At 72.9% G+C, this 56,209-nt stretch carries 51 protein-coding genes and 2 tRNA genes (2 of these 53 only partly in view); 23 read left to right on the top strand and 30 right to left on the bottom strand.

All coding sequences use genetic code 11. The features are described 5' to 3' along the window. On the bottom strand, nucleotides 1-314 hold the 5' portion of the coding sequence (locus AB0K07_RS17760) for an STAS domain-containing protein (protein ID WP_363756285.1). It extends 49 nt beyond the left edge of the window; the window shows 314 of its 363 coding nt (coding positions 1-314); its start codon is at nucleotides 312-314; the stop codon falls past the left edge of the window. A gap of 371 nt (nucleotides 315-685) precedes the next feature. Here AB0K07_RS17760 and AB0K07_RS17765 point away from each other — a divergent pair, with 371 nt between their 5' ends. The 5 genes from AB0K07_RS17765 to AB0K07_RS17785 all read left to right on the top strand — a co-directional run bounded on the left by AB0K07_RS17765 (nucleotide 686) and on the right by AB0K07_RS17785 (nucleotide 3,827). Next, entirely contained in the window at nucleotides 686-847 is a 162-nt protein-coding gene (locus AB0K07_RS17765; RefSeq protein WP_363756287.1) for a hypothetical protein, read from the top strand. Nucleotides 848-982: 135 nt separating this feature from the next. After that, the gene (locus AB0K07_RS17770; RefSeq protein ID WP_363756289.1) at nucleotides 983-1,390 is read left to right on the top strand and encodes a hypothetical protein; all 408 of its coding nucleotides are present in this window, start codon (nucleotides 983-985) and stop codon (nucleotides 1,388-1,390) included. A gap of 644 nt (nucleotides 1,391-2,034) precedes the next feature. Beyond that, on the top strand, nucleotides 2,035-2,721 hold the full coding sequence (locus AB0K07_RS17775; RefSeq protein WP_363756291.1) for a BON domain-containing protein: 687 nt from the start codon (nucleotides 2,035-2,037) through the stop codon (nucleotides 2,719-2,721). 66 nt (nucleotides 2,722-2,787) lie between these two features. Further along, nucleotides 2,788-3,282: a redoxin domain-containing protein gene (locus tag AB0K07_RS17780; protein WP_363756293.1), complete on the top strand. Its 495-nt coding sequence runs from the start codon at nucleotides 2,788-2,790 to the stop codon at nucleotides 3,280-3,282. Further along, nucleotides 3,279-3,827, top strand: coding sequence for a DsbA family protein (locus tag AB0K07_RS17785; RefSeq protein WP_363756295.1), 549 nt, complete (start codon nucleotides 3,279-3,281; stop codon nucleotides 3,825-3,827). Before AB0K07_RS17780 ends, AB0K07_RS17785 begins: the two co-directional genes overlap by 4 nt. A 19-nt stretch (nucleotides 3,828-3,846) precedes the next feature. Here AB0K07_RS17785 and AB0K07_RS17790 read toward each other — a convergent pair whose 3' ends face one another. Beyond that, on the bottom strand, nucleotides 3,847-6,726 hold the full coding sequence (locus AB0K07_RS17790; RefSeq protein ID WP_363756297.1) for a LuxR C-terminal-related transcriptional regulator: 2,880 nt from the start codon (nucleotides 6,724-6,726) through the stop codon (nucleotides 3,847-3,849). 144 nt (nucleotides 6,727-6,870) lie between these two features. On the opposite strand from AB0K07_RS17790, the gene AB0K07_RS17795 reads away from it, so the two are divergent. From AB0K07_RS17795 to serS, 4 genes are all read left to right on the top strand, one after another. Further along, nucleotides 6,871-7,311, top strand: coding sequence for a hypothetical protein (locus AB0K07_RS17795; RefSeq protein WP_363756643.1), 441 nt, complete (start codon nucleotides 6,871-6,873; stop codon nucleotides 7,309-7,311). 72 nt (nucleotides 7,312-7,383) lie between these two features. Further along, the gene (locus AB0K07_RS17800) at nucleotides 7,384-8,628 is read left to right on the top strand and encodes a saccharopine dehydrogenase NADP-binding domain-containing protein (RefSeq protein ID WP_363756299.1); all 1,245 of its coding nucleotides are present in this window, start codon (nucleotides 7,384-7,386) and stop codon (nucleotides 8,626-8,628) included. Nucleotides 8,629-8,653: 25 nt separating this feature from the next. Next, nucleotides 8,654-9,766, top strand: coding sequence for a MerR family transcriptional regulator (locus AB0K07_RS17805; RefSeq protein WP_363756301.1), 1,113 nt, complete (start codon nucleotides 8,654-8,656; stop codon nucleotides 9,764-9,766). A 115-nt stretch (nucleotides 9,767-9,881) separates the two neighbouring features. Beyond that, complete coding sequence (gene serS / locus AB0K07_RS17810; RefSeq protein ID WP_363756303.1) at nucleotides 9,882-11,168, top strand: serine--tRNA ligase; 1,287 nt, start codon at nucleotides 9,882-9,884, stop codon at nucleotides 11,166-11,168. On the opposite strand, the gene AB0K07_RS17815 is transcribed toward serS, so the two are convergent. The 4 genes from AB0K07_RS17815 to AB0K07_RS17830 form a co-directional block, all read right to left on the bottom strand. Then, nucleotides 11,165-12,100 carry a cytochrome c biogenesis protein CcdA gene (locus tag AB0K07_RS17815; RefSeq protein WP_363756305.1) on the bottom strand — a complete coding sequence of 312 codons (936 nt, stop codon included), beginning with the start codon at nucleotides 12,098-12,100 and terminating at the stop codon, nucleotides 11,165-11,167. The genes serS and AB0K07_RS17815 overlap by 4 nt on opposite strands. Beyond that, the gene (locus AB0K07_RS17820) at nucleotides 12,097-12,699 is read right to left on the bottom strand and encodes a redoxin family protein (RefSeq protein ID WP_363756307.1); all 603 of its coding nucleotides are present in this window, start codon (nucleotides 12,697-12,699) and stop codon (nucleotides 12,097-12,099) included. The genes AB0K07_RS17815 and AB0K07_RS17820 overlap by 4 nt, the downstream gene beginning before the upstream one ends. 63 nt (nucleotides 12,700-12,762) lie before the next feature. Beyond that, nucleotides 12,763-14,226, bottom strand: a complete 1,464-nt coding sequence (locus tag AB0K07_RS17825) for an NADH-ubiquinone oxidoreductase-F iron-sulfur binding region domain-containing protein (protein ID WP_363756309.1) — start codon at nucleotides 14,224-14,226, stop codon at nucleotides 12,763-12,765. Further along, complete coding sequence (locus AB0K07_RS17830) at nucleotides 14,226-15,863, bottom strand: hypothetical protein (protein ID WP_363756311.1); 1,638 nt, start codon at nucleotides 15,861-15,863, stop codon at nucleotides 14,226-14,228. Before AB0K07_RS17830 ends, AB0K07_RS17825 begins: the two co-directional genes overlap by 1 nt. A gap of 302 nt (nucleotides 15,864-16,165) precedes the next feature. Here AB0K07_RS17830 and AB0K07_RS17835 point away from each other — a divergent pair, with 302 nt between their 5' ends. From AB0K07_RS17835 to AB0K07_RS17850, 4 genes are all read left to right on the top strand, one after another. Beyond that, complete coding sequence (locus tag AB0K07_RS17835; protein WP_363756313.1) at nucleotides 16,166-17,608, top strand: alpha-amylase family protein; 1,443 nt, start codon at nucleotides 16,166-16,168, stop codon at nucleotides 17,606-17,608. Between the two features lie 70 nt (nucleotides 17,609-17,678). Then, nucleotides 17,679-18,593, top strand: a complete 915-nt coding sequence (locus AB0K07_RS17840; RefSeq protein ID WP_363756315.1) for a L,D-transpeptidase — start codon at nucleotides 17,679-17,681, stop codon at nucleotides 18,591-18,593. A 432-nt stretch (nucleotides 18,594-19,025) separates the two neighbouring features. Continuing rightward, nucleotides 19,026-19,880, top strand: a complete 855-nt coding sequence (locus tag AB0K07_RS17845; protein ID WP_363756317.1) for an alpha/beta fold hydrolase — start codon at nucleotides 19,026-19,028, stop codon at nucleotides 19,878-19,880. A 62-nt stretch (nucleotides 19,881-19,942) separates the two neighbouring features. Next, nucleotides 19,943-21,100 (top strand): site-2 protease family protein, encoded by a 1,158-nt coding sequence (locus tag AB0K07_RS17850; protein ID WP_363756319.1) that lies wholly within the window; start codon nucleotides 19,943-19,945, stop codon nucleotides 21,098-21,100. A gap of 139 nt (nucleotides 21,101-21,239) precedes the next feature. Here the strand turns inward: AB0K07_RS17850 and AB0K07_RS17855 are convergent, their stop codons facing one another. Next, complete coding sequence (locus tag AB0K07_RS17855) at nucleotides 21,240-22,478, bottom strand: FAD-binding protein (RefSeq protein WP_363756645.1); 1,239 nt, start codon at nucleotides 22,476-22,478, stop codon at nucleotides 21,240-21,242. Between the two features lie 32 nt (nucleotides 22,479-22,510). Continuing rightward, on the bottom strand, nucleotides 22,511-23,266 hold the full coding sequence (locus AB0K07_RS17860) for a hypothetical protein (protein ID WP_363756321.1): 756 nt from the start codon (nucleotides 23,264-23,266) through the stop codon (nucleotides 22,511-22,513). Nucleotides 23,267-23,385: 119 nt separating this feature from the next. Between AB0K07_RS17860 and AB0K07_RS17865 the strand changes: the two genes are divergently transcribed. Then, on the top strand, nucleotides 23,386-23,817 hold the full coding sequence (locus AB0K07_RS17865) for a hypothetical protein (protein WP_363756323.1): 432 nt from the start codon (nucleotides 23,386-23,388) through the stop codon (nucleotides 23,815-23,817). A gap of 6 nt (nucleotides 23,818-23,823) precedes the next feature. Here the strand turns inward: AB0K07_RS17865 and AB0K07_RS17870 are convergent, their stop codons facing one another. Then, nucleotides 23,824-24,753: an LLM class F420-dependent oxidoreductase gene (locus AB0K07_RS17870; RefSeq protein ID WP_363756325.1), complete on the bottom strand. Its 930-nt coding sequence runs from the start codon at nucleotides 24,751-24,753 to the stop codon at nucleotides 23,824-23,826. Between the two features lie 98 nt (nucleotides 24,754-24,851). Here AB0K07_RS17870 and AB0K07_RS17875 point away from each other — a divergent pair, with 98 nt between their 5' ends. The 3 genes from AB0K07_RS17875 (at nucleotide 24,852) to AB0K07_RS17885 (ending at nucleotide 27,013) form a co-directional block, all read left to right on the top strand. Beyond that, nucleotides 24,852-25,163: a metalloregulator ArsR/SmtB family transcription factor gene (locus AB0K07_RS17875; protein WP_363756327.1), complete on the top strand. Its 312-nt coding sequence runs from the start codon at nucleotides 24,852-24,854 to the stop codon at nucleotides 25,161-25,163. Next, nucleotides 25,164-25,694 (top strand): SRPBCC family protein, encoded by a 531-nt coding sequence (locus AB0K07_RS17880; protein ID WP_363756329.1) that lies wholly within the window; start codon nucleotides 25,164-25,166, stop codon nucleotides 25,692-25,694. A gap of 158 nt (nucleotides 25,695-25,852) precedes the next feature. After that, on the top strand, nucleotides 25,853-27,013 hold the full coding sequence (locus tag AB0K07_RS17885) for an acyl-CoA dehydrogenase family protein (protein ID WP_363756331.1): 1,161 nt from the start codon (nucleotides 25,853-25,855) through the stop codon (nucleotides 27,011-27,013). A gap of 11 nt (nucleotides 27,014-27,024) precedes the next feature. On the opposite strand, the gene AB0K07_RS17890 is transcribed toward AB0K07_RS17885, so the two are convergent. From AB0K07_RS17890 to AB0K07_RS17900, 3 genes are all read right to left on the bottom strand, one after another. After that, on the bottom strand, nucleotides 27,025-28,062 hold the full coding sequence (locus AB0K07_RS17890) for a hypothetical protein (RefSeq protein ID WP_363756333.1): 1,038 nt from the start codon (nucleotides 28,060-28,062) through the stop codon (nucleotides 27,025-27,027). Next, entirely contained in the window at nucleotides 28,062-28,331 is a 270-nt protein-coding gene (locus AB0K07_RS17895; protein ID WP_363756335.1) for a hypothetical protein, read from the bottom strand. The genes AB0K07_RS17890 and AB0K07_RS17895 overlap by 1 nt, the downstream gene beginning before the upstream one ends. Nucleotides 28,332-30,040: 1,709 nt before the next feature. Further along, a complete protein-coding gene (locus AB0K07_RS17900) occupies nucleotides 30,041-31,141 on the bottom strand; it encodes a kinase (RefSeq protein ID WP_363756337.1) in 1,101 nt (366 codons plus the stop codon). 123 nt (nucleotides 31,142-31,264) lie between these two features. Between AB0K07_RS17900 and AB0K07_RS17905 the strand changes: the two genes are divergently transcribed. After that, nucleotides 31,265-31,462 (top strand): hypothetical protein, encoded by a 198-nt coding sequence (locus AB0K07_RS17905; RefSeq protein ID WP_363756339.1) that lies wholly within the window; start codon nucleotides 31,265-31,267, stop codon nucleotides 31,460-31,462. 210 nt (nucleotides 31,463-31,672) lie between these two features. Here the strand turns inward: AB0K07_RS17905 and AB0K07_RS17910 are convergent, their stop codons facing one another. The 10 genes from AB0K07_RS17910 to AB0K07_RS17955 form a co-directional block, all read right to left on the bottom strand. Continuing rightward, nucleotides 31,673-32,257, bottom strand: coding sequence for an ATP-binding protein (locus AB0K07_RS17910; protein ID WP_363756646.1), 585 nt, complete (start codon nucleotides 32,255-32,257; stop codon nucleotides 31,673-31,675). Between the two features lie 26 nt (nucleotides 32,258-32,283). Beyond that, on the bottom strand, nucleotides 32,284-33,264 hold the full coding sequence (locus AB0K07_RS17915) for a hypothetical protein (protein ID WP_363756341.1): 981 nt from the start codon (nucleotides 33,262-33,264) through the stop codon (nucleotides 32,284-32,286). A 32-nt stretch (nucleotides 33,265-33,296) separates the two neighbouring features. Next, the gene (locus tag AB0K07_RS17920; protein WP_363756343.1) at nucleotides 33,297-34,823 is read right to left on the bottom strand and encodes a plastocyanin/azurin family copper-binding protein; all 1,527 of its coding nucleotides are present in this window, start codon (nucleotides 34,821-34,823) and stop codon (nucleotides 33,297-33,299) included. Between the two features lie 8 nt (nucleotides 34,824-34,831). Further along, the gene (locus AB0K07_RS17925) at nucleotides 34,832-38,767 is read right to left on the bottom strand and encodes a ThuA domain-containing protein (RefSeq protein ID WP_363756345.1); all 3,936 of its coding nucleotides are present in this window, start codon (nucleotides 38,765-38,767) and stop codon (nucleotides 34,832-34,834) included. A 23-nt stretch (nucleotides 38,768-38,790) separates the two neighbouring features. Further along, entirely contained in the window at nucleotides 38,791-39,795 is a 1,005-nt protein-coding gene (locus tag AB0K07_RS17930; RefSeq protein WP_363756347.1) for a multicopper oxidase domain-containing protein, read from the bottom strand. A 346-nt stretch (nucleotides 39,796-40,141) separates the two neighbouring features. Further along, the gene (locus tag AB0K07_RS17935; RefSeq protein ID WP_363756349.1) at nucleotides 40,142-40,873 is read right to left on the bottom strand and encodes a hypothetical protein; all 732 of its coding nucleotides are present in this window, start codon (nucleotides 40,871-40,873) and stop codon (nucleotides 40,142-40,144) included. Then, entirely contained in the window at nucleotides 40,867-42,453 is a 1,587-nt protein-coding gene (locus tag AB0K07_RS17940) for a hypothetical protein (RefSeq protein ID WP_363756351.1), read from the bottom strand. The genes AB0K07_RS17935 and AB0K07_RS17940 overlap by 7 nt, the downstream gene beginning before the upstream one ends. Continuing rightward, nucleotides 42,450-43,337: an ATP-binding cassette domain-containing protein gene (locus AB0K07_RS17945; RefSeq protein ID WP_363756353.1), complete on the bottom strand. Its 888-nt coding sequence runs from the start codon at nucleotides 43,335-43,337 to the stop codon at nucleotides 42,450-42,452. The genes AB0K07_RS17940 and AB0K07_RS17945 overlap by 4 nt, the downstream gene beginning before the upstream one ends. A 25-nt stretch (nucleotides 43,338-43,362) precedes the next feature. Next, nucleotides 43,363-44,247 carry a zf-HC2 domain-containing protein gene (locus AB0K07_RS17950; RefSeq protein ID WP_363756355.1) on the bottom strand — a complete coding sequence of 295 codons (885 nt, stop codon included), beginning with the start codon at nucleotides 44,245-44,247 and terminating at the stop codon, nucleotides 43,363-43,365. Then, nucleotides 44,244-44,813 carry an RNA polymerase sigma factor gene (locus tag AB0K07_RS17955; RefSeq protein WP_363756357.1) on the bottom strand — a complete coding sequence of 190 codons (570 nt, stop codon included), beginning with the start codon at nucleotides 44,811-44,813 and terminating at the stop codon, nucleotides 44,244-44,246. Before AB0K07_RS17955 ends, AB0K07_RS17950 begins: the two co-directional genes overlap by 4 nt. A gap of 267 nt (nucleotides 44,814-45,080) precedes the next feature. Between AB0K07_RS17955 and AB0K07_RS17960 the strand changes: the two genes are divergently transcribed. Beyond that, entirely contained in the window at nucleotides 45,081-45,386 is a 306-nt protein-coding gene (locus AB0K07_RS17960; RefSeq protein WP_363756359.1) for a hypothetical protein, read from the top strand. Between the two features lie 477 nt (nucleotides 45,387-45,863). Further along, nucleotides 45,864-46,109 carry a hypothetical protein gene (locus AB0K07_RS17965; protein ID WP_363756361.1) on the top strand — a complete coding sequence of 82 codons (246 nt, stop codon included), beginning with the start codon at nucleotides 45,864-45,866 and terminating at the stop codon, nucleotides 46,107-46,109. 175 nt (nucleotides 46,110-46,284) lie between these two features. Here AB0K07_RS17965 and AB0K07_RS17970 read toward each other — a convergent pair whose 3' ends face one another. Next, nucleotides 46,285-46,527: a hypothetical protein gene (locus AB0K07_RS17970; RefSeq protein ID WP_363756362.1), complete on the bottom strand. Its 243-nt coding sequence runs from the start codon at nucleotides 46,525-46,527 to the stop codon at nucleotides 46,285-46,287. A 213-nt stretch (nucleotides 46,528-46,740) separates the two neighbouring features. Here AB0K07_RS17970 and AB0K07_RS17975 point away from each other — a divergent pair, with 213 nt between their 5' ends. Continuing rightward, the gene (locus AB0K07_RS17975) at nucleotides 46,741-47,271 is read left to right on the top strand and encodes an aminoglycoside adenylyltransferase (protein ID WP_363756364.1); all 531 of its coding nucleotides are present in this window, start codon (nucleotides 46,741-46,743) and stop codon (nucleotides 47,269-47,271) included. 97 nt (nucleotides 47,272-47,368) lie between these two features. Further along, nucleotides 47,369-47,554, top strand: coding sequence for a hypothetical protein (locus AB0K07_RS17980; protein ID WP_363756366.1), 186 nt, complete (start codon nucleotides 47,369-47,371; stop codon nucleotides 47,552-47,554). Nucleotides 47,555-47,568: 14 nt separating this feature from the next. Here AB0K07_RS17980 and AB0K07_RS17985 read toward each other — a convergent pair. The 4 genes from AB0K07_RS17985 to AB0K07_RS18000 all read right to left on the bottom strand — a co-directional run bounded on the left by AB0K07_RS17985 (nucleotide 47,569) and on the right by AB0K07_RS18000 (nucleotide 51,404). Then, nucleotides 47,569-47,645: transfer RNA gene (locus AB0K07_RS17985), tRNA-Ile, on the bottom strand. Nucleotides 47,646-47,785: 140 nt separating this feature from the next. Beyond that, nucleotides 47,786-49,024 carry an FAD-dependent oxidoreductase gene (locus tag AB0K07_RS17990; protein WP_363756368.1) on the bottom strand — a complete coding sequence of 413 codons (1,239 nt, stop codon included), beginning with the start codon at nucleotides 49,022-49,024 and terminating at the stop codon, nucleotides 47,786-47,788. Continuing rightward, complete coding sequence (locus AB0K07_RS17995; RefSeq protein ID WP_363756370.1) at nucleotides 49,014-51,137, bottom strand: MMPL family transporter; 2,124 nt, start codon at nucleotides 51,135-51,137, stop codon at nucleotides 49,014-49,016. Before AB0K07_RS17995 ends, AB0K07_RS17990 begins: the two co-directional genes overlap by 11 nt. A 194-nt stretch (nucleotides 51,138-51,331) precedes the next feature. Next, a tRNA-Asn gene (locus AB0K07_RS18000) sits at nucleotides 51,332-51,404 on the bottom strand. 291 nt (nucleotides 51,405-51,695) lie between these two features. Here AB0K07_RS18000 and AB0K07_RS18005 point away from each other — a divergent pair. Further along, on the top strand, nucleotides 51,696-52,115 hold the full coding sequence (locus AB0K07_RS18005) for a hypothetical protein (protein ID WP_354965523.1): 420 nt from the start codon (nucleotides 51,696-51,698) through the stop codon (nucleotides 52,113-52,115). An 82-nt stretch (nucleotides 52,116-52,197) separates the two neighbouring features. Here AB0K07_RS18005 and AB0K07_RS18010 read toward each other — a convergent pair whose 3' ends face one another. From AB0K07_RS18010 to AB0K07_RS18020, 3 genes are all read right to left on the bottom strand, one after another. After that, the gene (locus AB0K07_RS18010; RefSeq protein WP_363756374.1) at nucleotides 52,198-53,205 is read right to left on the bottom strand and encodes a sugar phosphate isomerase/epimerase family protein; all 1,008 of its coding nucleotides are present in this window, start codon (nucleotides 53,203-53,205) and stop codon (nucleotides 52,198-52,200) included. 218 nt (nucleotides 53,206-53,423) lie between these two features. After that, nucleotides 53,424-53,927 carry an ATP-binding protein gene (locus AB0K07_RS18015; protein WP_363756376.1) on the bottom strand — a complete coding sequence of 168 codons (504 nt, stop codon included), beginning with the start codon at nucleotides 53,925-53,927 and terminating at the stop codon, nucleotides 53,424-53,426. A 182-nt stretch (nucleotides 53,928-54,109) separates the two neighbouring features. Beyond that, nucleotides 54,110-56,209, bottom strand: the 3' portion of a protein-coding gene (locus AB0K07_RS18020) for a ThuA domain-containing protein (RefSeq protein ID WP_363756378.1). The gene runs 15 nt beyond the window's last position; only the last 2,100 of its 2,115 coding nucleotides appear in the window; the start codon falls outside the window, past its right edge; its stop codon occupies nucleotides 54,110-54,112.

Raw genomic sequence — 56,209 nt, forward strand, 5'->3', positions numbered from 1 at the left:
TCGGGGGCGCCGAAGAGGCCGAGCAGGCCGGTCACCCAGAGCTGCCGGTGCACGAACCGGCTCGGCTCGGTGACCATCAGCTTGACGCCGCTGACCTCGGCGGTCTGGAAGCCGGCCACCATCGCGCTGATGCCGACCGAGTCGATGAAGGTGACCAGCCTCATGTTCAGCTCGATGCGGTGGGGGCGGCCCTTGGCCAGCACCTCCGCGATCGCCTCGCGCACCTCGTACGCGGTGTCGACGTCGATCTCGCCGCGCGGGGCGATCTCCACGACACCACCGGACAGAACCGACTTCACGATCGACAGGCTCACGCGAGCACCTCCACCCGCCCGTCCCCCGGGCGCCTCATCAGTACGCGGGCCGCGACCGACAGTATTCCTTCGACGGCCTCGGTCGCCACCCCTCGGGATGAGCAATTCGCGGATCCGGGCACAGCAAGTCGCCCATATCCGGACTTTTCGTTATCTGATCACTCAGTACTTTTCGTTATCCGATCACTCAACGATCGGTCGGAACCGACGCGTCGCCGGATCAGGGTAGCGGTCCCCGTCCGACGCGCCCGACAACCGGCCCACCAACCGTGTTCGCCCCGCGCGACACCGGCGTGTCGCACCTCGTCCATCGACCCGGACCGAGCCGGCGTGGTTGCCGACGCCACCTAGCATCGGCCGGGGAACCCACCGTGACGGAGAGGACCTTCATGATCAAGAAACTGGCCGGGCTGGCCGGCGTCGGCTTCCTGCTCGCCCTCGTACTGGCCTGCGGTTTCGGTGGCGGGGGCGATGACGACGACGATGACGACGACGACTTCGCCCGGGGCGCCGGCGTGGTGGTGCTGCGCTGACTGTCCGGCGAGCCGGGCCGGCCGGGTTTGCGCCCGGCCGGCGCGGGGCACTGCGGGGTAGGCGAACCGCGACGCGCTGACAGACGCCGAAGTCCGAAGTGGCCGTTGGCTTCGGCACCCGAGGAGGTAACCACGATGTTCGGAACCAACCTGCTGGACCGCCGCAGCAAGCCGGAGCGGATCGCGGACCAGGCGTGGGAGCACCTGGTCTCCGCCGTCAGCTCCGCGGGAGACAGCGTCCGGGGCACCGCCCGATCCGCCCGGCGCAGCAGCAGCGACCTCGCCGACGGTGCGGGTGACCTGGTGGGCTCCGCCGCCGACGAGGCGCGACGCCGAGCCTCGCTGGCCTTCGACGCGCTCGCCGGCCGTCAGCCGGCACTGCCCTGGACCCTGCTGATCGGCGCCGCGCTGGTCGGCGCCGCCGTCGGCTGGGCCGTGGGCTCCGCCGCCCGGGCCGCCGGCAGCCGGGAGGACCGCGCGGTGGACGACGTCGAGTTCGTCGATGTCGACCGCCCCAACTCCCCCATCGGCCTGAACGACTGAGCCACCCGCCACCCCGGGCCCCGCTCGACCACACCGGTCGACCGGGGCCCGCTCCCTTTCCCGGACCCCGACTCCGCGCCGGTGGCGAAGCGGAAGTGCCGGCGGGTGGGGCCGGCCCGCCGGGGTGCCGGACCCCTCAGGCAGCCCCGACGGACCGGTGATCGGGGGCGGGCCGGGCACCGCCGACTGCGCCCGGACCACCCGGTCAGCCATCGCGCAGGCGGCGAGCGGGCGTTGCCGCCGGTCCGCGAGCCGACAGGGGTGCTGCTCCGGGGTGCTGCTCCGGGTGCCGCACGGCCGTTCCGGACCGGGAGCGACCGTTCTCCGCATCTCGGGGACGGACGCCGGGGGCAGGTGGGATGCCGCGACCCGGGGGACGGGTCGGAGCCGCCCCGGCTCCCACCACCCGATGCGCATCCGCGATCGAGGAGCACGTTCACCGTAACCGATCGACAAGAGCTTTGGAAGCGCTCCCATGCATCGATCTCCGTACCTGGTGCCGGCACCGACAGGACCGCAACGGCCCGGGCCTCACCCGGCCGGGGCGAGGCCGGCTCACCCCGCTCGGCGGCAGCATCGGACCTCGGCGGACCCCGGCCACGGCCGTCACCCGGTCCGCCGCCCACGAACCGGAGGAGGGACAGATGGCCATCGCGACGATCAGCCGTACCGACCAGGACATCCAGTCCGCCGTACTCGACGAGCTGACCTGGGAACCCCGGGTGCAGCCACACGAGATCGGCGTGACCGTCGCGGAGGGCGTCGTCACGCTGACCGGGCGGGTGGACAGCTACGCGAAGAAGTGGGCCGCCGAGCGGGCCACCCACCGGGTCGCACGCGTCCGGGCGGTCGCCAACGACCTGACGGTGCGGCTGCCCGGCGGGGCCGAGCGCGCCGACCCGGACCTGGCCGCCGCGGCCGGCCATGCGCTGGAGTGGGACGCGTTCGTGCCCGTCGAGAAGCTCCAGGTCACCGTCTCGGCCGGCTGGGTGACGTTGCACGGCGAGGTCGAGTGGGAGTACCAGCGTCGGGCCGCCGAGCGGGCGGTCAGCAGGCTGTCCGGCGTACGCGGGGTGAGCAACGGCATCACCGTCCGCCCGTCCGCCGTGCCGGACGGGCGGGAGCTGGCCGAGCGGATCGTCGACGCGCTGGCCCGGGCCGGAGCCACCGAGGCCGAGCGGATCAGCGTCCGGGTGCACGGCGACACGGCGGTGCTCGCCGGGCTGGTGCACTCGATGCCCGAACGGGCCGAGGTGGAGCAGGTGGCCTGGTCCGCGCCCGGGATCCGGGAGGTGCAGAACCACATCGCGGTCGCTCCGGTGCTGCGCTGACCGTGAGCGCGGAACCACCCGGGGTGGGTGAGCCGGCCTCACCCGCTCCGGGAGCAGGCTGGGGGCATGAGTGATCCGAACGGGCTGATCCAACCGGGGCGACCCGCGCCCGGCTTCACCCTGGCGGGTACCCCCGATGGGCGACAGATTGGGCCCGAGCAGTTCCGCGGCAGCCCAGTCGTGCTCGCCTTCTACCCCGCCGACTGGAGCCCCGTCTGCGGCGACCAGATGTCGCTCTACCAGGCGGCAGCGCCGGTCTTCGACCAGTACGACGCGGTGGTGCTGGGCATCTCGGTGGACAGCATCTGGTCGCACCGGGCGTTCGCGCAGAGCCAGAGCATCGAGTTCCCGCTGCTGGCCGACTTCGAGCCCAAGGGCGAGGTGGCGCGCCGGTACGGTGTGTACACCCCGCAGGGTGAGGCGGCCCGCGCGCTGGTGGTGCTCGACCGGACCGGGACGGTGGCCTGGAGCTACCTCTCCCCGCCCGACGTCAACCCGGGCGCGGACGGCATCTTCGACGCGCTGGACCGGCTCGCCGAGCAGGGGGTGATGGCCCGATGAGCACGCCCCTCCAGGTCACCGCCCGCCTCCGGGACCCGGTGACCGCCGACGACCATGTCCGGGGGCCGGTCGACGCGCCGGTCACGATCGTGGAGTACGGCGACTTCCAGTGCCAGTTCTGCGGCGCGGCGTACCCGAACCTGCACGAGCTGCTGCGCCAGCGGGCCGAAACGGTACGGATGGTCTACCGCCACTTCCCGATCGCCAACGTCCACCCGTACGCCGAACGCGCCGCCGAGACGGCCGAGGCCGCCGCTGCCCGGGGTCGGTTCTGGGAGATGCACGACTGGCTCTACGAGCACCAGGACCAGCTGGACCCGGTGCACCTCTCGCTCGGGGTCGAGCAGCTCGGTCTGCCACCGGACGAACTGAACGCCGAGGTGGAGGGCCGGACGCACGCCGACCGGGTGCGCCGGGACTTCGTCGGCGGGATCCGCAGCGGGGTGAACGGCACCCCGACCCTCTTCGTCAACGAGGTCCGCCACGATGGCGGGTACGACCTGGCCGACCTGCTGACCGCCGTGGACGACGCCGCCCACGCCTGACCCCGGACCGGCCGTCCACTCAGATCAGCCGCAGCTCGCGCGCCCGCCGGACCGCTTCACGCCGGCGGGTCGCGTCGAGCTTGCGGTAGATGTTGCGCACGTGGGTCTTCACCGTGTTGACCGAGAGCGACAGCTCGCTGGCGATCTCCACGTTGGACAGGATGCTCTGCAGGTACCGCAGGATGGTCAACTCCCGCTCGGTGAGCGGCTCGTCGAGGGTGCCTCCGGGCTCGGCCGGTGGCCGCGTCGTGGTCTGCTCCGCACCCCGGATCAGGTCGCTGACCAGCGAGAAGTGTGCGGTACCCGCGTCCAGGTGCGCCGCCAGCAGGTCCCGCACCGGCGGTTCGGCGCGGGTGAAGACCCGTCGGCAGCCCTGCGGGCCGGCCAGGTCGAGCACCTGCTCCAGGATGCGGCCCGCCCGTCGCCCGTCGCCGCCCCGCTCGGCCAGCACCGCAGCCAGCAGGCCGGCGTCCAGGCGTACCGGCAGGGGCCAGGTCGCGGACGGCGGCGCCTGCCAGTCCGGCAGCGCCCGCCCCGCCGCGCCGGTGTCGCCGGCCCGCAGCTCCAGCCGGGCCAGCGCCACCGCGCGCGCGGGGTCGGGCGGGTCGTCGGTGGCGCTGACCAGCAGGTCGCGGGCGGCGTCCAGGTCACCCCGCTCGGCCCGCAGCTCGGCCTCGACGGCGCGCAGCAGGTTCGCCAGCTCGGCGGCGGCAGGGCGGTCGGTCAGCGACTCCCGGGCCCGGACCAGCAGCCGCTGGCCGGCGGCCAGGTCACCGGCGTCGCGGTGCAGGTACGCCCGGCAGAGTGCGGCCACCGCCGCCGCCACCGGCTCGGCGGGCGGCCCCGCCGGCCAGTCGTCCCCGGAGTCCGCCTCGGCGGAGCGGGCCGGACCGGTCGCCGGGGCGGCGAGGGCGAGGTTGGCCGCCGCCTCCTCGGGTTGGTCGCGGTGCAGCGCCACCACGGCCAACGCGAGGTTGGCGTAGCCGCAGTCGAGCCGGCAGGACCAGCCCCGGTTCGGCGGCATGGCGAGCGCGTCCCGGGCCGCCTGCTCGGCGGCGCGCAGGTCGCCGCGTACCGCGAGCAGCAGCGCGGACCGGCTGGCGCCGACCAGCTCGGTACGCGGCCGGCCGGCCTCCCGGGCCGCCGCCCGGGCGCGCACGAACCGGGCGGCGGGCAGCGCGCCGGCGGCCAGCTCGACGAGCCCCAGCGCGGTGCCGGTGAACGCCCGCAGGTCCGCGTCCTCGGCGGCGCTGCCCGCGCCCGCCGCCAGCGCATGGTTCGGCGCCCCGGTCGACGAGGGGCCTGGCGTCCCGGTCGGCACGGCACCCGGCGCGGCACCGGGCGTGCCGGTCCGCGCGGCACCCGGCGTCCCGGTCGGCAAGGGGCCGGCCGGACGGGTCCGCAGCAGCCGGGCGGCGGCGGCTCGGACCTCGGCCGGGTCGCCGGCGAGCCGGGCCAGGGTCAGCTCCAGCGCGGTGGCCAGCCGCAGGAAGCGGTCCCGGCGCGGCACCGGCAGGCTGTCGGCGTACCCGGCGGCGGCGTGCAGGTGGGCGGTGGCGGCCGGCAGATCGCCCGCGTACGCCCGCTCGGCGGCGCAGGCCAGGGCCACCTCCGGGTCGGCACGGACCACCTCCGGCGGCGCGGACGGGGGCGCGGGGCCGTCGACCGGGTCGGGGTCGTAGCGGGTGAGGTCCGGCCAGTGCGCGACGAATAGGTCACCGGCCCGGTCCCACCGGCCGGCGGCCAGCGCGTGCCGCAGCCCGTCGACCGGGCGCCCGGCACCGGCGTACCAATCGGCCGCCCGCACGTGCAGCTCGCGCAGCTCGTCGGCGGGCAGCCGGGCCAGCTCGGCCCGGAGCAGGTCGGCCAGCAGGGGGTCGCAGCGGTACCAGGGCGGGCGGCTCTCCTCCCGGTGCAGCAGACCGCCGGCCCCGGCCAGGTCGGCCAGCGCCTGCCCCGCATCGGCGCGGCCGGTCAGCGCCTCGGCCAGGTCCGCGCAGACCGTCTCGGCGAGGGCGGTACGGCGCAGCAGGTCCCGGTCGGCCGGGTCGGTCGCGGCGAGCACCTCCTCCTGGAGGTAGCCGGCGATCTCCGGCTGGTCGCCACCGAACTGCGCCACCCAGCGTTCCGGATCGGGCTGCGCGCGCAACGCCAGCGCGGCGATCCGCAGCGCGGCCGGCCAACCGCCGGTGCGCTCGCGCAGCCGGTGCAGGGCAGCGGCCGGCAGCGGCGCGCCGTGCGCGGTGAGCAGGTCGGCCACCTCGTCGTCGGTGAAGGCCAGCTCGGCGGGGCCGATCTCGGTCAGCTCGCCGGCGAGACGGAGCCGGTGCAGGGCCAGCGGCAGCCCGGCGCGGGCCCCGACCACCAGATGCAGCCGCTGCTCGGCGTGCCGGAGCAGGAACTCCAGCCCGGTGAGCGCCGCCGGGTCGGCGACGCGGTGCAGATCGTCCAGGACCAGCAGCACCGGCCGGTCCGCGGCGGCCAGCGTGGCAGCCAGCAGCTCCAACTGGTCGGGGCGCGGCGGCCCGTCCGGCACCGGCGCCGCCGGTCCGTCGTCCGCCGGCCCGGTCGCCGCGCGCAGCGCCGCCGCCAGGTACGCCCAGAGCCGATCGCCGTCGTCGCCGACCTCCACCGACACCCACGCCGGCCCGGGGTCGGCTGCGATGCCACCGGCCAGCCGCACCCAGGAGGCGAGCAGGGTCGTCTTGCCCCAGCCGGCGGGAGCGGCGACCAGGGTGACCGGTCCCGCGCTGCCCTCGTCGAGCCGGCGCAGCAGGCGGGGCCGGGCCACCACCGGTTCCGGCGGCACCGCCGGGGTCAGCCGGGACGCCAGCAAAGGCGGGTCCGCCGGGTGCCCCGGTGCCGTCCCGACCCGTACGCGAACCTGCTCTTCCGGCACCCGGCTCCACCCCCACGGACGTTCCACCCCCCGGTCGGCGAGCGGTTACCCGGAGCGGAGGGGTTCACCCCTTCGGGGCGAGCCGGCTTCACCCGGTGCCGACCGAGGATCGGGGGACGTGGACGAGGAGGACGGGTGGGACCGATGCGACGGCTGGCGCGGGTGGGATCCACCCTCGGCGGCACGGCGCTGACCGGGGCGGCGCAACTGCTCCGCGTACCCCGGCGGCGCGGCCGGACCGGCGCGGACGGTGACCCCGACGCGCCGGCCCGGTGGGAGGTGGTCACGGTGTGCCGGCCTCCCGAGCAGGTGCTCCCCGGCGGCCGGTGGCCCGAGCCGCTGCGCTGCCTGGACGGTGCGGTCGAGGTGCGGGTCCGGCCGGCGCCGGGCGACCGGGGCACCGAGTTGGCCGCCCGCCCGCTGGCCGGCGCCACCCCGAGGGTCGGGCTGGCCGCGCACCTGGTCGGCGACGACCCGGGACTGCTGGTCCGCCGCACGCTGGGCCAGGCCAAGCAGCACATCGAGGCCGGTGAGGTGCTGCGCGCCGACCGGTCCGCGCTGGACCGCCCCGGACGTCACGGGTGAGTGCGCCGCCGTCCGACAGATCCGCCCCGCTCATGATCTGCCGTTGCGGACGGCGGATGGCAGACTCTGGGGATGGCTGCGGAGCGGACGTACGACGTGGTGCTGTTCGGAGCCACCGGGTACACCGGCGGGCTCACCGCCGAATACCTGGCCCGGCACACACCCCCCGGTCTGCGCTGGGCGCTGGCCGGCCGCAACCCCGACCGCCTCGCCGCCGTACGGGACCGGCTCGCCGCGATCGACCCGACGCTGGCCGGGCTGCCACTGCTCACCGCCGACGTGACCGACGCCGACTCGCTGCGCGCGGTGGCGGAGAGCACCCGGGTGGTGGCCAGCACGGTCGGCCCGTACATCCACCACGGGGAGCCGCTGGTCGCGGCCTGCGCCCGGGCCGGCACCGACTACCTGGACATCACCGGCGAACCGGAGTTCGTCGACCTGATGTACGTCCGACACCACGCCGAGGCGACCCGCACCGGCGCACGGCTGGTGCACGCCTGCGGGTTCGACTCCATCCCCCACGACCTGGGCGTCTGGTTCACCGTGAAGCAACTGCCGGCCGGCGCACCGGTCACCGTTGACGGGTACGTCCGCGCCGGCGGCCGGTTCTCCGCCGGCACGTACCACTCGGCGCTCACCGCGTTCTCCCGGACCGGTCAGGCCAGCCGGGCCGCCCGGGATCGCCGGTCCGTCGAGCCGCGCCCCACCGACCGCCGCGTCCGCGCGGTGCCCGGCCGGTTGACCCGCTCGGCCGAGCTGGGCATCTGGACCGTGCCGCTGCCCACCATCGACCCGCAGGTCGTCCGCCGCTCGGCGGCGGCCCGGCCGGAGTACGGCCCCGACTTCCGCTACCGGCACTTCGCGGCGGTGAAGCGGCTGCCGACCGTGCTGGCCGGGGCGGCCGGGCTCGGCGCGCTGCTCGGGCTGATGAAGCTGCCGCCCACCCGACGCTGGCTGCTCGGCCGGCTCGCGTCCGGGCAGGGCCCCACCCCGCAGCAGCGCGCGGCGTCCTGGTTCCGGGTCCGGTTCGTCGGCACCGGCGGCGGACGCCGGGTCGTCACCGAGGTGGCCGGCGGCGACCCCGGCTACGACGAGACGGCGAAGATGCTCGCCGAGTCGGCGCTCTGCCTGGCGTTCGACGAGCTGCCCCCCACCACCGGTCAGCTCACCCCGGTCGCCGCGATGGGCGACGCGCTGCTCGACCGGCTCATCCGGGCCGGCCTCACCTTCCGGGTGCTGAAGGACGAGGCGGCGTTGCCGCTGACCGAGGCCGCCGGGCGTACGGCCGCCACGCCGGACGCGGGGACGGCGGCTTGACCCTCGACCGGGTCGAGGGGGCAGGATGCCCGGCGTGGAGAGCGACCTGCACAGCATCGGCGAGCTGGCCCGGGCCAGCGGCCTGACCGTCAGCGCGCTGCGCTTCTACGACTCGGCCGGGGTGCTGGAGCCGGCCCTGGTCGATCCGGTGACCGGCTACCGCTGGTACACCGACGCGCAGATCACCCCGGCCCGGCTGGTGGCCGGGCTGCGTCGGGTCGGCATGCCCGTGCCGGAGATCGCCGCCGCGGTGCGCGCCGAGCCGGCCACGGTGCACCGGCTGCTGGACGCGCACCTGCGCCGGCTGTCGGACGGGCTCGCCGACGCCCGCCGGGAGGTCGCCCGGCTCCGGGAGCTGGTCGACCCGGCGCCGTCCACGGCCACCACCCTGCTGCTCTCCCCCATCGAGCTGGCCGCGGCCGTGGACGCGGTGCGCTTCGCCGTGGGCGACGACCCGGAGCTGCCGGCGCTCTCCGGTGTGCTGTTCGACGTGGAGCCGGACGCCGTCCGGCTGGTCGCCACCGATCGGCACCGGCTCGCGCTGGCCCGCGCCGGGGCGACCGTCGACGGGCCCGCGGTGCGGGTGCTCGTCGGAGTGGACCTCGTCGACCGGCTCCGCGCGCTGCTCGACCCCGCCGACCCCGGGTCGGTGCGGCTGACCGTGACCGGTGCGGACCTGCGCGTCGCGGTGGCCGGTCGGACGCTGACGGGCACCGCGCTGCCGTACGACTTCCCCGACTACCGCCGGCTGCTGCGGGAGGCCGTCGGCGAGAGTCCGGCCGCGTACCGGATCCCGGTCGACGTGGCCGCGCTGCGCGCCGCGCTCACCGACCCGGCCGCCCCCACGGTGGCCCGCGAATACAACGGCCGGTCGCTGGCGATCACCGTGCTCGGCCTCGACGACCGGGCCGGCGTCCGCCTGCTGCCCGCCGCCGGCCCGACCGGGGACCGGATGGCGGTGCCGGACCCGGTCGGCGGGCTGCGGGTCGGGGTGAACGGCGACTACCTGCTGGACGCCCTCGACGCGGCCGGCGGGTCGCAGCTGGTCCTGGAGCTGGACGGGCCGATCGCCCCGCTGGCCATACGCCGGCTCGACGACGCGGACACCTTCTCCGTGCTGATGCCGATCCGGCTCTGAACCCGCCGTCGGTTCCCAGGCGGTGGGCTCGCGCTCCCCGTCCCGAACCGACCGGGGCACGACGGTAGCATCTGTGGGTCCACCTGTGACCCCGGATGGAGGCGTACGGAGCAGCATGCTCGACATGGAGTTGATCCGGAAGGATCGCGAGGCGGTGGCGACCGCGCTGGCGAAGCGACTGGATCCCGCCGAGGTCGACCGGGCCCTGGACGAGATCCAGCGGCTCGACCAGGAACGGCGCGCCCTGATCACGGAGATCGACGCCGAGCGGCAGCGCCGCAAGGCGGAGTCCCGGGCGTACGCGCAGGCGAAGCGCGCCGGCACCGAGCCGCAGGTGACGGCGCCCGAGGCCGAGCGCAAGCAGCTCGCCGAGCTGGAGTCCCAGTTGGACGAGGTGCAGGGCCGGCTGCGCGACGCGATGAGCGAGCTGCCGAACCTGCCCAGCGACGACGTCCTCCCCGGCGGCAAGGAGGCCAACCGGGTCGTCAAGACGTTCGGCGAGCCGCCGGCCATCGAGAAGGTCCGTGACCACGTCGAGCTGTCCCGGGCGCTGGGCCTGGTCGACTACGAGCGTGGCGTCAAGCTCGGCGGCTCCGGCTTCTGGATCTACACCGGGGTCGGCGCGCGGCTGGAGTGGGCGCTGCTCAACTACTTCATCGACCAGCACATCAGGGCCGGGTACGAGTTCCTGCTCCCGCCGCACCTGCTGCTCGACTCGGCCGGTTTCGCCGCCGGGCAGTTCCCGAAGTTCTACGACGACGTCTACCACCTGGACCGGGACAGCGCCCCGCGCGGGCAGTTCCTGCTGCCCACCTCGGAGACGGCGATCCTCGGCGCGTACCAGGACGAGATCCTGGACACCACCAAGCTGCCGCTGAAGGCGTTCGCGTACACCCCGTGCTACCGGCGCGAGTCGGCCGGCTCGCACTCCGACGAGCGCGGCACGGTGCGCGGGCACCAGTTCAACAAGGTGGAGATCTTCCAGTTCACCCTGCCGGAGCAGGCCGACGCGGCGCTGGAGGAGATGCTCGCCCACGCCGAGAGCCTGGTCGAGGGGCTGGGTCTGCACTACCAGCGCACGCTGCTCTCCGCCGGTGACGCCAGCGCGTCGATGAGGAAGACCCTCGACATCGAGGTGTGGATGCCGAGCACCGGCAAGTACAAGGAGGTCTCGTCGGTCTCCTGGGCCGGCGACTACCAGGCCCGCCGGGCGGCCATCCGCTACCGCGAGCCGGGCGGCAAGCAGACCCGCTTCGTGCACACCCTCAACGGCTCGGCGCTGGCCACCAGCCGGCTCTTCCCGGCCATCATCGAGCAGTACCAGCAGGCCGACGGTTCGGTGCTGATCCCCGAGGTCCTCCGCGACCGGATGGGCACCGACCGCCTGACCCCGCTGGGCTAGCCGATCCGTTCGACGGGGGCCGGGTGCATCCCGGCCCCCGTCGACGTATCCACCGTCGTGCGCCCGGCTGCCGGGTCCGGAAGGGCCACTGCCGGTGGCGTCCGGACGGCGCCCTTTCGGACGGCCAGGCCCAGCGCGGCGAGCAGGACGAGGGCCGCGAGCAGCACCGCCGGGCCGACCGTGTCGAGAGCGTCGGCGACCCCGTGTTGCAGCCGAGCCGCTGCCCGGACCACCGGGTCGTGCAGGGCGTCGCGGCGGCCGGCGGCCAGCCGCAGCTCGTACCAGCCGTACCAGGCGACGTAGCCGCCGGAGAGCAGCAGCACCAGGCCGCTGAGCCGGGGCACCAACGCGCCGGCGACGCGCAGCCGGGCCACCAGCCCGTCGCGCAGCAGCGCCACGCCGAGCGCGGCGACCGCCACCACCAGCCCCATCCCGAGGGCGTACGCGCCGAACAGCGCCAGCCCGCGGCCGGTCGAGCCCGCCTGGAGGCTGGTCACCACGATGGCCAGGAACGGTGCGATGGCGCAGCCGAGCGAGGCCAGCGCGTACGCCGCGCCGAACAGCGCCATCGACGGCCAGGAACGGGTCAGCCGGGGCGCCCGGGCCGACCAGCCGGGAGCGGGCAACCGCCGCCCGGCGAGCAGCCAGCACCCGGCCGCCACCAGCAGCAGCCCGAGTGCCACGGTCAGCCACGGCAACCGGGGCCGCAGCCAGCCGGCCAGCGGCGCGAGCGCCAGGCCGAAGGCGCCGAAGACCAGCACGTACCCCAGGGTCAGCCCGGCCGCCGCGGTGAGCGCGCGGCCGACCGCGCCGCGGGCGCCCGGCGCCCCGGCGACCAGCAGCGAGAGGTACGCGGGCAGCAACGCGAAGCCGCACGGGTTGACCGCGCCGAGCATGCCGGCGGTCAGCGCGAGCAGCAGCGGGGCGGTCACGCCCCGGCCAGTGCGGTGACCCGGGCGGTGAGCGCCTCTCCGTCCAGGAATCCCTGGTGGACGACCTTTCCGTCCCGATCGATGATCAGGAAGGTGCTCTGCTCGGTCACCTTGAACCGGCGCCAGAGCGCGCCGGCGCGGTCGTCGATCTGCGGCGTGCCGGCGAGGTCGAACTCGGTGACGAAGTCCTTCATCGCCCGCTGTTCACCGAGGCCGGCGACGCCGACGATCGGCACGGTGTCGCGGTACCGGGGCGCGATCTCGGCCACCGTCCAGGCCTGGCTGGCGCAGGTGGCGCACCACGGGGCCCAGAACCACAGCACCACCGGCCGGCCGGCCAGCTGGGCCGCGTCGAACGCGGTGCCGGTGAGGGTGGTTCCGGTGAAGCGCAGCGTGTCCGGAACCGGTGCCGGAGGCCGGGTCGGGGCGGCGGTCGGCGAGCCGGTGGGGGCGGCGGTCGCGCTGGCCGGTGGGGTGCCGGCGGCGGCGGGTGGCGGTGTGGCCGTGCCGGTGCAGGAAGCCGTGGCGAGCAGTGCCGCCACCAGCGCGGCTGCCGTGCCGGCCCGGCGTGGCCACCTCCGTGCGTGCCAGCTGCGCATCCGCGTCTCCCTCACAGTCGTCAGGAAGGGCCCTTCCTCCGCACCAGGCGTCGGGAAGGTGCCCTACTCGGTCTTGGCGAGTCGGAGGGCGAGCTCCGGGCAGACCTTGACCGCCTTCAGCGCACCCTCCCGCAGCCAGGTCGGCACCGGGGTCGGTGGGAAGGCGGGGTACCCGTTGGCGTCGAGCCGGATGAAGTCGGGCACCACGTGCGCGCAGAGCCCGTGCCCGTCGCAGCGCGACCAGTCCAGGGTGAGCTTCTGCGGGTTCGCGTCGGGCGCGCCCGGCAGCCCCATCACGCCCTTGACCCGCCGGCCGCAGCCGTCGCCGGTGCTGTGCAGCCGCAGGTCGTCGGCGAAGACCTCGATCGCGGAGAGGGCGAACCGGGCCGTGCCGTCCGGGTGGCTGCACGCGCCACGGCCCCTCACCTCGCCGGCGGCAGCGCGGACCACGTCCGCCGGTTGGCTGCCGGCGACCGCCAGGTCCACCGCTCGGGCCAGGTCCGGCAGGCCCATCTTGCACGGCCCGCACTGACCGGCGGACTCGCCGGCCAGGTAGCGCACCACCTGGGCGGCCTCACCGAGCGGGCAGGTGTCGACACCGAGCGGAACGATGATGCCCGCGCCCAGGGTGCCGCCGACGGCGGCGAGGCCCTTGCGGGAGACCTCCGCCCGGGCCGCCGCCTCCGGGGTGATCCACTTGCCGTGGTAGCCGCCCATCAGGATGCCCTGGGTTTCCGGGACCTCGCACAGGTCGAGGACGTCGCGCAGCGGCATGCCGGCGGTGCACTCCACCACGGCCGGCCGGCCCGCCGCGCCGGTCACCGTGAGCAGCACGGTGCCCGGCTCGTCGTCGGTGCCGAGCGCCGCGTACTCGTACGGGCCGAGTCGCGCGCCGACGGCGAGCTGGGCGTACGTCTCGGCGTTCGACAGCAGGGTGGGCAGGCCGCTGACGCCGGAGTCGCTGGAGCGCTTCTTGGTGCCGGGCGGGATGTGCGGCAACCCGTTGATCCCGTTGACCAGCGCGCCGCCCTCGCCGGAGATGAACCGGTGCGGCACGGTGACGATGGTGGTGGGCACCGGCATCCGGCGTTCCGCCAGCGCCTCCATGAGCGAGTCCTGGCCCATGCCGTCGTCGGCCACGCCGATCACGATCTCCTCGGCGTCCAGCGCGTACGCGGCCAGCGCCGCGCCGTCGAGGATCAGGTGCGGGGCGCGGGTCAGCAGCACCTTGTCCTTCCAGCTGGCCGGCTCCCCCTCGCTGGCGTTGACCACCACGACCGCGCCCAGGCCCTGCCGCTCGCACGACTCCAGGACGGCCCGCATCTTGCGGGCGAACGGGAAACCCGCCCCGCCCTTGCCCTTGAGCTGCATGCCCTCGGCGAGCCGGAGCAGCTGGGCCGGCTCCATCGGGCCGAGCGGCCCGTGCACCTCGTCGTGCGCGGCCAGGTCCAGCCGGCCGAACTCGGCGAACCCGGCGGTGAGCCGGGGCTCGCCGACGCAGGCCACCGGAGGCACTGTCGTCCGCATCACTTCGCCTCACCCCGCAGCCCGGCCCAGTACGCCCCGTCCACGGCGTCCGCGCTGGCGCGGCGTCGCTTGGCGGACCGGCTCTCGCCGGCGGCCCGCCGCGCCCGCCGCGACGCCAGGTCGACCAGGGTGGGGGTGTCGTCGACGGGCGGCGCCACGTCCTCCTCCGGCAGGTACCGGGCCGGCGGGCGCCAGTAGTCCGGCTCCTCCGGCAGGTCGTCCTCGGCGCTGTGCCGGCCGCTGCCGCTGCGCGGCGCCCCCGAGATCGGGCCGGCGGAGATCGGGCCGGCCGAGATCGGCTCGTCGGCCTGCCACCGGCGCGGGCTGTCCCACGGCTCCTCGGGCTCCTCCACGGCCCGGCGGGGCGGGGCCGAGTACCGGCTGCCGTCGTCCTCCGCCCGGGACCGGCGGGTGGCGCGCTCGACGACCGGCTCCTCGACGGGCGCGCCGCCGCGTCGCCGCCCCGTCGGGACGGCTTCGTCCCGGTCACGGCCGCGCCGCCGGGCCACCGGCTCCAGCTCCTCTTCGTCGCGCCGACGGGGCTCGTCCGCACCCCGCCGCGTCGACCGGCGGGTCGCCGGCTCCAGCTCGTCACGCCGGCCGCGCGCCGCCCGTTCGGTGCCCCGGCGGGCCGCCGGCTCCTCGTCCCGCCGGCGCCGGCTGGGCCCGACGGGCTCGGTGAGCGAACCCGGCTCGGGCACCACCGGAACGGTGAACCGCTCGGGGTCACGCGGCCGGGCGGTGGCCGGCGCGGCCCACGTGGCGGTGGTGGTCTCCGCCCAGGCGGGACGCTTCTCCGCTCCGCTGTCGCGGCGTCGGCTCAGCCCGGCCAGCAGCGACCGGCCGCGGCCCTCGTCGCCGACCCGCCCGGCCATCGCCGCGTTGCGCACCGCGGCCTGGTGCTGCTCGCGGCTGCGCCGGCCGATGGTGACCGAGAGCCGGACCAGCAGCGCCAGCACGACCAGCAGGACGCAGGCGAGATAGCTGAGCACCACCCAGGACTGCGCGACCCGGCCGGCGTTGAGGCCGTGGAACAGGGCGAACGGCCAGGCGACGTACGCCATGGAGTGCAGCCCGCGCCACAGCCACTTCGGACCGACGCCGGCGAAGCGGGCCCGGATGATGCCGGTCCAGATCACGCTCACCATCAGCAGGGCCGCCACCGTGCCGAGCCCGACGTAGAGCCCCCGGCCGCCCACGAACGGCACCAGCGCGTCGGTCGCCGCCGCCCGACCAGTGGCGATCTTGGTGAGCACGTGGAAGAGCAGCCCGGCGACGCCGAGCACGCCGGTGGCCCGGTGCGCCGACTGCAACAGCACCCGGTGCGAGATACGCAGCACGAGGCGGTCGGTGGCGAGCAGACCGAGCATCACCGTGAGGCTCAGCGAGACCAGGGCGATCACCCCGGCGAAGAACTCGGTGAAGAAGAAGCCGTACGCGTACGCCGTCTGACCCGCCCCGGTAAGCATGGTCGCCGCCCACAGCGCGGCCAGCACCGACGCGATCAGCAGGGCTGTCGCCGACCGCGACCGGGTCCGCACCCCCCGACTGCTGGCGCTGGTCCGGACGGTGGCCGCCTTCTGATTCTGCTTTGCCCGGGCCATCTGCTCCTCGATCGTCTCGCGGCGGCGTACCACCGGCCGACCCCTGCTCCCCCATCCAGTACGGACCGGAGGGGCGCGCGGATCACCCCGGACGGAAATTTCTGGGCCGGATCGAACCAACCCGCGCCGGGGCGCGTGTAGCGGCGACCGTCGGAGCGTGGGGCCGGCCGGACCACCGGCCGAAAAGGACAGTGATGAATGTCCATGCATTGACAGTCACTGCAACACGCTTGTAACCTTTCGGAAAATTTCAGCTCTGGTTGCAAGATTCCGGCAGCAGAGCTGTCCCCCGCCGCACCACCCCCACCCCGCTCCCGCCCCCGTCAGGAGTCCCGATGCACCGACGTCGACGCGGCTCGGCGATCCTCGCCCTCGGCCTGGTTGCCAGCCTGCTCGTCCCCACCGTGACGGCTCCCCCGGCCGTCGCCGCCCCGTCCGGCGGCAAGAAGGTCATCGTCCAGCTCTTCGAGTGGAACTGGCCCTCGGTGGCCAGCGAGTGCCAGAGCACGCTCGGGCCGAAGGGCTACGGCTACGTGCAGGTCTCGCCCCCGCAGGAACACGTGCGGGGCAACCAGTGGTGGCTGGCGTACCAGCCGGTCAGCTACCGGATCGAATCCCGCAAGGGCACCCGCGCCCAGTTCCAGTCGATGGTGAACACCTGCCACGCGGCCGGGGTCAAGGTGCTCGTCGACGCAGTGATCAACCACATGTCCGGGCAGGACGCCGGCGGCACCGGCTGGGCCGGGTCGTCGTACTCGCACTACGACTACCCCGGCATCTACCAGACCCAGGACTTCCACCACTGCGGCCGCAACGGCGGCGACGACATCGTCAACTACAACGACCGGTACGAGGTGCAGAACTGCGAGCTGGTCAACCTCTCGGACCTGAAGACCGAGTCGGACTACGTCCGTACGAAGATCGCCTCGTACCTCAACGACCTGCTCTCCCTCGGCGTGGACGGTTTCCGGCTGGATGCCAGCAAGCACATGCCGGCCGCCGACATCGCCGCGATCAGGGGCAAGCTTTCCCGCTCGGCGTACATCGTGCAGGAGGTCATCTACGGGGCCGGCGAGCCGGTCCAGCCGACCGAGTACACCGGCAACGGCGACGTGCACGAGTTCCGCTACGGCAAGGACCTGGCCCGCGTGTTCCGCTCGGAGCGGCTGGCGTACCTGCGCAACTTCGGTGAGGGCTGGGGGCACCTGCCCAGCGGGCCCGCCTCGGTGTTCGTGGACAACCACGACACCCAGCGCGACGCCGGCGGGGTGCTGACCTACCGGGACCGCGGGATCTACGCCCTGGCGAACGCCTTCATGCTGGCCTGGCCGTACGGCTCGCCGACCGTCATGTCCAGCTACACCTTCAGCAACCGGGACGCCGGCCCGCCCTCGGACGGCGCCAACAAGACGCTGAACACCACCTGCTACTCCGGCTGGGAGTGCGAGCACCGTTGGCCGGTGATCGCCAACATGGTCGGCTTCCGCAACGCCACCGAGGGCGCCGGCGTGGCCAACTGGTACGACAACGGCAACAACCACATCGCGTTCAGCCGCAGCGGCAAGGGTTACCTGACCGTCAACGACGAGGACTCCGCGGTCAACGGGCGCTCCTACTACACCGGGCTGCCCGCCGGCCGGTACTGCGACGTCATCCACGGCACGTACGCGGGCGGCACGTGCAGCGGTCCGGTGGTCACCGTGGACGGTAACGGTTGGTTCGCCGCCAACGTGCCGGCGCACGACGCGGTGGCCATCCACATCGGCGCGCGGGTCTGAACCGCCGGGGCCCCCGGCCGGTATCGCCGAACCGGGGGCCCCGAAGCCCGTGCCGTCGTAGAGTGTTTTGGTGCCGTTTGACCGAATGAACCCGTCCCGCCGCCGCCGGGGCGGCTGGGTGGCCACCGCCGTCGCCGTGGCAGTGCTGCTGATCGCCGCGCTGCTGGTCGGCCAGGCCCTCACCCCACGCACGGCGACCACCGACCTACCTGTTGCGGCGGCGCCCGATCCGACGCCGAGCAGCATCGAGCAGAGCCTCGAGGAATCGGTGCCACCGGCCGCGCCGGCCCCGGACGGACTCCCGGTGGTCGACTACGACCCGGCCCCGAAGGGGTTCCCCGCCGATCCGGCCACCATGGACACCACGCCGCTGACCGAGGGCGTGCACCCGACCCGGCGGGTCGCCGCGTACGACGGGCCCGGCGGGCGTCCGCTGGCCTTCCTCGAACCGACGCTGTCCGGTGTCGAGCTGACCGTGCCGATCGCCGAGAAGCGGGCCGGCTGGACGGCCGTCCTGCTGCCGTCGGCCAACCGGCGGCTCGCCTGGCTGCCGCCCGGCGGATTCGACATCGTGGCGCTGCGCGACCAGATCGTGGTGGAGCGCAAGGTGCACCGGCTCACCTGGTACCGGGCCGGCAAGGCGGTGCGCTCCTGGCAGACCAGCCTCGGCCAGCCCGGGCAGGAGACCCCGCTCGGTCGGACCTTCATCCTCGGCCGCACCCCGCCACCGCAGGACGTCTACGGCGGGGTCGACATCTACGCCCTCGGCTCGGTGCCCGACGACCCGGAGGCGGTGCCGACCGGGCTGCGCGGCGCGCACATCGGGCTGCACACCTGGTACCACGACGGCGAGCTGGGCGAGAACACCACCAACGGCTGCATCCGGGTCACCCGCAGTGGCCAGCGGGAACTGCTCGCCGAAGTCCGCCCCGGCAGCAGCCTGGTGGTCGTCGACCAGCTGCCCACCCCGCCGCCGACGGCCTGAGCGGCACCGCTCACTCGCCGAGCAGCCAGCCGTTCCGCTCGGCGATGCGGACCGCCTCGGCCCGGTTGCGGGCGCCGAAGGTCTTGGTGCGGCCGTTCAACTCGACGGCCGGGCGCGTACTGGTCATGTCACTCATGCTCCGGCGGCGCGGGGGCCGGTACCCGGGGCGGCGGCAGGGGCTTGGACGACACGGAGCGTGACGTCCACGCGAGCGGGCACCGCGACGAGCGTAATGACTCAGTGGCATAAATATGCCTCTGAGTCATCACGGTCACCAGGACATCCACCGCCGGACGCCGACCCTGCGGGCTCTCAGCCGGCTCCGAGAGGCGGCGCCGCCGCAGGAAGGCCGAGCAGCCCGCACAGCGGAGGATTTCCGCGCACGGCAGCGGGTAACCGCCGGGCCGGACGCCGCGACACCGGGGGGACGCGATGGGTACCACGCCGCAGGGTCGGGTCGACACCGTCGTGCTGGTCCACGGGCTCTGGATGACCTCGCGCAGTTGGGAGGGGTGGGCCCAGCGGTTCGCCGCCCGGGGCCTGCGGGTGCTCACGCCCGCCTGGCCCGGCATGGATCGGGAGGTCGAGCGGTTGCGCGACGACCCCTCCCCGATCGCCGAGCAGAGCATCGCCGGCATCGTCAAGCACTACGACGGCCTCATCCGGGCGCTGCCCAGTCCGCCGATCATCATGGGGCACTCGTTCGGGGGGCTGATCACCCAGCTCCTGGTCGACCGGGGCCTCGGCGCGGCGGCGGTGGGAGTGCACCCCGCGCCGGTGAAGGGGGTGCTCAAGCTGCCGCTGAGCACGTTGCGCTCCGCCTTCTCGATCCTGCGCAGCCCCGCCAACCGGCACCGGGCCGTCCCGTTCACCCCGGAGGAGTTCCACTACGCCTTCGGCAACACGATGAGCAGGGAGGACTCCGACCGGGCCTGGCAGCGCTACGCCGTCCCGGGCGCCGGACGGGTGCTCTTCGAGGGCTCGTTCGCCAACCTCGACCCGCGCTCACCCGCCCGCGTCGACACCGGACGCGACGATCGCGCGCCGCTGCTGCTGATGGCCGGCGAAGTCGACCACGTGGTGCCGCCGTCGGTGGTCCGCTCCAACGCCACGCTCTACCAGAAGTCGCGGGCGCTCACCGCGTACCAGGAGTTCCCCGGCCGGTCGCACTTCACTGTCGGGCAGCCGGGGTGGGAGGACATCGCCGACTACGCGCTGGACTGGGCGCTGCGCGCGGCGGCGCTGCCCCGCGAGGCGACCATCGCCAGCGAGGCCCCGCGCCGCTGAGCTTCCACGGTGTCACGCGCTGTCGGGCGCATGGGCGGGCCGAGCGGGGGTAACGGGCAGGGATGAGGGCGAGCTTCCGGCTTGGCCGGATCGCGGGTGTGCCGGTCGGCGTCAACTGGAGTGTTCTGGTCATCTTCGCGCTGATCGCCTGGGGACTGGCCGCCAACCAGTTCCCCCGCTCCTACCCCGACCGTTCCCCGGTCGCGTACACCCTGGCCGGGCTGGCCGCGGCGGTGGTCTTCTTCGTCGGCCTGCTGGCCCACGAGGTGTCCCACGCGATCGTCGCCAAGCGCAACGGCCTGGAGGTCGGGGGCATCACCCTGTGGCTGTTCGGTGGAGTGGCCGAGCTGAAGGGCGAGCCGCGCGACCCGGGCGCGGAGCTGCGGATCTCCGGGGTCGGCCCGCTGGTCAGCCTGCTGCTCGGGGCGTTCTTCGGCGTCATCGCCGCGCTGCTCGCGCTGGCCGGGCAGGGCGGCCTGCTGTTCGGGGTCATGGCCTGGCTGGCCGGCATCAACGTGCTGCTGGCGGTCTTCAACGTGCTGCCGGCGGCACCGCTGGACGGCGGGCGGCTGCTGCGCGCGGCGGTGTGGAAGGCCACCGGCGACCGCACCCGGGCGTCGGTGGTCGCCGCACGGGCCGGCTGGGTGCTCGGCGCGCTGCTGATCGGTCTCGGGCTGTGGCAGTTCCTGTCCGGGGTGGGCTTCGGCGGGCTGTGGCTGGCGCTGATCGGCTGGTTCCTGATCGGGGCCGCCGGGATGGAGGAGCGGCAGGCCCGCACCGGCAGCGCACTGCGCGGCATCCGGGTCGGCGAGGTGATGACGCCGCAGCCGCAGACCGCCTCGGCGGAGATGACGGTCGCCGACTTCGTCGACAACTACCTGTTCGCGTACCGGCATTCGGCGCTGCCGCTCACCGAGGACGGCCGGCCGACCGGTCTGGTCACCCTGGATCGGGTGCGCGGCGTCCCCGCCGACCGGCGGGCGTCGACCACGCTGGCCGAGGTGGCCTGCCGGGCCGACCAGTTGGTCCTCGCCCAGCCGGGTGAACAGCTCAACGACCTGCTCCCCCGCCTCAGCGAGTGCGCCGACGGCCGCGCCCTGGTGGTGACCGACGGCCGCCTGGTCGGCATCGTCTCCCCGAGCGACATCAGCCGCGCAGTCCAACGAGGCACCCTCCGCACCACTCCACCCGCCCAACCCACCCCCACCGCACCCCACTGACCACCCCCGCCCGGCCCCCCGCCCGGCCCCCCGCCCGGCCCCCCGGCCCTCTCCGCGGTGATCATGAAGTTAGCGACGCGACACGCCGACACGGGCGCCGCTAACTTCATGATCAACGCCGGAAGAGTGGCCGGAGGCGTTAGCGGGGGAAGTAATGGTCCAGCTCGTCGGTGCGGAACTTGCCGGTCGGGTCCAGGCGGGTCAACAGCGCGGCGAAGTCCGCGTACCGGGGATAGCGGGCGGCGAGCGCGGCCGGATCGGCGGCGAAGACCTTGCCCCAGTGCGGACGCGGCGCGAACGGCGCGAGCCGCTCCTCCACCGCCGCCAGCACGGGGGCCACCGCCACCGGGTCGCCGATCCAGGTGAAGTGCACGGCGAGGGTGTCCCGGTGGTGGTTCGGGCTGAGCCACAGCTCGTCCGCCGTCACCGTCCGCAGCTCGCACACCAGGAGCACCGGGGCGATCAGGTGCGCCACGTCGTCCAGGGCGGCGAGCGCCTGGGCCGCCGCCGCGCGTGGCAGGTGGTACTCGGACTGGAGTTCGTCGCCGCTGCTCGGCGTGAACCCGAGCTTGAAGTGCGGCAGCCGCTCGTGCCACGGGCCTGGCACACCGAGCTGCACGGTGCAGTTCTCCGCCGGCATCCCGAGCACCGGATGTCGCGGCTCGTCGGCGGCGGTGGTGCCGAGCCAGTCCGCCGGGGGTGGCGGCTGCTCCGCCCGCTGCTTGCGCCACACCTCACGCAGTCGCGGGGTACGCCAATCGGTGAACACGCTCACGCTGTACGCCGAGCCGAGCGCCTCGTCCAGCGCCTCCCGGGGCAGGTCGAGCCGCACGTACTGGCGCACCTCGAAGGCCGGCACCACGTCCAGGGTGACCCGGGTGACCAGGCCGAGCGCGCCGAGCCCGACCACCATGCCGGCGAAGGTGTCCCCGTCGGTGTCCCGGTCGACGTGCAGCAGGTCGCCGTCGGCGGTGACCAGCTCCAGGGCGGCGACGGAGGTGGCCAGGTTGCCGTGGGTCTGACCGGAGCCGTGGGTGGCGGTGGCCACCGCCCCGGCCACCGAGATGTGTGGCAGCGAGGCGAGGTTGGCCAGCGCGTACCCCTGGGTGTGCAGCTGCCGGGCGACGTCGCCGTAGCGCAGCGCGCCGGTGACGGTGACCCGCGACCGCTCGACGTCCACGTCGATCGCCGGGGGCAGCCCGGCCAGGGTGACCAGGTCGCCGGTGGTGTCGCCGATCCGGTTGAAGGAGTGTCCGCTGCCCACCGCGCGGATCCGGGCGCTGCCGGCGACCAGACGGCGCAGCTCGTCGGTGGAGGTGGGCCGGTGGAACGCCCGCGCGGCGTAGCGCACGTTGCCGGCCCAGTTGCGGCGCGGCACGTCGGCCGACACGCCGCCGTGGACAGGTGCGCTCACGCGGTGGTCTCCCGATCGGTGGACGGGTGGTCGGCCAACGCGGCGACGAGGGCGTGCAGCGCGGCCTCGGTCTGAAGCCCGCCGTACCCCCGCTGGGCGACCGGCAGGCCGGCGGCCCAGGCGCGTTCGATCTCCGCTCGGGCCGCCTGTCGGACCTGCGCGTCCCCGGACACCAGGGCGTCCTGCCCGCGGCGGATCAACTGGTCGACCTGGTCCATCCGGTAGCCGCGCAGGCCGGTGGGGAGGTCCGGGTCGGCGAAGGCGGCGCGGCGCAGCGCGGGCAGGTCCACGAAACGGTTCCCGGCGTAGCGGGTGAGCGCGGCGGACACCTGCTCCGGCTGCTCCCGGACCTGGTCGAGGACGAGCAGCTCGATGGCGGGCCGGCCGTCGACGGGGTGGCGGGCGGTCACCCGTGGCCCGACTGTCACATTAGGCACGGGCACCAGCAGCAGTCGCGGTGGCACCGGACGGCCGTCCCGCCGGGGTGGCTCGTCGAGGACCAGCGTGTCGACCTCGGCCCACGGGATCGACCGGCGCAGGCCCGGGCGCCGGATGGTCAGCCCGTCCGCGCCGATCCCGAACCGGAACGGCCGCAACGCGCTGACCAGCGCCACGACGCCGAGCGCGACGGCTCCCACGGCGACGATCGTCCGTAGCAGGGCGTCGTCGCGGGGCAGGGCCAGCAGCACCACCCCACCGAGTACGCAGACCAGGGCGAGCACCAGCGCCCCCCGACTCCGGCGCAGTTCCACGCTCGGACCCCCGTTCATGACCGTGGCGTCGGTCCCAGCATCCTCCGACAGACCGGGAGCCAGGGACACCGGACGATCGGGCACGGTTGTTCTCGCCATCGTCGGGGAACCCTACGCCCATGAGCAGCTACCGTGATCCGGCCCCGCGGGGCGACGTGTTCCCCTCCGAGGAGGAGCTGGACCCGACCGGCAGCGGGGTCGAGCCGACCAGCGCCCCGCCGGGCGCCCGGTCGGCGAGCCATCCGGCGCCCACGCCCGGGCCCCGCCCGACGCCCGCACCCGCGCCCGCTCCGACGCCGGTGCCGGCGCCCGGGCCGCCGCCGCGCGCCCCCGAGCCACAGTCGATCGTGACCCGGCATCTGGACGGATCGGTGGAGGTGGCCACCGACCTCGACGGCGACGGCGTCGCCGACATCGTCCAGGTCGACCTGGACGGCGACGGGATCGCGGACGTCACCTATGTGGACAGCGACCGGGACGGCCGGCTGGACACGGTGCTGCGCGACCCGGGCATGGTCGAGACGGGCGGCGGGGCCCAGCGGGGAGCATGACCGGGCTCAGAGTTTCGCCATCACCTCGCTGGCGACCAGCTCGAGGTGCTCCAGGTCGCTGAGGTCCAGCACCTGGAGGTAGATCCGCTGACTGCCGATCTCCGCGTACCGGCCGATGGTGTCGAGCACCTCGGCGGGCGTGCCGGCAACGCCGTTGGCCCGCAGCTCGTCCGGGTCGCGGCCGATGGCGGCGGCCCGCCGGGCCACCTCGGCGTCGTCCCGGCCGCAGCAGAGCACCAGGGCGTTGGACCAGACCAGGTCGGCCGGGTCCCGACCGATCTCGGTGCACGCCGCGCGAACGCGCTCGAACTGCGCCGCCGTGTCGGCCGTCGAGGCGAACGGCAGGTTGAACTCGTCGGCGTAGCGGGCGGCCAGCCGCGGCGTGCGCTTCGGGCCCATCCCGCCGAGCAGAATCGGCGGGCGGGGCTGCTGCACGGGTTTGGGCAGCGCGGGCGAGTCACTGATCGGGTAGTACCGGCCGTCGTGCCGGAACCGCTGCCCGGGCGGGGTGGCCCAGAGCCCGGTGATGACCTCGAGCTGCTCCTCCAGGCGGTCGAACCGCTCGCCCAGGGCCGGGAACGGGATGCCGTAGGCGGTGTGCTCGTCGGCGTACCAGCCGGTGCCGATGCCCAGCTCCACCCGGCCACCGCTCATCTGGTCGACCTGCGCCACGGTGATCGCCAGCGGGCCGGGCAGCCGGAAGGTGGCGGCCGTCATCAGGGTGCCGAGCCGGATCCGGCTGGTGTCCCGGGCCAGGCCGGCGAGGGTCGTCCACGCGTCGGTGGGGCCGGGCTCACCGCTCACCGCGCCCATCATGAGGTAGTGGTCGGAACGGAAGAAGGCGCCGTAGCCGGCATCCTCGGCGCAGCGGGCGACGGCGAGCAACTGGTCGTAGCTGGCGCCCTGCTGGGGCTCGGTGAAGATCCGCAGTTCCATGCCCTGAGCATAGGAAGCCGGCCCCGCTGCCGCTCGGGGACGGCGAGCGCTGGTCGTATGCCTTGACAGTCATATGACTGCTGCGGAATATTGGGACGGTGTCCACCGACGCCTTCACCGTCCTCGCCGAGCCCACCCGGCGCCGGATCCTCGACCAGCTCCGCGACGCGGAGCGCAGCGTCGGCGATCTGGTGGACAGCCTCGGGGTCAGCCAGCCGGCCGTCTCCAAACACCTGCGGGTGCTCCGCGAGGCCGGCTTCGTCTCCTGCCGGATCGCCGCCCGGCAGCGGATCTACCGCCTCGACCCGGGCCCCCTGCGGGCGGTCGACGGTTGGCTGGACCCGTACCGCCGGCTGTGGGACCGGCACCTGGACGCCCTGCAACGGCACCTCGACAGTCAGGAGCAGTAGATGGACCGCGACGCCTTCCGCCCGAGCCCACCCGCCGAGGTGCGCGCCGAGCCCGCCGACGGCGGCGCCACCCTGGTCTTCGTCCGCGACCTGCGGCACCCACCGGCCACCGTCTGGGCCGCGCTGACCGACCCGGCCCGGCTCGCCGAGTGGGCGCCCTTCCTCGCCGACCGGGACCTGGGATCCCCCGGCGCCGCCGTGCTCACCATGGTCGACGGCGAGACCAACATGCCCATCGCGGCGACGGTCCGTCGGGCCGAGCCGCCGCACCTGCTCGAATACACCTGGGGCGACGACCTGCTGCGCTGGGAGCTGAGCCCGCTGGGCACCGGCACCCGGCTCACCCTGCGCCACACGGTCGCCGACCCGGGCATGCTGCCGATGGTCGCGGCCGGCTGGCACCTCTGCCTCGACGTGGCCGACCGGCTGCTCGACGGCGATCCGGTCGGCCCGATCCGGGGGGCCGAGGCCCTCGACTTCGGCTGGCCAGAGCTGCGCGACACGTACGCCGACCAGCTCGGCGACGGCTGAACAGCCGCGCCTGCCGCCCGCCTCCCCCGACCGGCCCGTCGCCGGCGACGGGCGGCCGGTCATCCGGTGCCGACGTCCCTTCCGCCCGCGTGTCTGCGGCGTCCACGCTGGACGGAGCTGGCCGCGACCGGCGGCGCGGCGGACGCGAGGAGGAGACGATGGACGATCAGCACCGCGACCGGCTGACGGCGGCCGTGGCGAACCTGGCCCCCGAGCTGTCCCGACGGGCCGGCGAGATCGAACAGGCCCGGGAGCTGCCCTCCGACCTGCTCGACGCGCTGCGCGCTGCCGGCTGCTTCCGGATGTTCGTGCCGCGCAGCCACGGCGGGTACGAGGCCGATCTGCGCACCGGGCTGCGGGTGCTGGAGACGCTGGCGCGGGCGGACGGTGCGACCGGTTGGACCGTGATGATCGGCGCCGAGACACCGCACCTGCTGGCGATGCTGCCCCGCGAGCGGTTCGACAAGCTCTACGCCGAGGGCCCGGACGTGGTGGTGGCCGGCGGGTTCGCCCCCCAGGGGCGGGCCGAGTCGACCGACGGCGGCTACCGGGTCACCGGTCGCTGGGCGTTCGCCAGCGGCAGCCGCCACGCCGACTGGATCTTCGGCAACTGCCTGCTGACCGACGCTGGGCAGCCGCCGACCGGGGAACCGCCGCGGCTGCGCTCGATGCTCTTCCCAGCCGACCGGGTCACCGTGCACGACACCTGGCACGCGTTGGGCCTGCGGGGCACCGGCAGCCACGACGTCGAGGTCACCGACGCGTTCTGTCCCGCCGACGACAGCCTCGACCTGTTCACCGGGGTGCCCTGCGTACCCGGGCCGGGCTTCGTCGCGCCGCTGGTGCACTTCGTGCTGCACCTCGGCGCGGTCGCGGTGGGCATCGCTCAGGGCGCACTCGACGACATGGTCGCGTCGTTGGCCGGAGGCCGACAGCGGCTCTACGCCCGCCAGTCGCTGGCCGACTCGCCGGCCTTCCGGATCCAGCTCGGCCGGGCCGACCTCGACGTCCGGGCAGCCCGGGCACTGCTGCACGACCTGGCCGACGAGCTCTGGGCGGCCTGCGCCACCGATCCGGCGGCGGTGGCCCGACTGCACCCGCGCATCTCGGCCGCACTGCCCTGGGTGACCGAGCGGACCGCCGCGGCGGTGGACGCCTGCTACCGGGCCGGTGGCGGCGGGGCGTCCCGGGACGGCGCCACCCTGCAACGTCGATTCCGGGACATCCACACCTTCAGTCAGCATGCTGCGGCAGCCGAGGGTTGGCTGGGCAACAACGGCACCGAACTACTCGGCCGCCCGGTCGAGTTGGCGTACTGACGACGGCCCGGTCAGACGTACGGGCGGGTGGCGTACGCGGTCCGGAGCGCGGCCAACCCGGCCGCCTTCGGCGACAGGGTGCCCCACCCGGAGTTGAAGTAGTTGGTCCGGGCTATCCGGGGTCCACGCTCGGCGTTGAGCTGGGCCACGGCGGCCGGGACGGTGGCGATCCAGGCCGGCTGGTCCGGAATCTCCGCCGCCCGCACCCCCCACTCCGCGATGAGCACGGGCCGGGACAGCGCCACCGGGCCGAGGTCCGCGACCGCCCAGTCCTTCGTGCGGCGAAACCGGGACAGCGCGGTGTGTCCGGCGCTGGTGGCGTAGGCGTTCCACTGGAGGAAGTCCAGCCGGGACATCAGTGACTCGGGGTGGGTGCGCTGGAAACAGGCCCGGTCGAAGCCGCCGAGGCCGACCGAGAACGTGGTGCCGGGGGGCAGCGTCCGCGCCTTGAACCAGGTGAGGATGTAGTTCATCGCCTGCACCGCGCGGGCGTCCGACTCGGCCCAGGTGTACGCCTTGCCGTCCTCGGTGGTGCCGAACTCGTGGTCGGTGTCCAACTCCGAGGCGAGCTGGATGTTCACCCCGAAGCCGAGCATCCGGTACTGCGCCAGGGCACGGTGGAGCAACCCGTCACACTGGCCCCGGAGCACCTGGCCGTAGCCGTACGCCCTCGGCCAGGTGGTGCCCGGGCGCTGCTGGATGGTCATCGACGGCGCCGGCACGGTGTAGTCGGTGATGTCCACCCGGAAGCTCTGCGGCCCGTAGTTCGGGGCCCCGTAGTGCTTCAGCTCCAGGACCATGTTCATCCGCACCCCGGCCTTGCCCAGGTCGATCAGCCAGGGCCGGTTGTAGCCGGGGAAGACGTAGCCGTCGGCGAAACTGCGGTACTGGGTGAGCGAGCGGAAGTTGCCGCCGGCCATGTCGGCGGTCGGGTCGGCGCCGCCGGAGAGGTAGTAGCCACCGAGCACCGGCTGGCTCAGGGCGTAGTCGGCGGTGGCGGTCGCGGTGTGTCCGGCCGCGTCGCGGACCTGGACGGTGACCCGGGGCATCACGCCACCGCCCGGTACACGGCCACCGAACCGTTGTCGGACACCCGGGTCCAGGTACGTCCGGAGTCGTCGGTGACGGTCAGGGTGAGCGGGTCGATGACCGCGGTGACCTTGACCGGAGCACTGCTGTTGCCCTGCGCGTCGGTGACCACGATGGTGACGGTCAGCGGTGTGGTGTCGGCGTCGGAGTAGGTGACGGTCAGCAGCATCTGCTCACCCGGCGAGTACGTCGAGGCGCTCAGGGCTGCGGTCGCGGTGGGAGCGGCCATGTCGGGGCCTTTCTCTCGTTCGGCCGCCGGGCCTGGCGCGCGGATGAGCGACGCCGGACGTGGCGGGGTCCACGGTGCGAAAGACGGCAGGGCTCTGCGACGCGGCCGGGTGGGCGGCGTCGCCGGGCTGCCGGAGGGGTAGACGACCTTGTCCCGGTGGGCGGTGGCACCGCTGCGGGCGCCCGGAGCGGTGTGGGCGGCAACGACGGCTCGGGCCGTACGCGTGGTCGGGCCGGCGGCTGTGCCGTGTCCGCCGCGGCGGCAAGGCCGGGCTGGGTGAGGGCGCGCCGGTGCGGACGATGCTGTCCCCACCGGCCCGGAGGACTGGGATGTGGCCCGCCATCCGTCCGCCTCTTGACCTGCCCCAACAGTGCTCTACCAGGGGCTTTACCGTCTTGTCCGGTATCCGACAGCGCCTCGGACGAGGCTACCGACGACCCCTGCGGTGACCAGGGCGGCTGTCCGGCGATTCGGCGCGGCGTACCGCCGTTCACGGGACACATTCGTAAGCTTGGACGGCAACTCGGCTGAATTGTGCTGGTTTCCACCGCGGATACCATGCGGTCGTCTCCGTCAGGCGCGACCGGAAAAGGTGCCGAGTGCTCAGGACGGCGAGAAGAGTCACCACGACGATGAACATCTGGCGTCAGGGCCTGTGGCGGTACCGTCTGACCACCGCTGGCGTCGGCTTGGCGGCCCTGAGCGTGGCGACCGCGGTGTACAACCCACCGCTGGCGCTCAGCGTGGCGGCGGCGACGGTCGGCGCGCTGGTCTCGGCGTTGGAGATCCGCGGCAACCGCCGACGGTCCAGGCAGTTCCGCTTCCACCCCCGCGACGGCGACGACTACCGCGACATCACCGAGCAGGCCACCGGCCCCAAGCGGGTGCTGGAGAACGCACACAGCACCGGCATCGTCGGCATCGCCGAAAGTGCGCGGCTGCGCAATCTGCGGATCCGCTGCGAGGTGACGCCGACGAGCTACCTGCTCGGTCGGGACCTCCGACGCTGGTCGTTCGACTTCCTGGCCCGGCACGCCCGCACGGCGGCCATGCACAACGCGGCGGTGCTGGGCCTCGCCGCCGACCTGCCGACCGGCACTGACGACCCGGTGGTCACGCTACGTCCCGCGCATTACTTCGACTTCTTCTGCAGCAACCTGCTCGCCTCCTACGACGTCTACGAGGCCGGCCGGGACACCCTGGCGCTGCGCGGGCGAGACCTCATCCTCGACCATCGCGGTCGGTTGCGGGGGTTCACCGGCAGCCGGCTCGCCAACGTCGTGGGGGTCTCCACCCTGGCGTTCACCATCGACGGGCGGCTGCTGCTCATCGCGCAGACCCGGGACAACGTGGGCAGCCCGGGGCTCATCGCCCCGTCCGGCTCCGGTTCCCTGGAACCACAGGACGCATCGGCGACGCCCGCCGCGCCGAGCCTGCAGGAGGTCATCATCGGCGGCGCGCTGCGGGAGCTGCGCGAGGAGTGTCACCTCGAACCGAACGAGATCGCCGAGAGCGCCGTCCTCGGTTACGGCCGGTGGTTGAGCCGCGGCGGTACGCCCGAGTTCTGCACTGTGACCCTGCTCAAGGTCACCGCCGAGCAGGTGCTGCGCCGGAGCGTCCGATGGACCGAACGACCGTACGTCGGTGAGGTGCTGGCGGTCCACGTGCCACCCAGCACCGAATGGGCTCGGGACGCTCCACTGACCGTGTTACCAGCCGAGAACCGGCACAGCGCCTCTTGGCCCCTGGCGTTCAGCCTCGCCTGCCTCACCGACTGCATGACCGACGAGACGTGGCCCCAGCGCGCCGCCATCGCCGCGGTCGTGGACCAGTGAGGAGCCACCCCGACCGTGCTCCACGCCACGGTCACCAGCTCCTCCGCTGAGGTCGTCGGCACCGAGTGACCGGTGCACGGTGACCGTGCCGGGGAGCGCGGCGCACCCCGTACGCACATGGTCGATCTTCGCGGCGCGCTCCGGGTCGGCCTGGTCGAGCAGGACACCGAGGGCGGTGCCGCTGTGCGCGATGACCAGGCCGTGACCGTCGACCTCGCGGCAGAGGCGGTGCAGCACGTCGAAGTGCCGACGCGGGCGCAGCTTGCCGTTCAGCACGGCGCTGCGGGTGGTGACCTCGCCGACGGCGGGCAGGTCGGCGGCGCGCACGGCCGTGGTGAGCGCGGTGAGCAGCCGCGCGTACTCCCGTTTGTCGGCCTGATCGAACGGCTTGGGGATCCGGTTGAAGCGGACGGTGTCCACGGTGCCGCCCTCGTCGTGCGCCACGACCGTGAGCGGGGGCAGCACGCCGATCCGCTCCCGCAGCCGCACCTCACGGTGGTGGAAGGCGACGATGCCGTCGTACATCACGCCGTCGGAGGGCTCGATCCGGCGCAGCAGCGACTCGACGACGCGCTCGCTCAGCGTCATGCCGAACGCGTCCCCGACCGCCCGCGCGGTGGCCACCAGGTCCGCCGACGAGCTGGCGAAGCCCTTCCCCTCGGCCAGCTCACCACTTAGCTCCAGCACCCCGCCGCCGGAGAGGCCGAGCAGCTCCATGATGTTGGCGGCCAGCCGGGCCGACTTCCGCTTGTGCTGCGGGAAGACCCGGATGCGGCCCAGCTCGTTGGTCGGGCGGAACGTGGCGGTGGCCCACTGCGCCATCGGGAACGTCACCAGGAAGTCCCGGTCGCCGTCGGGCAGGACACCCTGCAACAGCTCACCAAAGGTGCCGAACGCGGTGCCGACGCCGAGCCGGCCGGTGGGGGCCAGCGGCGCGGCCCGGTCGGCGGTGCACGCCCGCTCCCCCAATTTCACGATCCACCTCTCCGTTGCGTTCGCCGCCGGCGGCCACGTTACGTCGGTGCTACCGATGCCGACCGCGGGCGATCCGACTAGCGTCCAAGCGGTCAACATCATCTTCGGAAAGCAGCTGCTGACGTGCGCAAACTGACGTACTACATCGCCACGAGCCTGGACGGGTTCATCGTCGGGCCGGACGGTGAGTTCGACTTCTTCCCGTTCGAGGGGGACATCGCCGCGGCCATCCTGGCCGACTACCCCGAGACCCTGCCGACCCACGCGCGGGAGCCGCTCGGGATCGCCGCGGCGACGGTGCGGACAGCGTCAACGGGCTGAGCTGACCGGCGCGCTGCGCCGGGGTCAGTGCGGCGGAGAGTTCGCGCAACGCGAGCGGGTTGCCCTGCGCCTCTTCCATGATTCGCTGGCGCACGTACGGCGGCAGGTCCGCGACCAGCGCCGTGGCCGCCTCCGGGTCGAGTCCGGTGAGGTGCAGCGCGGGAAGCCCGCCGACCCCGGCCACGCCCGCCACGTCCCGGGCGGCGAAGATCAACGCGACGCCCTCGACCTGCAACCGGCGGGCGGCGAACGCCAACGCGTCCACCGATGCGCGGTCGAGCCACTGCACGTCGTCCACCAGGCAGAGCAGCGTCCCCTCCCCGGCGGCCTCCGACAGCATGCTGAGCACCGCCAGGCCGATGACGAACCGGTCCGCACCGTGTCGTCGGTGAGCCCGAAGACCGCACGCAGTGCCCTCGCCTGGGGGCCGGGTAGCTGGTCAACGAGGTCCATGACCGGCAGGAACAACTGGTGCAGGCCGGCGAAGGCCAGCTCCGTCTCCGATTCCAGGCCGTCGATCCGCAGCACTCGCATGCCGGACGCGCGAGCGACGGCGTGGTCCAGCAGGGCCGTCTTGCCGATGCCGGCGTCACCGTGGATCAGCAGAACGCTGCTCGCGCCGTCCCGGGCATCAGCCAGCATCCGGTCGATCCGGTCGCGCTCCGGCTGACGTTGTCGCTTCTTCTCCCGACCGACGGCCCTGGCGGCGATTCTCGGACAACCACCTCGCGTGGCAGATCGGCAAGCTCGGGACGGGTGCGAACAACGCGCGGCGCGGGGCCACGGGCCGGACAGCCCGTGACCCCGCGCCGGGGAACTACCTAGAGACGCGCCGCGCCGGCCGCGGCGGCCTCCTGCGCGGCGGAGGTACGACGGGCCTCGGCCCGCTGCTCTCCGGCCGCCTCCCGGTCGCCGACGGCGGCGGACCGGGCCGCCCGGGCGGTGGTAGCACTCGCCTGCTCACCGGCGACGCCGCCGCGGATCCGGTTGTTGTCGGCCACCTGGGCGACGGGGTTGTTGGACGTGAGGGTCAACTTGCCGTCGATGATGTTGTCGTCGACGGTGACACCGCCGGTGGTGTTCGTGATGCTGACGTCCCGGCCCCAGTAGCCCCCGGAGGCGCAACTGTCGAGCGGGCCGTTCGGGCCGAGCTGCACGGCGCCCAGGTTGCCGGCGAAGGTGGCCAGGCCGCGGACGGCGCTGCCGCACACGACACTGCCGGTGGCGCTGTTGAGCACCGACAGCGTGCCGTCGACGAACGAGTCGTGCACGTCGGTGTAGTACGTGCCGGTGCTGCTGACGTTGCGCTCCACCTGCGTGCCCTGGTCGAGCCGGACCTCACCGGCGCCGGCGTTGACCGTCCCGACGATCGTGGACCGCTCGACGAACAGGAAACTGTCGATGGTCGCGGCGCCCTTCGGCCGCACGGTCACGTTGCCGGTCCGGGCGTCCCGCAGGAAGGCGCCGTAACCGCCGGCGGCCAGCACCACCTGGCCGGAGATCGTCGTGTCGGTGGCGTCGAGGTAGCCGTTCGCGGCGACGCGTACCTCGCCGCTGACGGTGCCACCGGTGACCACCAGGTTGCCGCCGGCGGCGACGCTGACGTTGCCGGTGATCCTGGTGCCGGTGAGCGCGCAGGACTCGCCGGCCGGCACGTACAGGTCGTTGGGCACGGTCACCGCACCGCCGGTGCCGATGCAGTAGGTGACCAGGTCGGCGTGGGCGCTGGGTGCCACCGCCAGCACCGAGGCGGCGACGACGGCGGTCACGGTGGCCAGCTTGGCGACGGAACGTCTGGGCATCGCTGTACTCCCTGTCGATGAGGTTGGGTGACTCATGCGCCGACGTCCGATCGGGCCGCGGCCCGGACGATGGCGCCCTGCTGCCGCAGGGTGAGGGTGCCGCCGGCCACAAGGGTGGCGGTGACCGCTTCGACGTGCCGGACGAATTCGGCGTGCCCGGGGTAGGCGGCGTCTTCGTCGATCAGGTCGTTGATGGTGCAGCCGTTACCGGTGTCGACGTTGGCGACGCCGGTGTCGTCACCGTCGATGACCACTCGGGCCCGGGTGTCCGAGTCGGGGCAGGCGTCGGTGCCGTCCGCCACCACCGTGAACGTCGTCGACTGCTCCGCGGAGGCGTTCCCGGCCACGTCCGTCGCCCGGTAGCGCAGGGTGTGCGCCCCGGTGGCGCGGACGGCGACCGGATTGGCGTACGCGGTCCAGGCGCCGGTGTCGAGCGCGTACTCGATCGACGCGACACCGCTGTCGTCGTCGGTGGCCGTGACGGTCACGGTCGCACCGCCCACGTACGCGCCGTCGTCGTTCTGATCACCGGTGACCGTGGCGGTGACCACGGGCGCGGTGGTGTCCTCGTCCTGCGGGGCGACGACGGTGAAGTGGGCCATCTGCTCGGCCGACGTGTTCCCGGCCACGTCGGTCGCCCGGTAGTGCAGCATGTGCATGCCGACGCCGTCGACCACGATCGGCTGGGAGTACGCGGTGAAGGCGGCGCCGTCCAACGAGTACTCGATCCGGGCGACGCCGGACTCCGCGTCGGTGGCGGCCAGCGTGGCGGTGGCCGTACCGATGTAGTTGCCGTCGTCGTCCCGGTCGCCTGCCACGTCGGCCGTCACCACCGGTGGGGTGGTGTCCTCCTCGCTCGGCTCGACGATCCGGAACGACACCGAGCCGACCTCGCTCGTGTTGCCGGCCTGGTCGGTGGCGCGGAACTGCACCGAGTGGTCGCCGATCGCGGTGACCGGCACGGGCTGGGTGTACGGCAGGAAGCTGGTGTCGTCGACCTGGTACTCGACGGTCTCCACACCGGATCCGGCGTCGGTGGCCGTGACGGTCACCGTGGCCGTACCGATGTAGTTGCCGTCCTGGTCGCGGTCGCCGGCCACGGTGGCCGAGACCGCCGGCGGCGTGGTGTCGCCGCCTCCGCCGCCGTCGGTGACGATCAGCTCGCCGACCATCTGGCTGTGGCCGGGGATGGAGCAGAAGTAGCGGTACTTGCCCGGCGTCAGGGTCACCGTCGCCTGGTGCCGTCCGTTGTTCACGTCGAACGGGTTGGCCAGGATGTTCAGCGTGACGTCGTGGTTGTAGCCGTCGGTGGTGGTGTCGAAGGTCAGCGTGTGCGGCATCCCGGTGGTGTTGCCGGTGGCCGCGCTGTTCTCCCAGATGATCGTGGTCGCTCCGGCCACCGCCTGGGTGGGCGCGGACTTGTAGCGGGTGATGTTGTCGTCGGCGGTCCAGGTCAGCACCTGTTCCGCGACGCGCGGGGCGGCGGAGGCGGGCACACCGGCCAACGGGATCACCGTGAGCAGGAGCGCCGCCAGCGCGGCCTTCAGTCGTCGGATCATGGTTTCTCCTAGAGCTCGCGCACGCGGATGTTGCGGAACTCGATCAGATCGTTGTCGCCGTGGTTCTGGAGCCCGATGAAGCCGCTGAGGAACTGCCGCAGGTCGGTCGGCGGGTCACCCGCGCGTGAGGACTGCTTGCCCGGCGTGTTGTCGAACTCGTTGATCACCACGCCGTTGCGGATCATCGTGTAGTGCTGCCCGACCACGCGGATCTCGTAGTCGTTCCACTGGTTCTTCGGGGTGACGCCGGCCTGGGCGAGCGGCACCGGGTCGAAGTTGTAGACCGAGCCGGTCTTCTGCGGCTCGCCGGTCTCACCGTCGTAGATCTGGATCTCGTGGCCGCAGTAGATCGCCACCCACGCCGGTGAGGTCCGGGCGGATCCGACCGTGCCGCAGCTGCCCGGCGGGCGCTGCTCCAGCGGGATCCGCGGGTCCGGGAACCGGGTGAAGACCCCACTGTTGGCCCGGCCGGTGCCCGGGGCGATGTCGCGGAACTGCACCTTCAGCGAGAAGTCGGCGAGCTCCTTGGTGTGCCAGAGCATGCCCAGGCCGCCGCTGGACCGCAGCGAGCCGTCCGGCTGGATGCCGAACGATCCGGACGGCGCCTGCTGCCAGCCGAGCAGCGACTCGGCGGTGCCGTCGAAGAGCGGCTCGTACCCGGTGTGTCCGTTCCGGCCGATCTCGGACGCGGCGGCCAGGCGGGTCAGCGTGCCGGCCTCGCGGGCGGAGAGCAGGCCGTCGCCCTGGAGCGTGTCGGTCACCCCGGTCACGTGCCGGACGAAGCTGTTGTGGTCGGCCCAGGTGCTCTCGTCGTCGATCAGGTCGTTGATGGTGCAGCCCTGCCCGACCGTACGGCTGGGCACCTTCGTGTCCGTGTCACCGAGCCACACGGTGGCCCGGGCGTCGGGCACCGCGCAGCCCACCGTGACCGTGGTCTGCACCGTCGCCGTCTCGCCGTCGGCGTAGGTGACGGTCAGCTTCGCCGTGTAGGTGCCGACCCGGGCGTACGTGTGCCGGGGGTTCGCCTCGGTGGACGTGGCGCCGTCGCCGAACTCCCACCGGTAGCTGACGCCACCGGAGCGGGACCCGTTGAAGGCCACGGTCAGCGGCTTGTTCTGCACGGCGACCGAACTCGCGGCCGGTGCCGGGGTCGGCGCGCCACCGGTGTAGGTGATCCGGATGAGCTTCTGGTTGGGGTGCAGGCTGAAGAACCCGCCTCCGTAGTCGAGCAGGTAGAGCGCGCCGTCCGGGCCGAACTTGGCGTCCATCCAGCTCTGCAGCCGGGTGTCGCCGTTGCCGCCGGGGATGATGGCCCGCAGCGACTCGGCGAACACCGGCGGGGCCGCGCGCGGCACGCCCTCCGGGTCGACGGTGACCGCGACGCGGTTGTTGGCGTTCGACTGGTCGCCGATGAACCACTTCTCGTCCCAGTACTCCGGCCAGGCCACGCCGCTGTTCGTGTCGACGAGCTTCCGGTGGTACGTCGGGCCGGACATGATGGCCTGCCCGCCGCCACGGAGGTACGGCTGGGTGTAGGTGGCGTCGGCGGCGACGTAGGTCGGGATCCCGCTGCCGTCCGCCCGGTCCGGGAACACCGGGCCGCCGCCGTCCGGCGAGTACCAGATCATGTTGTCCCGGGCCGGCGGGATGTCCACCAGGCCGGTGTTACGCGGCGACTCGTTCTTCAGGTTGTCGCAGTCGTACCAGCCGGTCAGCACTGTCGCGTCGGTGCTGCTGCGGTCCCGGTACGGCTGCCGGTTGCCCATGCAGTACGGCCAGCCCTGGTTGCCGGCCGAGGTGACGATGGTGGCCGTCTCGTACTTGGCCGGGCCGAGCGTCGGGCTGGGCGACGCGGCGTCGGGCCCCACCCAGCCGGCGGTCAGCCACTGGTGCACCGGGTCGACCTGGAGGCGGGCGATGTTCCGCACGCCCATCACGTAGATCTCCGGCCGGGTCTTCTCGGTGCCCGGCGGGAACAGGTTGCCCTCCGGGATGGTGTACGTGCCGTCCGCCTCCGGGTGGATCCGGATGATCTTGCCGGCGAGGTCGTTGGTGTTACCCGACGTGCGGCGGGCGTCCTGGAACGAGATCCCCTGGTACTCCTGCGTCCAGTTGTTGCCGGAGTAGCCCTGCGACCCCTCGGAGGAGTTGTTGTCGCCGGACCCGACGTACAGGTTGCCCTTGGCGTCGAACGCCATGCCGCCGCCCGCGTGGCAGCAGCTGTGGATCTGCACCGGGAACTTCAGCAGGTCCTTGCGGGTGGCCTGGTCGATGGTCTGGGTCTCGCGGTCGTACGTGAACCGGGAAATGGTCCGCTGCCCGACCCGCTGCACCCGGTCGATCGACTCGTGCGGCATCCAGTAGACGTAGAGCCAGCCGTTCTCGGCGAACTTCGGGTCCGGGACGATGCCGAGCAGGCCCTCCTCGTTCTTCACGAGCTCGGAGCCGCTGCCCCGGTTGCCCATCACCGCCAGGGTGGTGAGGAGCTTGGCCTGCTTCGTACGCGGGTCCCACGAGTGGATGGTGCCGCAGCCCAGGCCGACGTTCGGGTTGTTCCAGTCCGCGATCGGGCCGCTCGGGCAGGCCGCCTTGCCGACGTAGAACGCCGTGCCGTCGGGGGCGATGGTGAGGCCGTGCGGCTCGCCGATCTGGTCCAGCTGCCCGGTCTGGTTGGCCGCGGTGAGGCGCTCCACCTTGTAGTTCGCGGCGATCGTCGCCTGGCAGTCGCCGCGCTCCAGGCCGGTCGTCCACTTGAGGGCGCCGGTCAGGTGCGTACGGAACGCCGCCTCGCCGTAGCTGCCCTCGGTGTGGCCCATGCCGGTGTAGAACGACCGGCCGCCGTCGTAGTCCCGGCACCAGGACACCGGGTGGAACGGCCCGTTGGCGCCCGGCCCCGGGTTGTAGTGCCGCTCCTCGACCTGAGCGACGGTGTGCACGGTGCCGATCGGGTTCGGGTCCCAGTTCTCCCAGCGGTCCGACCGGGTGATCGTCATGGGCAGCGACGCCGTGGCCGGGTGGTTCCGGTCCAGGATGTCGACGACGGCCCGGTTCACCGCCGGCGGCGCCGGAGGGGCGGTGCTGCCGGTGAACAGCCGCAGGTCGGCGAGCTGGGTGAGCGGCTCGCCGCTGTTCGCGGTGACGTTCAGCCGGAAGTGCTTGAACTCCTGCGGCGTGGCGATGTCGAACCGCCGCGTCTGGAACCGCTCCGCGAAGGTCTGGTTGGTGCGCCGGTCCAGATCGGACCAGCTCTGGCCATCGGCGGAGCCCTGCAACGTCCAGTCCTTCGGGTCCCGCCCGGAGGAGTCGTTGGCCGAGGTCAGCGCGTAACCGGTGATCCGCTTGGCGGCGCTCAGCTCGTACGCCACCCAGGCCGTCGGGGTGCGGACCAGCCACTTGGTGCCGGCGTCCCCGTCGGTCAGCTTCTCCTTGGTCTCGTTCGGCGGGTTCTCGCCGCTGGCGGTCACCCGGGCCACCGGCTCGGCCACCGGGATGGCGCCCGCGGGGCGGGTGCCGATCAGACCGGTGAACCAGGCGGAGTCGACCTGCGCGCGGGCGGCGTCGGCGATGCCGACGAAACCGCCGCCGGCCTTCATGTAGCTCTGCAGCGCCGCTTCCTGGTCACGGTTGAGCGCGGCGCCCGTCGCGGAGAGGAAGACCACGCTGCGGTACGCGGAGAGCCCGGCCGTGGTGAAGACGGCCGGGTCCGTGGTGGTCGTGACATCGATGTCATGGTCCGCGCCAAGATCGCGGATCGCGTCCGCCGCGCGGGCCACCGGGTCCTGTTGCTCCGCCACCGGTCCGTGGAAGACGAGGACCGCTGTCTTGTTTTCCTGCGCCGCCTGTGGTGCGGCTGCCGCCGGTGGTGCGGCTGCTGCCGGTGTGCCCGGCATCAGCATCGCGATGACCGCTGCCGCGGCGAGGGTTCGTCGTAGATTTCTTGTCATCCCCGTCCCCACTCTCGATTGACTCAGCTGCCGTGCGTGTGGGTGTGGCCCTGGAACCGGTGGATGGCCTCCTGCGCGCCCGGCGGCATGCTGCCGTCGGCGTTGCGCACCAGGAAGATCCCCGCCATGCCGCCGTCGGAGTGGAACTGCACGTGGCAGTGGTACATCCACGCGCCGGGCCCGACGCCCTCCCCGGCCAGCACCTGGAACCCGAACGAGCTGCCCGGGTTGAGGTCCTTGTTGTCGATCACGAGGCTCGGGTCGGCCGTGCCCTCGAGCATTCCGGTGCGGTTGTCCGCCCAGCGGTGCGCGTGCAGGTGGAAGGTGTGGAAGGTGCCGCCGTGCCCGATGGCGATCCACTCCACCCGCTGGCCCAGGTTCGCCTCGAACATCGGCGTGTTCGGCGCCATCCGATTGTTGATCATCATGTCGTTGAACACGACGGTGAACTGCTTCTCCGGCAGGATGTCGCCGCGACGCCGTACGACCAGCGCCCCGTACAGCCCCTTGGCCACCCCGCCGGTGCCGTGGTCGGTGCCCATGGCGTGGTCGTGGTAGTGCCAGTAGCCGGCGCTGCCCGGCATGAACCGCCGGCCCGACGCGAGGAACATCTCCCGCGAGCGCCACACGTACGTCCGGGTCTCGCCGGGATTGTTGAACGAGGCGTTGAGCGGGCTGCCGTCCGAGTCGGTGCTGTAGTCCACCCCGTGCGGATGGATGGACAGCCGCTGGTCGGTGGTGTTGACCAGGGTGATCTCCAGGGTGTCACCCTCGTAGATCTCCAGCACCGGCCCCGGCACGGTGGCCTGGCCGGGGGCCAGGCCGTACCCGAACAGCCCGCTGGGCAACTGCTCGGCGTAGAGGGTGACCTTCTTGGTGATGCCAGCCACGGCCTGGGCCGGACTGCCGCTGAAGGGTGCGCCGACCGTCGACGCGGTCACGCCGACCGCGCCGGCGGCCAGCACTCCGGTGGTCATCAGGGATCTGCGGGACAGGTGGCGGTGGGAGCCGACGGCGTGGTCGTCCATGGGACTCCGTTCTCGACCGGTCAAGTCGCGGCAGGGCATGGTGCGACGACCGTCGAGCACAGGAGGGACGGCCCCGCGAGTTCATGAGCCGCCGCGACTTTGCTCGGAAGACTCAGAACTTTCGACTGATGACCTCAATCTATGTATCGAATCGACGAAAGTAAAGATCCTTCGATGGAAAGGTAGCCGGCGGCAACGGTTACCGCGCGCCGACCAGCACTTATGGCGCGCGACCCGGGCGGCGGCGAACGACGACGATGCCCCCGTCCGGGGAGGACGGGGGCATCGTCAGGACGCGCGCGATCGGCGCGGTGCGGACCGCCGGGGTGGTTCGAGAGCGACCAGGTCAGGCCGCGGAGCGCCGCGACCGCGCCTCGTGCTCGACGGTCGCCGGCAGCTCCTCGGCCGCCGGACCGGCCACCGCCGGCGACCGGCGCCACCGGCGGTGCCGCGCCTCACGTAGGAGACCACCCAGGACGACCACCGCCCCGAGCAGGAGGGTCAGCCAGAACCACCGGGACGTGTCCCAGCTCGTCGACCCGGGGCCGGCGAACGGCTGCACGTCGTCCGGCAGGAGGGTGAGGGCCGTGGTCGCGAGCAGCAGGCCGGGCATGGCCGCCAGCCCGCCGTGGGTGGGGGCGGAGACCTGGACCGCGACCGCCGCGAAGGCCAGGGTCGTCGCCAGAAGGGCCGCCGCCTCCAGGGCCAGACCGCCGACCGGCAGATAGGGACGGCCCTCCGCCGGTACCGCCGCCCGACAGAGCAGCAGCGCCGCGAGCCAGACCACCACCAGGGGAAGCGCGGACAGCGCGATCCGCGTCAGGCGGACCAGCAGCCGGGACGTCGGGGTCACCTGCGTCGTCGGGTCGGCGGCGTCGTCCAGCGCGAAGGCCACGCCGAGCGCCACGGTCACCGACACCACCCTGATCAGGGTGACCGCGTACGGGACCTCCATCCGGTAGGAGACCGCCAGCGGCAGCGCGGCGAGCACGAGGGCCAGCACACCGCAGAGCACCGGCGGGGCCTTCCGGCTCGACCGGACCACGTGGGGCAGCAACGCCCGCACCGTCGTCAGCATCGGGCGCCCTCGGCCGCCGGGCCCTGCACCCGGGTGCCCAGCAGGCTCGCCGCCCGCTCGGTGCCGGTCTCCGGCCGGGTCAGTTCGGCCCAGTTGGCGATCACCTGCTGGCCCACCTGGTCCGCCGGCCGGTCCAGCAGGGACCGGACCACCGAGACCTCCTGCCGGCCGATGGACAGCGCGAGCGACGAGTCCACCAGCGGAAGGATCACGCTGCCGCCGGTGCGCGGCAGCAGGCTGCGCAGAGCCGCGGTCGTCTCCTCGGTCGCCGTGGCGGCGAGCCACAGCACCAGCACCGCCCGGGACCGGCAGACGGACAGGGCCGAGGCCTCGGTCGGCGGCTCGCCGGTGACCACCCGCGCGGCGAAGTGCCCGGCGAAGCTGAGCATCGCGTCCCCGCCGATCTGGTCCGTGCCCCACTTCGTGCCGACCGGCACCGCGCCCGGCGTACCGGCCCGCGCGTCGTCCGCCGTCCAGGCGGCGAGCGGCGGCGAGATGCTGACCGCACTGGTGGTGGCGCCGAACAGAAGGCGCTGCCGGACCACGTACCGGTCGGAGGCCCTGTCGGGCGGGGTGTGCCGGAGCACCCCGCCGACCAGCGTCGACCACTGGTCGAAACGGCCCTCGAAGTCGCGGAAGGCGCAGTAGGTGACCGTGCCCACCGTCCGACATGTCTGCTGTGCGGAGGGCTCCCGCTCGGCGACCGTCCGGCGGGCGGCGACGTCCCCGGGCACCGTGACCGACTGCCCCGCCCCGGCGACCACGGCCAGTACCGCCGTGATGCCCACCGCCGTCACCCCGATCCGCCGGTCGATGCGGCTGCGGGCGAGGGCGACCGCGCAGCACACCGCCGCGCAGGCGGCCAGGTAGACCAGGTGGCTCGCCACCGGCCGGTACATGAGGTCCGCCGGCAGAGGCGGCTCGAACTCGTCCTCGATCGCGACGAGACCCCACCACTTGAGCATCGGCCGGCTCAGCGTGACCGCGCCCACGAGTGTGAAGATCGCCATGCCGAGGATCACCAGGGGGCCGACGGCGACCATCGAGGTCAGCCGTCCCACGGCGACGCCGGCGACCCCGGCGAGCAGGACGACCAGCGGCCCGGTGGCCAGCTCCAGCAGGGACGGTTGCCCGACCGCCCCGGGCGCGGCGGCGAGGTGGGCGATGCGCGCGCCGACGAGCAGCCCGCTGAGGATCGCCAACGGCAGCGGCGCGAGAAGCTGGGCGAGGGTACGCCGCCACGGCGCCAGCGCGAGCAGGTCGGTGACCGCGGCGACGCCGGACCGCTGCGCCCGGGTGAGGGCCAGGTTGTTCCCGATGAACGCCCCGGCGGCGATCAGCAGCAGCGGCACCTGGGAGTACCGGTCCTCGTCCTGCAACACGGGGTACCGGTGCGCAAGCGCCCCGGTACCCCACTCGTAGGCCCACAGGGCGAGGTAGAGGACGAGACCCGTCAGCACCGCCGGATGACGCAGCAGCCGGACGGCCTCGATCCGGAAGAGGGCGCCGACCGCCCCACGGGGGCGTGGCGACACCGGCAGCGGCGACGTCGGCACCGGCGCCAGGCTGGTCCCGGTCACGCCGCGACCTCCGTGGCGGCGGACGGGTCGAGCAGCAGCAGGTAGCCGTCCTCGAGGGTGGCGGGGACGAGGTCGGCAGCCGCCGGTGGGACGCCGATGTTGCGGACCGTGCCCACCCCGGTGCGCCAGGCCGCCACCGCCTGCGGACTGCGTTCCGCGCTGTGCCAGACCCGGTTCTCGGCCAGCGCCGTCAACCGCGCGGGCGGGCCGTCGAAGCGGACGACACCCCGGTCCAGCACGATCACCCGGTGGCACAGGGCCGACACGTCCTCGGTCTGGTGGGTGGAGAGCAGGACGACCCGCCCCTCACCGAGATCCGCGATCAGCTCGCGGAACCGGAGGCGCTGTTCCGGGTCGAGCCCGACGGTCGGCTCGTCGAGGATGAGCACGCGCGGATCGCCCACGATGGCGGCGGCGAGGGCCACCCGCTGCCGCATCCCGCCGGACAGCGCCTTGATCCGCTTGCCCCGATCGTCGCTGAGGCCGACCGCCGCCAGCACCCGGAGGGTCTCGTCCCGGCGCTGCCGGCGATCGGTGATCTCCTTGAGGATCGCGACGTAGTCGATGAACTCGTACGCGGTGAAGTTCGGGAAGAAGCCCGGCTGCTGCGGCAGGTAACCCATCCGCCTGCGGGTCGCCAACCGGCCGGCGGTCGTGAGCGGGTCGGTGTCGAGGATCCGCACGGTGCCCGAATCCGGGGGCATCGCGGTGGCGAGAATCCGCAGCAGCGACGTCTTGCCCGCGCCGTTCGGCCCGAGCAGCCCGGTCACCCCCTCACCGGCGGTGAACGACACCCCGGCGAGAGCCGTGTGCCGCCGGTACCGCAGGGTCAGCCCGTCGACGGCGACGAGCTGCCCCGGCGTCGTTTCCGCGGGATGCGACATTCGGGTCCTCCGAGCTGGTCAGGGGTCAGGGGGTCAGGACGGCGGTGGGCTGTTGGTCGAATCGGCGGCGGGCCAGCGCCAGGCCGACGGCCGCGGCCACGGCCACCACGCTCACCACAGCCTGACCGGCGGTGGTGAGCAGGAGCGACCGGCCGCCGGCGAAATGGGTCGTGGCGAGGAGCAGGGCCAGCCAGCCGACGCCGGTCACCGCAGCGGCGACGACCGGGTCGACCCGCGCGGTCATCGCCAGGGTGACCAGCGTCAGCGCGAGCATCGGAAGCAGCCAGGCGAGGGTGGCGGGGCCGCTGCGGGGCAGCACCAGACTGGCGGCCGCGGCCAGGCCGGCCGCCACCCCCAGGACCGCGGCGGTACGCAGGAGCGCGAGCCGCAGCCCGTGCACGGGCGCGACCAGGGTGATCTCGTACGTCGGGTCGAACCGGCGGCCGAAGGAGACGGCGACGCCGAGCACCGGGAGCATGGGCGAGATCGCCAGCAGGAGCAGCGACGGCGAGTCCAGTGGCGACAACCGGGCCACGAGGGCGGCGGTGAAGAGCACGAGGCCCGCCGCGATGGTCCAGGATCGGCGCAGCGCGGGGGTGGCGGCGACCAGCCGGGCGGTCTCCGGGGACACTCCACACCAGATCAGGGCCCGCTCCGCGGGGCCGCGGCGCGGCTCGTCGAGGATTTCGTCGATGGTCGACCACAGCCGCTCGTACCGGGCCGGCGGCGACAGCCGGGCCAGCTCCTCTCGGCACTCCGGGCATCCGTCGACGTGCCCCTCGACGCCGGCCAGGGCGGCGGCGGGCAGGTGGCCCTCGACGTACTCCCGCAGCACCTCGGCGGTGACGTGATCGCCCCGCCGGGCCGCCGCGACCCGCAGGTCACCGCGGTGGTCGCCTGCTCTGGTCACGCCAGCTCCTCACGTAGCCGTCGGCGGGCTCGCTGCACCCGGGTCTTGACCGTCCCGACCGGCACCCCGAGAAGCCGGGCAGCCTCCTCCATGGTGAGGCCGTCCACCGCGGTGACCCGCAGCGCGGTCCGCTGGTCGACGGGGAGCCGGGACAGCGCCTGCGCCGGCTCCCCGCAGCCGAGTGTGTCGAGGGTGGAGTCCTCCGCCGACGGCTCGTGCGGGAGGCGCTGGCCGAAGAGCCGGCGTTGCAACCGGGCGCGCAGCCCGGCGCCTCGCTGGAGGTCGACCAGGCGCCGGTGCCCGATCCGCCAGAGCCACCCGGCGACATCATCGACATCGTCTCGGGGCGGCCGGCTCCAGATCGAAACGAAGACGTCCTGGATCACGTCGTCGATGACCATGCCGTCCGGGCAGCGGTGACCGAGGCGAGCGGCGAGCCACGGGGCGTACCTGCGGTAGAGCTCGGCGCACGCCTGCCGGTCGCGCTCGGCGATGCCACGCACGAGGTGCGCGTCGCTGGGCGGCTCCCGCCGGTCTGCCATCACATACCCCTCGTCGTTCGCCATGGCCGACATGGTTCGGTCAGCCAGTGTGACACCGATCACACAAATTCGTCGACGATCTCCCCGGGTTGCGTTTCGCTCACCTTGCCCACCTTTCCTTGGTCAGTTGTCAGTCAGCTTCCAGTCAGCGGCACGATCCGCGGATCAGAGGATCATGGAAAGTGAATCAGAATATCGACGACGCGGAAAGCCTCATTGCTGCACATCGATTAAACAAGTATTTTCCGAAGGTCTGTCACACGGGGTGGCAGGCAAACGGGAGGAGTGCTCGTGAGGATCCGAGCCACAGGCAGGAAAGCGGCGGCCGTCGGCGCTGTCGCGGCAGGCCTGATCGCGACCGTCGGTGCGGCGCCGGCCTACGCCGGCAACGCCCCAGGCTGCGTCGCGGTCTGGGTTTCGCAGGGAACCGCCACGCAGACCGGCTACGCGCGCAACGACTGCAACTACAACGTCCGCATCAAGATCTCCTGGAACTTCGGGGCCGACGGAGCCTGCTGGACCGTCGAACCGGGCTACCAGATCTCGTCGAAGGTGGCCCGCGTTCCCCGGGTCTTCAACGGCGCGGACAACTGCTGATCCGGCACTTCCAGGAGCCTTCGGTAGGCGGCTCGACCGCCCACCGGAGGCTCCACCCGTTGTGCCCTCAGCGGACAGCCCTGGCCAACTGGCGGTCGATGCCCAAATGCACCGGCACGCCATGCAAACACCGCCGCCACGACGTGATCGGTTGGGCAGCTCAAAGGTCCGCGGCATGGTGGAGATATGTCAGTCATAAGCGAACGCACAGCCTGACGATCAGGTCGTATCGGTGTCTGACGGTGTTCCCATCAGGTCAGTCGCGATCGCGTCCACCGGCCGTCGCGTCCCGGATGGCTTGCATGACCTCCGGGTACCACGCCGCGCCCACGCGCGCCTGGAGCATCACGGCCCGACCGTCGACGACCTTTGGCACATGGGGCTCTAGCAGCGGAAACAACTCTCGACGTTTCACACCACTCCCCCGCCATCCGTCGACCTCTTGCGGACTGGATGCGGACGCGTCTCTGAGCGGTCGTGATCCAATACGCGGCCATGGGGTTGGATGAGTGCCTGACCGAGTTGCTGGTCCAGCTCGGGGATCGCGGCCTGGTCGCCATCATCAAGATGGACGGCGAACGAGAACGGGGGCGCTGGACGGTGCTGGTGTCGGGCAAGCCGCTCGGCGGCGAACTCGTGCGGTGGGACGGCGACGACTTGGACGCCGGGCTGTCGAGCGTGGTGGCCAGGCTTCAGGAGCGGGTTCCAGGACTGCTCGACTGAGCTACGGCCTGGGGCGTACCGGCCACACGGTTTAGGAAGTGTTGACACGGCGGGAAGTGTCATCGCCATGACCTGGCGTGACCTGCGCCGCCATGCCCGGGGGGACGTCCAGGCGGTGACCGCCGTTGACCCTCGGCTCCCGTGCCGACGGGCACGCAACGGGCACGCAGCCCGGTCATGAACCCTCATCCCGCAACCGGGCTCGTGCCTGCTCAACCAGCTCGGCATGCTGCGGCAAGAACGGCTCGACCAGCTCCCGCTCCAGCAGGCAGGTGAGGTTCCACAGCGCTCGTTGCTCCGCCTGATCCTCGACCAGGTCAGCGAAGTCGTTGGTCATCTCGTCGGTGCGGTACAGCCACTCGAACAAGACCAGCGCCTCGGCGCGACTGAGCCGCAAGACCACCTCGTCCTCTGCCACGCCAAGCAGCGTACGGACACCTACAGTTTGGAAGAGCGCGCTCAACGGACCGTGATGCCCGTAACGCCTGCGGCCGGCGGCAGAGCCCCATGCCGCTCGTGCCCGCTCATGACCGCTGCGCGCCACGGTTACTGGCCCGTGGATGGCCCAGTCATTCGGTCGGCACTGCATCTCCTGCCGCGATTCTGGCCGCCTTGCGTAGGCTGCCGATCTATGGCCGTTGGACTCAATGAGCGTCAGCTCGAAGCCATCGCAGAAACGCTGGACCTGGCCCAACAGCTCGGGGTCGAAGTATGGCTTCGTGGTGGTTGGGCAATGGATTTCTTCCTCGGTGAGATCACTCGCGAACATGTAGACGTGGACTGGTTCGCTTGGAGCCACGAAGCGGCCAGGCTGGCAGCCGCTCTCACGGATCACGGCTACGCCCTACTCGCGGATCCGCCACATGATCAGCAACTCGACCTGGTGAGGGCCGACGTGGAGCTCAGCTTCGCGCTCCTTGCCAGAGACAAGCATGGACGAGTCGTCGTTGCAGGCGGCCCGTGGGCCGATGAGCCATGGCCAGACGGCATGCTCGACGGCGGCTTGGGGCGGCTCGGCGGGCTTCGCTGTCCAATTATCGAGCCACGAGCCCAGATCGAGATCAAGCAGATGATGCCGGTGTGGGTGCCTGGCCGGCCTCGACGCGCCAAGGATGCTGCCGACATCGCCCGCCTTGCAGCCGCTTTGGTTTGCACGGATTGATCGTGTGCGGATACCTGGAGCGCTAGCGGATGTCCTCGTCGGGCAGTCGCCAGACCGTCCAGCCCTTGTGGTGCCCGGCGAGAAGGCGGTGCAGCGGATGCTCGGGCACGCCTCGACGGCGATGACGCTGGACGTGTACGCGGACCTGTTCAAGGACGATCTGGACCAGGTGGCGGACCGCCTCGACCGGGCGGCGGGTCGTGCCGCTGCGGACTCAATGCGGACCGACGGGGTCGGCCCGGACCTCGACGCGGTTCGTCTGGATCGTCGTCACCCTGGCTGACCTGAGAGTTTCCGTGGTGGGGCGGGCGGGACTCGAACCCGCGACCGAGGGATTATGAGTCCCCTGCTCTAACCGGCTGAGCTACCGCCCCGACACCGCGCCGGATCTTATCCCGCCCGGCGGGCGGCGGCCAGCGTCGAGCCGGCCGGCGCCCACGCTCGCAGCAGCACGATGGGCAACAGGAATATAACAGCGTGCTGCCGCCCGTCCGGGGACGCGGGCAGCGGTCGGTCACCCGGCCCGCAGCTCCGCCAGCACCGCCCCGGCGGTACGCCAACCGCTGGTCAGAGCACCCTGGATCGATGGGCTGTCGCGGTGGTCACCGGCCACGAACAGCCCCTCCCCCAGCGCGACCGGCTTGCGCAGCCGCCCCTGCGGTGGTGGGGCGGCGGGCAGCGCGTCGGGGACGGACACGGTGGTGAGGTGGGTCCAGTCGGCGGTGGAACATCCGTACAGCCGGGTCAACTCGGCCCGTACGGCCGGCTCGGGCGGGGCCGTCGGGCCGACCACCGAGGTGGCCACCAGGTGCCGTCCGGCCGGGGCGTACGTCGGGGTGGCGTTGCTGAGCACCACGGTGTTGGCGATGGTTTCCCGTCGGTCACCGTCGACGAGCAGGATCGGCTCGGTCAGCGGCGGCTCGGGTGCGCTGTGGTAGTAGGTGGTGTAGCTGTGCATGCGTACCGTCGACAGGGCCGGCAGCAGCGCGGCGGCGGCGGGCGGGTCGACGGCGACCACGACGGCCCGGCAGCGGATGTCACCGGCCTGGGTGCGGACCCGGCCGGGGGCGACCTCGGCGACCGGGGTGTCCAGCGCGATCAGGTCGGCCGGCAGCGGGTCGGCGACCGCCCGGGGCAGGGCGGCCATCCCCTCGGCGGGCAGCCCGATCCGGCCTCGGGCGAACGAGCGCAGCACCATCGCCAGCACGTGGCTGGAGGTCGCCAGCTCGCGCTCGATGAACACGCCGGACAGGAACGGCCGCAGCAGCTCTTCGATGATCGCGTCGGAGAGGCCGGCCCGGCGCAGCGCCACCTCGGCGGTGGTCTCCGGCGCGGCGAGCAGCCGGGACGTGGGCAGCGTGGCGCAGCCGGTGGCGAGCGCGGCGAAGCGCAGCCGGTCGCGCAGGGAGCCGACCCCGGCCAGCGCGGTGCGCGGCCCGCCGGTGGGCTCACGCAGCGGGTTGACCAGCCGCAACAGGTCATCGCCCTTGCGCACCAGCACGCCGGAGGTGAAGTACCCCAGGTCGAGCCGGTCGGTGTCGAGCAGCGTGCCGAGCCGGGGGTAGGCGGTGTTGAGCACCTGGAACCCGCGATCGATCAGGTAGCCGTCCACGACGTCGGTGGCCACCCGGCCGCCGAGCCGGCCGCCGGCCTCCAGCAGCCGCCAGGGCACGCCGGCGCGGTGCAGCCGGCGGGCGGCGGCGAGGCCGGCCAGGCCGCCGCCGACGATGACCACGTCGGTCTCAGCGAGCATGTCGCGCCTCCCGCTCGCCGTTCGCCCGGGACAACCGGCCCGGCCACCAGATTTTCGGCCCGATGTCGTACGCGAGCGCGGGCACCAGCAGCGACCGCACGATGATGGTGTCGATGAGTACGCCGACGGCGACCGCGGTGCCCAGCTCGACCAGTACCACCAGCGGCAGGACGGCCAGCGCGGAGAAGGTCGCGGCGAGCACGATGCCGGCGGAGGTGATCACCCCGCCGGTGACGGCGAGGCCGGCGAGGACCCCGGCCCGGGTGCCGCGTCGGACGGATTCCTCGCGGACCCGGCTCATCAGAAAGATGTTGTAGTCGATGCCGAGGGCGACGAGGAAGACGAACGCGAACAGCGGGAACGACGCGTCCACCCCGGGGAAGTCGAAGGCGTGCCGGAACAGCAGCGCGCAGAGGCCGAGGGTGGCCGCGAAGCTGAGCAGCACGGTGGCGATCAGCAGCACCGGTGCGAGGAGTGCGCGCAGCAGCAGGGCCAGGATGACCGCGATGACCACGAGCACCACCGGGATGATGACGTTCTGGTCGCGGGTGGCGGCGTCGGAGGTGTCCACGTTGATCGCGGTGAAGCCGCCGACCACCGCGTCCGCGCCGGGCACCTGGTGTACGGCCACCCGCAGCTCCCGGATGGTCCGCTCGGCGCCGTTGCTGTCCGGTGGGTCGGCGAGGGTCGCCTCCAGCTGGATCCGCCCGTCGACCACCTTCGGCGCGGCGTTCGCCTCGGGTGGGCCGGCCTGCGGGCTGGCGCTGACCGGGCGGACCGCGGCGACGCCCGGCACACCCTGCGCCACCTGGGCCACCTGCCGGGCGGTCTGCTCGGTGGCGAAGATGGTGGCCGGGCTACCGGTGCCGGCCGGGTAGTGCCGGGCGATGACGTCCTGGCCGTCGACCGAGTCGGTGCGCTGGGTGAACAGGTCGGACTGGCCGAGGGTGGTCACGCCGAGCTGGGTGAGGCCGAGCGTGAGGACCGCCAGCACGACCGCGGTGCTCAGCCAGACCGGTCGGGCGTTTCGGGCCACGAAGCCGGCGATCCGGCTCCAGATGCCCTGCTCGGTCTGCGGGTCGGCCTGGTCGACGCGGGGCCGCCGCGGCCAGAAGGCCCACCGGCCGCCGAGCACCAGCAGCGCGGGCAGGAAGGTGAGCATCACCAGCAGGGTGGCGGCGATGCCGATGGCGGCGACCGGGCCGAGCGCCCGGTTGGAGTTGAGACTGGAGAGCAGCAGGCAGAGCAGGCTGACGATGACCGTCCCGCCGGAGGCGATGATGGCCGGGGCGGCGCCCTTCCACGCCGTCCGCATGGCGTCCCAGGGGCGGCCGTGCCGGTGCAGTTCCTCGCGATAGCGGGCGATGAGCAGCAGCGCGTAGTCGGTGCCGGCGCCGAAGACCAGCACGGTGAGGATGCCCTGGGCCTGCCCGTTGAGTTTGAGCACGTCGGCGTCGGCGAGCAGGTAGACGAAGACCGAGGCCAGCGCGTACGACATCCCGGCGGCCAGCAGCGGGAACACCCAGAGCACCGGGCTGCGGTAGACGATCAGCAGGATGACCAGGACCACGACCAGGGTGACCAGCAGCAGTGGCCCGTCGATGGCGGAGAAGACCTCGATCAGGTCGGCGAGCAGGCCGGCCGGGCCGGCGACGTCCACGGTGAGCCCGTCCCGGTCGCCGCCGGTGATGTCGCGCAGGTGCTCGACGACCGTGCCGATCTCCTCCCCCTCGGCGTCGTCCACCGGCACGACGACCTGAAGTGCCTGGCCGTCCTGGCTGGGGATCGGCGGGGGCAGCGGGTTGACCACGCCGGGCACCCGGGCGAAACGGGCGACGTCGGCGCTCACCCGCTGCCGGTCCGCGTCGGTGATGCCCGAGGCCCGCTCGTAGACGACCAGTGCCGGGATGGTCTGCCGGTCGACGAACTCGCCGGCGAGGTCCTGTGCGCGGGTCGCCTCGGCGTCAGTGGGCAGGAAGGCCGCGTTGTCGTTGGTGGCGACCTCGCCGAGACGCCCGGAGTACGGCCCGGCCACACTCCCGATCACGAGCCAGGCCAGCACGACCGCCACCGCGATCAGGGTGGCCCGGCCGTGGCCACCTCGTCCGGACATCCGCACTCACCCCAAGAATCGACGCACCAATCGACGCAGCGGGAGTCTAAGTCGACAGCGACCATCCTGCCGGGCGAGCGCACGGCAGGAGGGCGAAACCGGGTCGAGAGGGGTGTGCGGTGGTGGCGCGGGTGCCGGGCCACGAACACGAAGACGCCCGTCGGCGTGCTGCCGACGGGCGCTGGGTGGAGAAGCTCCCCCGATTGGACTCGAACCAATAACCTGCCGGTTAACAGCCGGCTGCTCTGCCAATTGAGCTACAGGGGACCGTGCACCGCCCGACCCGGATCTCCCCGACGCCGTGCGACGGGACAAGAGTACAGGACATCCCGGGGTGGTGGTCCAGTGGGTTCCGCCCCCACCTTCCATGATCCAGACGCCCAGCTCAGCGGCGCGACACATCGATAATCCGGGCAAATCGTCATCCGGGCACAAGCAGGCATGAGCGGAGAGCAGGATGGGTAGTTAGCTGCGGACAGAGGACGCAGGCGCGAATTGGTCGCTCCCGGCGGGGCAGCCCACCGGAGCGACGGCGCGTCAGGTACGGAAGGAGCCGCCATGCGCGGAAAGATCATGTTTCTTGGCGGGCTGGCTGCGGGATTCGTCCTGGGCGCCCGTGCCGGCCGGGAAAAGTACGAAGAGCTGGTCGTCCGGGGCCGCAAGGTGCTCGACCACCCGACCGTCCAGGAGGCGGCCGGGGTCGCGCAGGCCCAGGCCAACCGGCTCTACAGCGAGGGCAAGGACAAGCTCGGCCAGACCAAGCTGGGCGAGAAGCTGGGCACGGGCAACGGCAGCACCGGCAAGCAGGAGCTGACCGCCGCCGACGACGCGTTCGCCGGCACGCCCGCCACCGTTGGCGCCAAGGCGGGCTCCGGCTCGTCGGGCACCAGCAGCACGGTCGGCACGACCTCCGGGTCGCCGTCGGCCACCCCCCGCACCAAGCCGTCCGGCTCGGGCACGAACGCCAGCACGCTCTGACCAACCGCACGTCGACGGGCCGGTCGCCGCAGGGCGACCGGCCCGTGGTCTGTCCGGATGCGGTGAGCGACCGCCGGGAGCGTCAGTCCCTGCTGCTGAACGCGGCGTCGAAGGCGGCACTCGGGGCGTCGAAGGCCAGCCGGCGGACGAACTGCAACGCCTCCGGTGCGCCGACCAGCCGGTCCATCCCGGCGTCCTCCCACTCGATCGAGATCGGGCCGGTGTAGCCGATCGCGTTCAACGCCCGGAAGCAGTCCTCCCAGGGCACGTCCCCGTGCCCGGTGGAGACGAAGTCCCAGCCGCGGCGCAGGTCCGCCCAGGGCAGGTGGGAGGCGAGCCGGCCGCGCCGGCCGTCCCCGGTGCGCACCTTGGCGTCCTTGCAGTCCACGTGGTAGATCCGGTCGGCGAAGTCGAAGATGAAGTTCACCGGGTCCAGTTCCTGCCACACGAAGTGCGACGGGTCCCAGTTCAGCCCGAACGCGGGCCGGTTGCCGATCGCCTCCAGCGCCCGCTTTGTCGTCCAGTAGTCGTACGCGATCTCGCTGGGGTGCACCTCGTGGGCGAACCGCACACCCACCTCGTCGAACACGTCGAGGATCGGGTTCCACCGGTCGGCGAAGTCCTGGTAGCCGCGCTCGATCATCGCCGGCGGCACCGGCGGGAACATCGCCAGCGTGTGCCAGATCGACGAGCCGGTGAAGCCCACGACCGTCTTCACCCCGAGCTTCGCCGCCGCCCGCGCGGTGTCCTTGATCTCCTCAGCGGCCCGCTGGCGGACGCCCTCGGGCTCCCCGTCGCCCCAGATCCGGCCCGGCAGGATGTCCTGGTGCCGCTCGTCGATCGGGTGGTCGCAGACCGCCTGACCGACGAGGTGGTTGGAGATGGCGAAGACCTGGAGGTTGTGCTTCGCGAGCGTCTCCCGCTTGCGGTCGACGTACGAGTCGTCGGCGAGCGCCTTGTCGACCTCGAAGTGGTCGCCCCAGCAGGCGATCTCCAGGCCGTCGTAGCCCCACTCGGAGGCGAGCCGGCAGACCTCCTCGAACGGCAGGTCCGCCCACTGGCCGGTGAAGAGCGTGATGGGTCGCGCCATTGTCCTTCTCCCCTGTTGTGATGGGGATTCCGTGTGCGGACCGGGGCGAGGGTGACCGGTCAGACCGGTACGCGGCACCGGGACGGGACACCGGTGGGTGCGGAGCGCACCTGGGCCCGGCGGGTTGCGCCTCCCACCGGGTCACCGGCCACCGTCACGGTCGCCGCTCACACCCTATTTCCGCCGGGCCCCATCGCGAAAGCCCCGCCGCCGGATCGTCATTCGGCCACCTCCTCGGGCGCGGGCAGGACAGCCCGGACGGTGAAGCCGCCGCCGGGGCGCGGGCCGGCGGAGAAGGTGCCGCCGATCCGCTCGGCACGCCTGCGCACACCGGGCAGACCACGCCCGGTGCCCGCGGTGCCCCCGGACACCGGTCCGGGACGGGTGCCGTCATCGCGTACCTCGATGGTGATGCCCCGGGCGTCGTAGCGCAGCCGCACCGACACCGGGGCGCCCGGGGCGTGCCGGCGCGCGTTGGTCAGCGACTCCTCGATGATCCGGTACGCCGCGACGTCGACCTCACCGGGCAGCGGCCGGGGCTGCCCGGCCAGGGTCCAGTGCACCGGCTGACCTGCGGCGAAGCCCTCCACCAGCGCGTCGAGGCGGTTCAGGCTGGGCGCTGGCCCGGTCGACGCGTCCGGCTCCTCGGCTCCACGCAGCGCCCGGCGCAGCCGGTGCCCCTGCGCCCGCACCGTCCGGCGCCATCGCGCGAAACGCCCCATGCCGGTCAAGGTACGGCAGCCGGCCGTGAGTCGGTTCGTGGCCTCGCGGGGGCGACAGCGCGGGCGGGCGGACAGACCATGCCCGGCCGAGCGGGGCACACTCGGCCGGGCATGGTCGGCGCTGGGGCGGGTGGCCCGGAGGGACCGTCGGCCACGACCGGCGGCCCTCCGGGCTCAGCCGATCAGGGCAGCGTCCACTTCTGGTTGGCCGCGCCGTTGCAGGTCCAGAGGTGCACGATGGTGCTGTCCGCCGAGTTGTTGCCGGAGACGTCGAGGCACTTGCTCGACGCCGCGTTGCGCAGGCTGCCGTCGGCCTGGGCCGCCCAGTTCTGCGCCCCGGTGCCGTTGCAGGTCCAGAGCTGGATCTTGGTGCCGTCGGCGGTGCCGCTGCCGGACACGTCCAGGCACTTGCCGAGCGCCTTGATCGTCGAGTTCGGCGTCACCGTCCAGGTCTGCGCCGTACTGCCGTTGCAGGTGTAGATCTGGATCTGGGTGCCGTCGGCGGTGCCGCTGTTGCGCACGTCGAGGCACTTGCCGGCCAGACCCTTGACCGGGCCGACCCCCGGGGTGCCGCCACCGCCCTTGACCAGGGTGAAGTCGTCCACATCGAAGAGCCCGGTGCCGCTACCGGTGAAGGTGAGGTAGAGGTTCTGGGCGCCGGACGGGACGTTGGACAGGGCGGTGGTGACGTTGGCGAAGGTGGTCCAGCTGCCGGTGTTCGGCACCGCGACCGAGCCGAGCACCGGGCCGGTGGCCGAACCGGTCCGCACCTGGATGGTGCCGCCCGCGCCACCGGAGACGACCCGCGACGTGAACGAGGTGACCCCGGTCAGGTTCACACCGTTGTACGCGGCCCAGTCGCCCGGGTCGATGTAGCCGATGGTCTGGCCGCCGTTGGCGCCCGCCTTGGTGAACGGGGTGACCCCGTTGGCCGAGCTGAACGCCTCGGCCTGGGTGGTGGTGTTCCCGGTCGGCGGCGGCGTGGTGCCCAGCTCCTTGATCCGGATGTTGCGGAACGAGGCGTCGTCGCCGGTGCCGTGGTTCTGGATGCCGATGTGGCCGGCCAGCGACCGGACCGGGTTGGTGTTGGTGAAGTCGTTGATCTTCACGCCGTTGAGGAAGATCTGGAGCCGCTCGCCCTCGACCAGCAGCTCGTACGTGTTCCACTCCCCCGGCGCGTTCAGCGCCGCGTCCCGGGCGGCGATGTCGGCGGACTTGAAGGTGTAGACCGCCCCGGTGGTGCGGTCGGCCGCGTCGGTAGCGTCGATCTGGATCTCGTAGCCGTTGTCCACCGCAGACCACGGGTCACTGGACGGTGGGAAGCCGATGAAGATGCCGGAGTTGTCGTCGCCGGCCAGCTTCCAGTCCAACTTCAGCGAGTAGTTGGTGAACTGCTTCGCGTTGTACCAGAACAGCCCCATGCCGCCCACCGAGGTGAGGGTGGCGTCGGAGTTGGTGAAGTTGCCCGGGCCGGCCTGCGACCAGCCGGCGGTCGAGCCGTTGTAGAGCGGGGTGTAGCCGGTCTCGGGCCGGCAGTCGGCCTTGCTCCGACCGGAGGCGTACCGGATGCCGCCGAGCAGGTGCGCCCGGAACGCCGGCTCGGCGTACGACGCCTGGGTGTGCCCGCCGCCGGTGTAGAAGGACCGGCCGCCGCTGTAGCTCTTGCACCAGGAGTGCGGGTGGTCGGCGCCCATCCCGCCACCGGAGTACGACGACTCGTCCAGCGTGGCCAGCACGTGGGCGGTGGACCGGGCGTTGGTCCGGTAGTTGTACCACTCGTCGGTGCGGGTCCAGGTCTGCGGCAGGTGCGCGGTCGCCGCGTGCCCCCGGTCCTCCACCTTGACGTTGGCCTGCTGGATGGCCGGGTGCGAGGCGAACCACGCGCCGACCAGGTTGCCGTAGAACGGCCAGTCGTACTCGGTGTCGGCGGCGGCGTGCACGCCCACGTACCCCCGGCCGGAGCCGATGTACGACTCGAACGCGGTCTGCTGGCTGGCGTTGAGCACGTCGCCCGTGGTGTTGAGGAAGACCACCGCCTCGTACTGGTTGAGGTTCGCGGTGGTGAAGGCGGCGGCGTCCTCGGTGGCGGTGACGGTGAAGTTGTTCGCCGCGCCCAGGTCCCGGATGGTCTGGATGCCGACCGGGATCGCGTCGTGCCGGAAGCCGGCCGTCTTGGAGAAGACCAGCACGTCGTAGGGGGCGTCGGCGGCGCTGGCCGGGGTGGCCGGGGTCGTGCAGGCGAGGACGGCGAGGACGGCGGTGGCCGCGCCGAGGACGGGACG

The organism is Micromonospora sp. NPDC049301 (genome assembly GCF_040678715.1).
GTDB lineage: Bacteria > Actinomycetota > Actinomycetes > Mycobacteriales > Micromonosporaceae > Micromonospora.

Bases quoted from the DNA above. Each gene is read 5' to 3' on its own strand.
- AB0K07_RS17770 (WP_363756289.1), top strand. From the start codon at position 983: ATGTTCGGAACCAACCTGCTGGACCGCCGCAGCAAGCCGGAGCGGATC.
- AB0K07_RS17775 (WP_363756291.1), top strand. From the start codon at position 2,035: ATGGCCATCGCGACGATCAGCCGTACCGACCAGGACATCCAGTCCGCC.
- AB0K07_RS17780 (WP_363756293.1), top strand. From the start codon at position 2,788: ATGAGTGATCCGAACGGGCTGATCCAACCGGGGCGACCCGCGCCCGGC.
- AB0K07_RS17785 (WP_363756295.1), top strand. From the start codon at position 3,279: ATGAGCACGCCCCTCCAGGTCACCGCCCGCCTCCGGGACCCGGTGACC.
- AB0K07_RS17795 (WP_363756643.1), top strand. From the start codon at position 6,871: ATGCGACGGCTGGCGCGGGTGGGATCCACCCTCGGCGGCACGGCGCTG.
- AB0K07_RS17800 (WP_363756299.1), top strand. From the start codon at position 7,384: ATGGCTGCGGAGCGGACGTACGACGTGGTGCTGTTCGGAGCCACCGGG.
- AB0K07_RS17805 (WP_363756301.1), top strand. From the start codon at position 8,654: ATGCCCGGCGTGGAGAGCGACCTGCACAGCATCGGCGAGCTGGCCCGG.
- serS (WP_363756303.1), top strand. From the start codon at position 9,882: ATGCTCGACATGGAGTTGATCCGGAAGGATCGCGAGGCGGTGGCGACC.
- AB0K07_RS17820 (WP_363756307.1), bottom strand. From the start codon at position 12,699: ATGCGCAGCTGGCACGCACGGAGGTGGCCACGCCGGGCCGGCACGGCA.
- AB0K07_RS17825 (WP_363756309.1), bottom strand. From the start codon at position 14,226: ATGCGGACGACAGTGCCTCCGGTGGCCTGCGTCGGCGAGCCCCGGCTC.
- AB0K07_RS17835 (WP_363756313.1), top strand. From the start codon at position 16,166: ATGCACCGACGTCGACGCGGCTCGGCGATCCTCGCCCTCGGCCTGGTT.
- AB0K07_RS17845 (WP_363756317.1), top strand. From the start codon at position 19,026: ATGGGTACCACGCCGCAGGGTCGGGTCGACACCGTCGTGCTGGTCCAC.
- AB0K07_RS17850 (WP_363756319.1), top strand. From the start codon at position 19,943: ATGAGGGCGAGCTTCCGGCTTGGCCGGATCGCGGGTGTGCCGGTCGGC.
- AB0K07_RS17865 (WP_363756323.1), top strand. From the start codon at position 23,386: ATGAGCAGCTACCGTGATCCGGCCCCGCGGGGCGACGTGTTCCCCTCC.
- AB0K07_RS17870 (WP_363756325.1), bottom strand. From the start codon at position 24,753: ATGGAACTGCGGATCTTCACCGAGCCCCAGCAGGGCGCCAGCTACGAC.
- AB0K07_RS17880 (WP_363756329.1), top strand. From the start codon at position 25,164: ATGGACCGCGACGCCTTCCGCCCGAGCCCACCCGCCGAGGTGCGCGCC.
- AB0K07_RS17885 (WP_363756331.1), top strand. From the start codon at position 25,853: ATGGACGATCAGCACCGCGACCGGCTGACGGCGGCCGTGGCGAACCTG.
- AB0K07_RS17890 (WP_363756333.1), bottom strand. From the start codon at position 28,062: ATGCCCCGGGTCACCGTCCAGGTCCGCGACGCGGCCGGACACACCGCG.
- AB0K07_RS17895 (WP_363756335.1), bottom strand. From the start codon at position 28,331: ATGGCCGCTCCCACCGCGACCGCAGCCCTGAGCGCCTCGACGTACTCG.
- AB0K07_RS17915 (WP_363756341.1), bottom strand. From the start codon at position 33,264: ATGCCCAGACGTTCCGTCGCCAAGCTGGCCACCGTGACCGCCGTCGTC.
- AB0K07_RS17920 (WP_363756343.1), bottom strand. From the start codon at position 34,823: ATGATCCGACGACTGAAGGCCGCGCTGGCGGCGCTCCTGCTCACGGTG.
- AB0K07_RS17925 (WP_363756345.1), bottom strand. From the start codon at position 38,767: ATGACAAGAAATCTACGACGAACCCTCGCCGCGGCAGCGGTCATCGCG.
- AB0K07_RS17930 (WP_363756347.1), bottom strand. From the start codon at position 39,795: ATGGACGACCACGCCGTCGGCTCCCACCGCCACCTGTCCCGCAGATCC.
- AB0K07_RS17935 (WP_363756349.1), bottom strand. From the start codon at position 40,873: ATGCTGACGACGGTGCGGGCGTTGCTGCCCCACGTGGTCCGGTCGAGC.
- AB0K07_RS17945 (WP_363756353.1), bottom strand. From the start codon at position 43,337: ATGTCGCATCCCGCGGAAACGACGCCGGGGCAGCTCGTCGCCGTCGAC.
- AB0K07_RS17955 (WP_363756357.1), bottom strand. From the start codon at position 44,813: ATGGCGAACGACGAGGGGTATGTGATGGCAGACCGGCGGGAGCCGCCC.
- AB0K07_RS17975 (WP_363756364.1), top strand. From the start codon at position 46,741: ATGGCCGTTGGACTCAATGAGCGTCAGCTCGAAGCCATCGCAGAAACG.
- AB0K07_RS17980 (WP_363756366.1), top strand. From the start codon at position 47,369: ATGCTCGGGCACGCCTCGACGGCGATGACGCTGGACGTGTACGCGGAC.
- AB0K07_RS17990 (WP_363756368.1), bottom strand. From the start codon at position 49,024: ATGCTCGCTGAGACCGACGTGGTCATCGTCGGCGGCGGCCTGGCCGGC.
- AB0K07_RS17995 (WP_363756370.1), bottom strand. From the start codon at position 51,137: ATGTCCGGACGAGGTGGCCACGGCCGGGCCACCCTGATCGCGGTGGCG.
- AB0K07_RS18005 (WP_354965523.1), top strand. From the start codon at position 51,696: ATGCGCGGAAAGATCATGTTTCTTGGCGGGCTGGCTGCGGGATTCGTC.
- AB0K07_RS18010 (WP_363756374.1), bottom strand. From the start codon at position 53,205: ATGGCGCGACCCATCACGCTCTTCACCGGCCAGTGGGCGGACCTGCCG.
- AB0K07_RS18015 (WP_363756376.1), bottom strand. From the start codon at position 53,927: ATGGGGCGTTTCGCGCGATGGCGCCGGACGGTGCGGGCGCAGGGGCAC.